The sequence below is a fragment of the Nocardia sp. NPDC004151 genome (assembly GCF_042874235.1).
Taxonomy (GTDB): Bacteria; Actinomycetota; Actinomycetes; order Mycobacteriales; family Mycobacteriaceae; genus Nocardia.
In genome coordinates, this window is the sequence record NZ_JBIAMR010000002.1 from 677,891 (window position 1) to 732,973 (window position 55,083).

Below are 55,083 nucleotides of genomic sequence, written 5' to 3' on the forward strand. Positions count from 1 at the left end.
GCCGGCTCAATACCTTGTTCGACCAGTGGGAACACCGCCATGGGCGGTCACTGTCGAATGCGGACTTCTGCAGGCAACTCGCCGCGCGTGGGCACCCTGTCTCCAAGCCCTACCTTTCCCAGCTGCGCTACGGCCGCCGCGCCAACCCCGCACCCGTCCTGGCGTCGGCGATGGCCGAGTTCTTCGGCATGGAACGTGACCATTTCAGCCACCCATCCGCCCCCGATACACCCGACCCCGCCACCCTGGCAACCAAATTCAGCACACCGGGTTTGCGGCGGCTCGTCGCCACCGCCACCGGACTCTCCACCGAGTCGATGGACCTGCTCGCCGACATCGCGGCCCGGCTGCGGCACGTCGAGGGTCTACCCCCCGACGACCGCACCGCCCAGCCGTAGCACTGGGTACTACCGGTTCGACGAGCTCGGCCTCAACGAGCACCTGCTGAGTTCGTTGATAGGTAGAGGGATTTCGGAGGCCGAGCGTGCACTTGGAGATCGAACAAGTTCTTCGCCCGAATACGTGCCCGCCTTCCTTCTGTCTCTAAAACGGTCGATTTACAACACCATCGACACCTCGGCGCGGTGTGGTTCGCAGTCCCAGGTCACCCGAACCGGCCGTGTGTCGAGAAATCGTGTCGAAAAGTATTGGTGTCCAACAAGCTCGGCAGCCTGCAGATGACAGATCACCATGGCGAACACCTGGGCCCACTGTGCCTGTGCGATCCGCCGGGCCGGGTCCTCGCGCAGGAGTTCCTCGCGCCGAAGCTGGCGGGCCATCTCCTCTTCCTCACGCACCCGGTCGTCGCGGGTCTCCCGCAGTTCGGCAATTGTGCGGGGCATCGCCAATCCTCGGCGGCGGGAATGACCGGGACATCCAGGATGGCGGTGTCGGGCTGAGCGCCGGGCCGGCAGACCATCCGTCGAGCGGCGACATACTGGTCGGGTTCGATCGCGACGTCGGTCGGCCAGCTCGTCGGCCCTGGGAGCAGCAGGTTGTTGCTGCCGACACAGATTCCGAGGTCACCGTCAAGGGTGAAGATCGGATCACCGATATGGTGGCGCAGCTTCGAGAGTTTGTACGTTAGACAAGCAATGCTCCTGTGGTGCATCACATTGACCGACAGGTGCGTGGCGCCTGGGCGCGGAAGTTTTTCTCAGGTAACGAGATTCATGGTGGGGAGGCCGATCGGCGCGGGGTGTTCGGTGTCGATCGCGGTGACGATTGCGGCGGGCTATTTCGGGTATCGCGCTGAGCTGGTAGAAGGCGATCAATCCTGGCCCACCCGCGGTGCGGTTGGCGACCACGCCGAGATTCGTCTTCGGCAACGCCACCGGCGAGCTCATCGAGGTCGCCTCCTGACCTCACGGGGAACCCCGTACGTCGTTCCCTCGGTAGATTTCTCAGGCGGCGGACGGGTTTTCGAGGACGATTGCGACTCCTTGACCGGATCCGATGCAGACTCCAATCGCGCCGTAGCGCGCATTGCGTTCCCGCAGTTCGGTGGCCAAGGTCAGGACGTAGCGGGCGCCGGTAGCGCCGAACGGGTGACCGATCGCCACCGCGCCGCCGTTCGGTGTCAGCTTCTCGTCGGGGATGACGAAGCCGTCGAGCTGGTTGGGCAGTTCACGCAGTACGCCCAGGGCTTGGGCGCTGAATGCCTCGTGTACTTCCCACACGTCGATCTGCTCGGGTGTCAGGCCGGCGCGTTGGATCGCCAGCGGCAGCGCCCACGCCGGGGCCAGACCCATGTAGAGCGGATCGATCCCGTACACCGCAGACGACACCACCCGAGCCAGCGGTTCTACTCCGAGTTCGGCCGCTCGTTCCCCCGAAGCCAGGACCAGTGCGCTGGCCCCGTCTGTGAGGGGTGTCGAGTTCCCCGCGGTCATCTGCGTAGTCCCCGGCTGCGGGGTCAGCGCCGCCAGCCTTTCGGCGGTGGTGTCGTCGCGGATGAATTCGTCGTGCTCGAACAGGCGGGCGGGAGTCTTCCTCGTCGCGGCGATCTCCACCGGCATGATCTCCTTGGCCAGTCGTCCGGAATCCCTGGCCGCCTTGGCATTTCGCTGTGTCCGGAGCGCGAACGCGTCGATTTCCTCCCGGGTCAACCCGTAGCGGTCGGCGACGTTCTGCGCTGTCTCGATCATTCCGATGTAAGCATTGCGCGCCAGCAGCGCCGGATTGGCGGGACCGCCCGCACCCGCCCACATGGTGTCGAGCAGGATGACCGGGCCGCGGGGGCCGAACGGGCTGTCGCCCTTCATGAAGGCCCATCCCGACCGCGACATCGACTCGACACCACAGGCGATCCCGACGCCCAGATCCCCCGCTCTGATCGCGTGCGCGACATTGACGGTTGCGCTCAGGGACGAGCCGCAGAACCGGTTGATCGTCGCCCCGGCCACCGTGTCGGGGAATCCCGCCGCCAGCGCCGCCCAGCGCGCGACATCACCCATACCTTCGTGGGCCGGATTGACGCAGCCCGCGACAATGTCCTCGATCTGATCGAGACCCACGCCGACGCGCTCGCACGCACCCTTCATGGTCATCCCCAGCAGGTCGTCGGCCCGAAGGTGCGACAGCGAACCCCCGTACCGGGCGAAGGGGGTCCGAACACCACCGAGCACGAACGCTTCCGCCATTACGATCTCCTTCGACAGTGTTCTCAGGGTCTCAACGAGCGAGCCGTCGCCGACGCTTCCGATCTTGCCTCGATTCCGAGGAAATCCGCCACACCAGCGCCGACCGACGGCCCGAACTGGTAGACAGTGAGCTATCCGACCGCCCGATGCAGTGGATTCTCCCTGTTGGTTCCGACGACCCGTTTGCGTCGGAAGTAGTCGTTGATGATCACTCGATACAGGTCCGAATCGGAGCGTGCCCAGTTGCGCATCAGCTCGCAACCCAGGGCCAGCGAAGTGATCGGCTGGGCACCCGCCTGCACCATGCGAGTGATCGCCACGTCGTGCGTCACTGCCGACACGCCGCCGACAGCGTCGACGACGGGGTAGATCTCATAGCCTTCGCGCAGCATGTCGAGTGTCGGAAACGCAAGGCACACCTCGGTCCACAGTCCGGCCATGATGATCTTTCGCCGGCCGGTGGCCTCGACCGCCGCCCGGAAATCGGCGTCCTCCCAAGCGTTGACCCCGGTACGGTCGATCTCCGTGGTGCCGGGGAGTTCGTCGAGTAGCGCGGGGTTGGTCGGCTCGTTGACGCCCATGTCCACCGCGACGGTCGTCACGACTGTCGGAATCGCGTAGGCGTGTGCGAGTTTGGCGAGGGTCACCGCACCGAGGTCGATCTCCTCGGCTGTGGCTGATCCGACCGTGGCGTACTGGCCGGGTTGGAAGTCGATGAGGACGATCGCGCAATTCTGGGGTGTGAGCAGGTGATCTGCCCTCGGGTCGCGGACGGGCTCGGGGCGTGTTTTCGGCATGGGTCCTCGTCGATGAGTTCGGTAAGTCGTTACCTGCCTCGGGATTCGAGGCGGAGTCGTTGCTCAGGAGCGAATGAATGCGAGCAGGTCGGCGTTGATCGTCGTGGCCTCGGTGGTCGGCATGCCGTGCGGGAAGCCCGGATAGGTTTTCAGCGTGCTGTTGGGCAACAGTTCGGCCGAGCGGATGCCGGTGTTTTCGATGGGGACCACCTGGTCGTCTTCCCCGTGCATGACGAGGGTGGGGATGGTGATCTTCGCAAGGTCGTCGGTGAAGTCGGTCTGGGAGAAGGCGACGACGCCGTCGTAGTGTGCCTTGGCGCCGCCGGCCATGCCCTGCCGCCACCAGTTGGCGATCACACCTTCGGAGGGGTTTGCTCCGGGCCGGTTGTAGCCGTAGAACGGTCCTTCGGCGAACGAGCGGAAGAAGTCGGACCGTCGGGTGGCGACCTGCTCCTGGATGCCGTCGAAGACCGACTTGTCCAATCCACCCGGATTGCCCGCGGTCTTCACCATGATCGGCGGCACCGCGCTGATCAGAACGGCTTTGGCCGCCCGATCCTGTCCGTGCCGGGTGAGGTACCGCACGACCTCCCCGCCGCCGGTGGAATGGCCGACGTGAACCGCGTCGGACAAATTGAGATGGTTGACGACGGCAGCCAGGTCATCGGCGTAGTGGTCCATATCGTGTCCCTCGGCGACCTGTGCGGAACGACCATGGCCACGCCGGTCGTGAGCGACCACCCGGAAACCGTGGGACACAAAGAACATCAGCTGTGCGTCCCAGTCGTCCGAGGACAAGGGCCAGCCGTGACTGAAGACAATGGGCTGTCCGCTGCCCCAATCCTTGTAGTAGATGTCGACGCCGTCGGGTGTGGTGACGACAGGCATAGGGGACTCCTTGTGATTGCGTACTCGAATCGCCCAAGGTCGTGGTTGAGACAATTGGAACTGGCTGGGCGACAACGCTTCGGATTGATCGGCGCCGGATCAGTCTGCGTGATGCCGGAAGAGTCGCGCCCCGCTCAACGCGCCATGAAAACCTCATTTTCGGCCATGCGCCAACTTCTTCGGTGGCCTCGTCGCGGAACGCTTCACACGTGGGCCATGCCACCGTCGACGAATAGTTCGGCACCGGTGATGAAGCTCGACGCCTCGCTGGACAGGAACACCGCGGCCTTCCCGATCTCCCGGGGATCGGCGATGCGACCGGTCGGATTGCCCTCGCCCATCTGCCGCACCGCCTCGGCCACCTGCTCCGGTGTGCGCACCATTCCCAATGCGCCGCGCAGGGATTCGGTGTCGACGGCGCCCGGGCTGAGGACGTTCATCCGGATGCCCGAGCCCTTCACGTCTTGAATCCAGGCTCGGACGAAGCAGCGGATCGCCGCCTTGGCCCCGCCGTACATGCTCATCCCGGTGGGCGGCTCGATGGAGGCGGTCGAGGCGATGACGACCACGGCCCCACCCTTGGGTAGCAGCCGAAGTGCTGGTTGCACGGTGAACAGCACGCCTTTGGCGTTGACGTCGAAGGTCCGATCGAACTGTTCCTCGGTGATCTCGCCGAGCACGGCGTGCGCGCCGATGCCGGCGTTCGCGACGACGATGTCGAGTCGCCCGTGCCGTGACTCGATCTCGCGGTACACCGCTTCCATATCAGCCGAACGCGTGACGTCGGCGACGATGCCGGTGCAGTCGCCGCCGATCCTTTTCACCGCGTCGTCGAGTGCCTGTTGTTCCAGGTCGGTAATGACCACTGTGGCACCTTCGGGACGCTCTACCGGAACTTCCCGACGCGCGAGGTGCTGATCGAGGCCGCCTACCGCAACGAGCTGTCCAAACTGTGCGACGCGGCTCCGCACCTGCTCGAGTCGATGCCCCCGGAACGGGCGCTGCGCGAGTGGATGGGCCGCTTCATCGATTACGCGACCGCGAAACTCGGCATGGCCGACGCGCTGCGCGCCCTGGTGGAATCCGGCGCCGACCCTTACGCCCGCAGTAAGGAGATGATGCTCGACGCACTGACCGCGCTGCTCGAGACCGCGGTACGGACGGGCGCCATTCGGCCCGACATCAGCGCGACAGACATGTTCGCCGCACTCACCGGAATCGCCCTGGCCTCAGGAAAGCCTGAGCAACGCGAGCAGGCCGAGCGGCTGCTGGACTTGACGATGGACGGATTACGCCGTCCGCCCCGCTGAACGGGTTTCGTCTTCTAGGCGGCAGCGTCGCCTCGAACCGCCTGCGGTGCCGCGAGATGGACTCGGATGCGGTCGAGCAGTTCACCGCTTCGCAGCGGTTTGGGAAGGTAGTCACACGCACCGGCCATGTAGGCGTCGTCGATGGCATCCGGGTCGCCATCGAGGGAGGTCGCGATGATCGGAATGGGTGACCGCTTCCGCAGCTGCCGGCACACATACGCGCCTGGCCGGTCCGGCAGGGCCAGCTCGACCAGTACCAAGTCCGGCTTCCATCGCTGTGCGACCGTCACGGCGCGCTGCGCGCTGCTGGCCGAGATCACCTCATAGCCGGCGTTGGCCAGCACCAGTACCGCAATCTCCGCCGTCGCCGGGTTGCTCTCGACAACAAGGACCTTGCTGGGCTGAGCCGCAGCGATCGGCGGCAGTGTGAATTCTGTTGCAGAATACGGTAATTGACTCATGGTGGGTCCTACGCTGACGGGTCCCCGACCGTCGAATCCGCAGCGTGGTGAAGCTGAATGGAAACCGGCGCTCCACTGGAAATGGCAGCGTCGCGATCGACGTTCTTCGACACTATGTCAAGCAGCAATCTCTCGGCAATGAATTTGTCGGTTGTTTTCATGGCGTTCACAAACCCGCGATTCCTACGCTGACCTCCCATGACCGGTGATGCGGAGACCGTGAGCGCCGAATCGTGTCGATCGAGCAGCCGCGTATTCGGCGGATCTGCCATCAAATTACTTTGCACGCGTGCGATATAGGCGCTGTCGGGATGGCGCCGATCGTGGCATACTGCCCCAATCGAATTCACGGCGGTTGACCGTGTGCAGGGGTGCGGCGATCATGAACTATGGCAGCAAATGATGAGGATCAGCAGATCAGAGAACTCGTCGGGCGGCTTACCGACAAGTTCGAGCACCGTCGCCACATCCAGCGTGTCGGCCACCTCGACAATGGCGGCCACGGACTGCGCGACTGCGGTGTTCCACGGCTGCGCCGCTCGATCGAAATCGGAGTCGCCGGGCAGAATCACGCCGCCGCGGACCGCGGTGCGCAAGTTCTCGAAAGACACTCTCAAACCCTGTTGCTCGGCTCGAGGTCGAGGGTGGGTCGGACGTGAGTGAGCAGGAGGTCGAGGAAGCGGTCGGGCCGGCGGAAGGCCGCGAAATGGCTCGCGTTCTCGATGAGGGCGAATTCCTTGACCGGGGCGGTGACGTCGTCGAAGAACCGCTTGGCCGATTGCGCCGGGGTGATGACGTCGTGTTCGCCTTGGAAGAGGAAGAACGGGATCGAGAAGTCGGTTCCCTCGGCCCATTCGTCGATCGTGACCGATTGCGGGGCAAGGCATTCGGAGAAGCCCATGGCCTTCATATAGGTGCGGACCTCGCCGAGGGAATGCAGCGGTGAGGTCAGCAGCGAACCCATGACGACCTTCTTGACGGTGTCGAAGGTGAGAGGGTCCGAGCCGACGGTGTGTTTGTTGTATTGCGACCACTGCTCGGTCGTCCACGCCGAACGGTCTGCGCCCATGGCGGTGACAGCGGCGAGGTCCTTGTTCTTGCCGGATTCGTCCAGGCGCCGCAGCAGTCCGCGGTAGGCGGTGTGGTCGCGCCCGCGGTCGCTGATGTTCTGATCGGTGCCGACATAGGCGGAGAACAACTCCGGGTTGCCGCGGGCGACGCGCAGCGCGATGAACGAACCGAACGAACAGCCCATCAGAACGACCCGGTCGACACCGAGCCGAGAGCGCACGTGCGCGGTGACCTCGAGGGTGTCCAGTTCCAGTCGCCGCAGACTCATCTCGCCCTGCCCGGTGGGCCCGGTCCGGCCGAAAGTCTTTCCCGTGCCGCGCATGTCCCAGCGCACGACAGTGAAGTGACGCTCCCATTCGCGGGTACGCCCGGTGTAGATGAGATTGGAAGCACCCGGGCCGCCGTGGATTTCGAGCAACACCGGATTGCCGCGGTCCTCGCCGCGGATCGAGATCCACTGCTCGATCCCGCCGATAGGCACGAACCCGGCTTCGTCGATGCCGTTCTCGGTGGTGATGCGCAGTCGCTGAGCGTACTTCGAGCCCGGGATCCGCATGATGACTCCTCAAACTGTGTATGACGTAAACATTTGTATTTAAGGTATAAACAGTTCTGGAGTATGTCAACAGAGGACGGCATCGCCGCGGTCGCTCGCGCCGATGCTGAAGGGCTCGAGGCTGTTTCGATGAACCAGGTGGCCGTCGAATTGGCGGGTGGCGTGCACTCGGTCCGCGCGGGGCAATCACGGGCTCCTCCCGGGCGAGTGCCGCCTCGGCGCGCGAGGATCGATCTGAGAGGCTGAACAGTTGGCGAACCTCAGGTTGACAGCCCGTGGTTCAATGATTGCCCCCGTGTGACGCTTCCGCCGATGCGTGCACCCCTGCCGATATGAGAACAATGCCCGAAGACCCCGAACTCGCCCAAGCCCGGAGCTTCCTGCGGGAGCTCACCCAGCACGCGCAAACGCTGGTCCGGCGCCGTGAATCCCTCCCGATCGGAGCTGGGACCTCACGGCACGACGATGAACTCGCCGCCGTTCGCCGTCAGATCGAACAGCTGCACAAGCGGTTTCCCGGCGTGCAGGCTGTACCGGCAATCCGGGGCGCCTGACCGCATCTCGGGGATCCGGGCCACCGGCGGTCGGTATCGCATGCCAAGCGCTCAACCTGGCCAGGACTTGACGGGGCGGCGCGGGGTACCCGCCCGCGGCCGCTCTTGGACACGCTGATGATGAGCGAGCAGCCGTTGTCGCGGTGGGTGTCGCCGGATCCCCTTCCCGGCGGCATCATCTCCGATCAGCTTGATCCCGAACATGATTGTCGAGAAACGGCCGTGAACACGGCGCTCGCTGCGAACGAAGTCTGTCGGCCCCGCGCCCGGGTGAGGCCGACGGCACGTCATCGCCGACCGCTGAGTCAGACGGCTTCGGCCGCGGTGCGGATGATGGCGGCGACCACTGCGGGGCGGGACACGTAAATGGCATGGCTGCCAGGCATTTCGGCCACCGTCGCGCCGATGCGTTCGGCCATGGACGCCTGTGCCGCGGGCGGAATCATCTTGTCCTCGGTGACGTGCAGGTACCAGCTGGGCTTGGACCTCCACGCGGCCTCATGGATGGCCCCACCGAGCGCTTCCACACCCCACGGCACCTGCGAATCGGCCAGGAACTTGGCATCCTGTGCGGCGAGGTCGCCGGCGAAGGAGTCCGGGAACTTGGCCCGGTCCAGGAACAGGTATCCCTGCACCGGCGGCAGGATCGGCGGCTGCGGGCCGTCCTGCGGGAATGTGCCGAGCAGCGTGTTCACCGATTCACCCTTGTCCGGCGCGAACGCGGTGATGTACACGAGCGCGGCCACCTTCTCGTGCGTCCCCGCCTCGGTGATGACCGCGCCACCGTTCGAACTCTCCCTCTGCGAGTGAATTGCCATACGGCACAATCGAATATAGGGCGCAGAACAGCCAAGGGATCCGTCATTTGACGTAGATCAGTCGAGCAGTGATCGATCGATCACGCTTCTGCCAAATCGAACCCTGACCGAGCCGTCCTGGTTCGGCGTTCGGCATTGGTGGCGGTCCGCCGGCTCGGCTACTCGCTCCGAATGGACGCCGCGGCGTCACGGATGACGTCGAGGACGAACTCGGGATGCGACAGCATCGGGACGTGACTGCTGTCGATGTCGTAGGTCTTGGCGCCCATGCGTTTGGCCGCGGCACGTTCCAGTTCGGGATTCACGGTGCGGTCGTTGTTGGCGACGATGTACCAGCTCGGCTTGGTCTTCCAGGCGGTGCCCGGCACCTGCTGGTTGAACAGGTCGGCGTCCGGCACAGCGCCGGTGGCAAGGACGAGCCGCTGCTCGGCCGCCGGTAGGTCGCCGCAGAAGTCCGGGACGCCCGAGGGCTTCAGCCAGATGCGCCCGCCGCCGACTTCGATGTGATCGAACAGCGGGGTGCGGGCGAACTGGTTCTGCTGGTCCTGGGACGTCTCGTTCTCGTCGGGAGCGAGCGCCGCGATGAATACCAGCGCGCGGACGCGGTCGTGCATGCCCGCCTTGGTGACCAGGGTTCCGCCGTACGAATGGCCGACGAGCACGACCGGGCCGGGTACGTGGTCGATCGTGAAGTTGACGCACGCGACGTCGCTCTCGAGCGAATTGAGGCCGTGCTGCGAGGCGAACACCTCGTGCCCCTCCGCCTGCAGCGAGGGGATGAGCTTGCTGAAGCATGATCCGTCGGCCCACAGCCCGTGGGCGAATACGATGCTCGGCTTGGTCTGCGATGACATGCGCTGCTCCTTTGACGAAGGCCGGCCTTGGTCAGCCGTGAGCGACCTACCCGGCCGGCACCGATTCGCTTACATTCCGCAACACCATCCTGGGACAGAATAGACCGTCCAATCCCTCACATATTTCGGTGATAACCAGCCTCAGGTCGAGCAGATCACCGGCCGCCCCGCACGAACCTTCGACGAGTTCGCCCAGGTCAACGCCTTCGCGTGGAAAGAGGATGTTCAGTGATCGATCACGTCTACATCTCCGTCACCGATATCGAGCAGGCGCTGGCCTTCTACCTCGAGGCTCTCGCCCCGGCGGGCTGGCGCGCTTTCGGTAACTACAACGCATCCTCCGGGCCGGAGAACGTGCCCGACCTGTTCGGCATCGGCGACGCCGACTACATCTCCGGCGCGCGGGTCGGCTCGAGCATTTGGCTGCGACAGCGCGAGTCCGGCGAGACGGGCCTCTACCTCGGAATCGTCTGCGACAGCGATGAAATGGTCGACGCCGCCTATGCCGCGGCTATCAGGGCAGGCGGAATCGACGAAGGCGAACCGGCGGGCCGAACCTACTTCGCACCCGGTTACTACGCTGCCAATGTGCGCGACATCGACGGTAACCGCATCGAGTTCGTCCACAAAGCCTGGAACGCGGCACGCTAGGAGTACACGAGGCGTGGAACCGACATGGTCGTTGGCCGTGCCGACTCTGTGATGGATGATCGGCAGCGACGCTGACACCGGGATAGGAAAGGATTCGACATGACCAGTTCGCCCCCCGAGCTCATGCGACGCAACCTGCTCGATGTCTTCAACGAACCCGACCCCGATCGCCGGGCCGCCGTGATCGCCGAGACCTACACCCGCGATGTGGTGTGGCATGAACCGGACCGGATCAATCAGGGCCGCGCCGAGTTCGAGCGTAGGGCCGCGGAGATGCTGGTGGAGAACCCCGACTGGGTCTTCTGGCCCGCGGGCCCGGCGTCCGGGCTCGACGACATCGGTCACCTCGGCTTCCATTACGGGCCGCCCGACCGGCCTCCGATGGTCAGCGGGATGGACATCGCCCGGGTCGAAGACGGCCGCATCGCCGAGCTCTACACCATCGTCACCGAGATCCGGCCGCCGCTCTGACGGCTCGGTACGGGGGCCTGAACAGCCGGCCGGAGAGGCTGGCGTATCAGCTTGTGAGGCCGAGGTATTGGTGGATGGAACGCACGCAGCTCGCGCCGTCGCCAACAGCGGCGGCGACACGCTTCATGGATCCGGCTCGGACGTCTCCGATCGCGAAGATCCCGGGCTCACTGGTCTCGAAGGGCAGTGGGACACGGTCGACCGGGTTCCAGCCGGCACTGTTCTCGCGCGCGAGTAGCGCGGAGTCGGTCAGGATGAATCCCTCGGCATCGAGTTGGATGCCATCGAGCCAGGAACTTGCCGGGTCCGCGCCGATGAAACAGAACAGAGCCGAACAGTCCAGCGCGTCAACATGGTTGGTTCGGTGGTCGGTCACGGCGATCCCCGCGAGGTTGCGGTCCCCGGTCAGCGCGGTGACTTCGGACTCGAGCCGGACCTGGATGCGGGAGTCTGCTTCGATGCGGTGTGCGAGGTAGGCCGACATCCCGCCATAGAGGTCGTTCGATCGCACGACCAGGGCGACCGGGCAGCCGTGGTTGGCCAGGAATAGCGCTGCCTGTCCGGCGGAGTTGGCGCCGCCTACGACGGCGACGGGCCCACCCTCACACAGCCGCGCTTCGGCCTCGGTGGCCGCGTAGAAGATGCCACGGCCTTCGAGCTCGTGCCAGCGTGGCAGGTTCAGGGTTCGGAAGCGGGCCCCAGTCGCGACGACAACAGTGCGGGCGCGGACCGTGGTGTGATCGGACAGCGAGACCTCGAAGGTTCCGTCGATGGGGTGCACCGATTCCACGATGCACGGGCTGGCGATGCGCGCACCGAACTTCTGGGCTTGCACCATCGCGCGCCCGGTCAATTCCGTTCCGCTGATGCCGGATTCGAATCCCAGGTAGTTCTCGATACGAGAGCTCGCACTGGCCTGGCCGCCCACGGCGACCGCCTCGAACACCATCGTTCGCAAGCCCTCGGAGGCGCCGTAGACCGCGGCTGCCAGCCCCGCGGGACCCGCCCCGACCACCACGATGTCGACGATGCTCTCCGCGCTCGCCGGGGCGCTCGGCGCATAGGTCAAGTTCATGGCTTGCGCGAGCAGCGCCGTCGTCGCGTTCGAAATGAGACCGGTGTGTGTCGCGACGATCGGAAGCTGGCCGGGTGAGATATCGAGCGACCGCGCGAGGGCGCGCCCGGATTCGGAGTCGATGTCGATCCACGTGTGCGCGATCCTGGAGCGCACGGCCCATGTTCGCAGCGCAAGTGATTCTCGCGACTGACCGCTGCCCAGTATGCGCACGCTGAGCGCGCCTTCCCCGGTCTGCAATTCGTGGCGGCGCTGGAGAAATGTGCGCAGGATGAGGTCGGACAGTGCTGTGTCCTCTGCCATCAGTCGGCGGAAGTTCGCGGGATCGATGCGGATGATCTCGCCGTCGGCGGTGGCGCGCGTGGTGAGATACACCGCCTGTCCGGTGATCAGGTTGAGTTCACCGAGGAAGCGCCGGGGTGGTACCTGGGCCACGACCGCTTCGGCCTGGTCGTCGTCGGCCTCGCGCACGATTTCGGCCGAGGCCGTATCGAGGATGAGGAAGTCGTAGACCAGCTGGCCTGTGGAGACCAGAACCTCGCCGCCGCGGACCTTCTCGCTGATGCCGTAGCCGCGCAGCCGATCCATCTGCTCGGCATTCAGCTCGGGGAACGCCGCCACCTGGGTATCCGACATCGCATCTGGCCTTCGTCGTGGGATCTGCTTCGGCTCATCCTCTGTGTTGGCGCGCTGGTGCCGACATCACATGAATGGGTGATGTTCGTGTCTCGGCGGTGTGCGCGATGCTGATCTCCCTCGTTGCCGAGGTGGCGGCGAGAACGCCGCCATCGGGGTGCTCCGCCTGGCGGTGGAGTTCGGTATGCAGTTCATCGAGACCGCGGACTCGGACGGGCCCGGGGTGGTCGAAGACCTCATCCGCGACTCGATGGAAAGCCTTGGAGCGATGATCGAATCTGCACTATTGGTATAGCAGGTGTTGAGGTCGTCCGTGACCGGCCGACACCGGTCGGGCTCGGTTCAGCGACGGTCGAACCGGAGGAGGCGCGATGCGATCGGGATCGTTGTGGGGACGGACCGAACCGATGACCCGCGCACTCGCTGTCGTCCGTAGTGCCCGTCGGCACGAGCTGGGCGCAGTGGTGACGATCGGCGGTCCGGCCGGGATCCGCTGATCAGCCGCGCAGCTGACAGGTGCGGCGCACGAGCCGCCGCTCGCGGCCGATCAGCAACCGCCCCTGCGGGAATATGCGGCACCGATCTGCCCGCGGTCGAGCCGGAGACCTTCCTGACAGCCTTCGAGCGACCATCCCGAGCACCAGGGCGCGGGCACGGTCGGCCCCGACTACCAGCCGCTCCCGCCCGGATTCCCGAGAGCCTGAGAGCGCTCCGCGTTGCTCACCAGCTGCCGTTGAAGAAGGCGGACAGCGCAGTCGTGGAGTTCATCGCCGCCGAGGTGTTCGCTGCCAGCAGGACGGTCGAGGCCAGCGACAGCAAGGCGGTGACGATCCCGGACGCGCATCGGAGACGCCTGCTTCGGGTGTCCGCGGACCGCACGAACCTTCTCCATGACACCGCGGTGAGGCCGAGCGCGGTGATCGCGAGAATCGCGGCGATGACGGCCACGGTGACGTGGTAACGCGCGAAATCGCCGACCATGTCGTCAACGGGCGGTGTGGTGCCGGTGGATTCGGTCAGCTGCTGCCGGATCTGGTCAAAGGCGGTGGTCAGCTGGGGGTCGTTCGCGCCGGACGGCAGCATCGGCAGCAAAGAGGAGAAAGGCGCCACCGCCCCTTGGATGTTCGCGATCACCACCAGAAGTGCCCCGAAAGCGAACATACTGATCACCGCACCCGCCGTCGCCAGCGCGGACCGCTGCCCTGCGCTGAGCCCGCCGGCGCGCAGGTACGCCTTCCAGAGCAGCGCCGCCAGAGCGACGAGCGTGACGAGCAATAGCACCGCGATCACGCCCTTGGCCACATGAAAGCGGAACCAATAGTCGATGACGCTGGTCAGAGCCGGCGGCCGAGTCGAGCCACCGGAATTCCAGTACGCCACAAAGCCATCACGCAAGGCCTGCCGCAGCTCGTTCTGATCAGCGAAGCCGCGGTTCCCCGTGTCGGCCAGTGGAGGAGGAGCCAGAACGAGCGCCGTGACGAGGAGCAACACGAGAGCGGTCAGCGCCCCCAATGCGCGACCAGGAACGATCTTGTCGGAGCGCGCCGGAGCCGCCGAGCTGACCATGGATATTCCTTTCCACTCGGATCCGGCAACCCTCCCATTCTGTGTGCGATCCACCGTCCCCGCCACGACCGGTGGCAGACTTGTCCGGTGACGGCCCCCAGAACAGAGCGGCACCAACGACTCTCGGATCAGCTGGGAAACCACAGCGACCACGAGCTCGCCAAGCTCCTGGACAACGGCCGGTCCGTCGGTGTGGGGGTGGGCGGTAGCGCCGCGGTCCTCGACGTCGACGGCGTACAGGTGTTCGTCAAACGCATCCCGCTGTCCGAGCGGGAGCTGGCCCACCCGGCCTCCACGGCGAACCTCTTCGATCTCCCGCTGCACTGCCAATACGGAATCGGCGGGCCGAGCTTCAACACGTGGCGTGAGCTCGCCGCGAACAACGTCGTCACCAACGCGATCCTGGCCGGCGAGACCGAGTCATTCCCCATGCTCTACCACTGGAGGGTGCTGCCGGGCCGCCCGCCGATCGCGGCCGAGCACGCCGACATCGACAAGGTCGTCGCCGCCCAAGGCGGGTCGCGAGCGGTTCGGACCCGCCTGGAGGCGCTGGCCGCAGCCCCGTCCTCGCTGCTCCTGTTCTCCGAATACATCCCCCACGCGGCGGCGAACATGTTGCGCGACAACCCGGTCGACAAGGCCGCGACGATCGAGCACCAGCTCGCCGAGATCGTGACCTTCCTGCGAGATCACCAGCTGCTGCACATGGACGCCCACTGGGGCAATATTCGCACCGACGGTGAGCGGCTCTATCTCACCGACTTCGGCCTGGCCACCTCACCGCACTTCGACTTGTCACCCGACGAACGCGACTTCGTCGAACGCCACACCACCCACGACGCCGCCTACGTCGCCATGCGCCTGGTCAACTGGCTGGTGACCGACGTCTGCGGAATCCCGATGCCCGCCACCGGCGGCCCGGTAGCCCGCAACGAATACGTGATCCACTGCGCCGCCGGTCATATCCCGTCCGACGTCCCGCCCGTAGTGGCCGAAATCCTGTCCCGCCACGCCCCTGCCGCCGCAACCATGAACGCCTTCCTCTGGAAGCTGTTCGACGGCGAACTCCAGACGGATTACATCGCCGGCCGAATCGACCCGGCGTTCTCTCGCCGCGGTATCCGGCCGGACGAGTGCGTTTGCGGGGGAGTGCTCAGGGGCGGACGGGTGCGTCCGTTTGGGCGAGGCGGTGGGTGAAGGTGCCGTGGAATCCCCACGGGATGTGGTGGTTGAGCCAGGCGGTGGCCAGGGGGCCTTGTTCGGGGTCGCGGGCGTCGAGAACGAGGAGTTGGGAGCGGTTTTCGGTGAGGTCGTGGTTGAGCGCGAGGAGCCATCCGTCGTCTTCCGCGGCATCGGGGGTGCGGGGGACGAACAGGGGTTCGCCGACCGAGCTGTCGCCGAGTTCGCAATTCGTGGTGGCGCCGGTGTGGTGGTCGATTTTGGTGATGGCGTTGAACAGTCCCGCGGGGCCACCCGCACCGGCGAGGTAGGTGTAGCGGTGTGCTCGGGTGGAGCGGCGCCAGTCGTACTGCGGGAATTCGCCCGCGCGGTCCGAGAGTTCGCGTTCGATGATGGTGCCGGCCTTGGTGATCCGATACTGCATGAGCCGGGAGTCCGGGAATTGCGGGGTGTCGGGGGTATCGAGGTTGACCATGCCGGTCATGGCGCGGAAGCGCTCCCACTCGGTATCCAGACGCACCAGCTCGATGACGACGTCGTCCCCGTCGTCGTAGGCGTTGGTCAGGTGCACGTGCAGCAGGGCTTCGTGCTCGACGATGCGTGGACGGCCCCCGCGTTTGGGGACCAGCAGGAACCGAGTGGCCTTGGCGGGCTTGAATTCCAGGGAATCGATGAACGAGTCGGTGGCCAGTGCGATCTTGGGGATGTTCGGGAGTACGGGGTCGAGCACGAACACCATGGCGGAGTCGGTGAGCGCGAAGTCGTGATTCCAGGGCAGATCCCACAGGGGATCGTCGCCAGCCGGTGGCACCGTCCCGCGCGGTCGATGCGGTAGGTGCGCAGGCGGGGCGTGGGGAGCAGGTCGAGTCCGAAGTTGTACATGTCGCCGGTGGCCGGATCCCACTTCGGGTGCGCGGAGAACGCGCCGAGGAATCCGAGTCGACCGCCGAAGTCGGTGGGGCCCAAGGTTTCCAGGGAGTCGGGGTCGATGCGGTGCGGGTTGCCCATCTCCCACAGAGCCAGTAGCCCACCGGCGTAGTTGACGATATTGGTGTTGGCCACGTTCGCGGGGAGTCGTCCGATATTGGCGAGCGGGCCGCCGGGGATCTGGTCACCGACACCGCGGTAGCGCACCCGGTCGCTGGTCCGCCCGTGCTCGAAGTGACGGGTGCGTACGTAGCGGTTGCGGAAACGCACCGACGAACCGTCGAGCACGAACTGCGAGATCATGCCGTCGCCGTCGAACACGTTGTGCAGCAGGGATTTACCGACCTGGAACTTGCCCGGTCCGATGCGGTACAGGGTGCCGGTCAGCTCGCGGGGCAGTCGTCCGTCGATCTGCTCGACCGTGTAGTCGTGCTCGTCGAGCAGGGGTGCGGTGGTGGCGCGATACGCGGTGAGGCTGGCGGTCATCGCGGATTCTCCTTTGAATCGCTAATCTGATGACAATTGTCATCTGATGACGTGTGTCTGCCAATGTAGGGAGGGGTTAGAGTGCTGTCAATGGCCAGATCAGCAACCGCTCGCAGCTACGGCGGCATCAGCGCCGAGGACCGTCGCGCCGAACGCCGCACCCGGCTGCTCGCCGCGGCGCGAGAAGTCTGGGGCGAGTCCGGATTGTCCGCGGTGACCGTGCGCGGGGTGTGCAAGCAGGCCGGGCTGATCGACCGCTACTTCTACGAGCACTTCGCCGGCCGCGACGAACTCCTCGCCGCCGTCGCCGACCAGCTGCGCGAGGAATTGCTGTCTGTTCTGGTGCAATCCGGTCTGACCGCCGATGGGACCGCCGAGGACAGGCTCCGCGCGGCGTTGGGTGCGTTCTTGCAGGCCATCGCCGACGACCGGCGCATCCACCGCATCATCGCCAGTGATTTCCAGGCCGTGCCGGTCCTGGCTCAACGCCGCCGCGAAGTCCTGGCGACCATCACCGACCTCGTCGTTCAGAATGTCCCCGACGCCCTGCCCGGCGACTACGACCCCGAAGCGCTACGCCGCGCAGCCCTGTTCATCACCGGCGGCGTCAACCAGCTCATCGAGACCTGGCTCGACCACGCCACGGACCTGACCGCCGACCAGCTCGCCGCTACCTGCGCCCGCATGTGCGTCAGTGTCGTCGAACAGGCGCGACGCTGATCGCATCGCTACCGGTCGGTTCCTCTTCTTCTCGACAGTTGTACTGCCCCGAGCGAGGTGAATGTCAAAGCGGCCGAAGGCATCAAGGCCCGCGAATCGGGATCACCCCGCAAATGGGAGTGAAAGCCACTGCCGCCGACCGAGATCTGGGCAATCAGCAGAAAGTCAGCTTCCGGGTCTTCAGCCTGTAGCCGCCGACAGGAAATACCTCGTGGAACCGATGGTCGCGGATTTCTCGTTACTCCGCGATCTCGGTTCGTCGGCACCACAGGTATACGGGCAGCCGGCCTTCGGGAGTCTCGATATGTCCAGGCGAGTTCTCGAAATGCTCATAACCACCGCGATGCTGGATCTTCACCTCTTCACCCGGTGACGGGAGCGGAACGATTCGAGAAGGAAGGTCGGCCGGTCCGCCTTCGAGGAATGCCATCGGGTCCATCACACGCTCCTTCGGTGCTCGACCAGGTCGGCGTCATTCCGTCGGTTCAGTCTCCGGTGCCGACGTGCCGGACGGTGGTGTCGGGCCCGGGACTCATGATCGTCTCGTGCCCGTCGTCATATCGGACGCGGTACAGCGGAGCGGCTTCCTCTCCCATTACCTCGATAACCTCGGCCGTATGGTCGGATTGTCCGACAGTCCGGCCGTGGACCAGAAGCTGGTCACCTACGCTGGCTTTCATAACGAACCCCTTTTCGGCGAGTGCTGATCCAGGTGATTGCTTACCCGATCCGGCCGCAAAGATTCTGGCGAAAACGGCTATACCTGGAGACTACCGCCGGCTGGTCCTCGAAGACCCGTCAAGGCGCACCCGAATCAGTGCTTCTTCGTGAACGGCAGCGCCTGAACGACCAGCACCACGATGGTGCCGACGACGAATCCGATGACCGCCGAAGCGGCCGTGTTCGTCAGCCACCCCATCAGTCCGCCGACGCCGGCGACGGCATCGCGGACCGCCTCCTCGGCGTGGTGCACCCACGCGTACGGCGTGTGCCAGCCGAGCGTGTCGGTGCCGCTGAGCAGAATGTGCCCGCCGACCCAGAGCATCGCGACCGTGCCGATGATCGACAGCGCCGCCAGCAGTCGCGGCATTCCCGTCACCAGTCCGCGGCCGACGGCCCGCACGAACGTCGAGGAGCGCTGGGCCAGTGCCAGCCCGGCATCGTCCATCTTCACGATGACGCCGACGACGCCGTACACCGCGGCGGTGATGACCACGGCGACGATGGCCAGAATGATCAGCCGCGGGAAGAACGACTGGTGGGCAACCTCGTTGAGGGCGATCACCATGATCTCGGCGGACAGGATGAAGTCGGTGCGGATGGCGCCCGCGGTCATCGCCTTCTCATCGGCGACACCCTCGGATTCGGGGTCGTGGCTGTCGTGGTGCAGGAACCGGCCCAGCACCTTCTCGGCGCCTTCGAAGCACAGGTAGGCAGCACCGACCATCAGGATCGGCGTGAGCAGCCACGGCGCGAACTGGCTGAGGATCAGGGCGGCCGGAAGAATGAAGACCAGCTTGTTGCGCAGCGATCCGATCGCGATCCGCTTGATCATCGGAAGTTCGCGGTCGGCCGTGATGCCCTGCACGTACTGCGGTGTCACGGCGGTGTCGTCGATGACCACACCGGCGGCCTTGGCGGTCGCCCGCCCGGTGGCCGCGCCGATGTCGTCGAGGGAAGCAGCCGCGAGCCGGGCCAGCACGGCCACGTCATCGAGGAGTCCGAACAGGCCTGCACTCATGCCTGGCAGGTTACCGGCCGACCGGCTGGGAGCGGCTATTCGGACATCCACGGCAACTCCGCCCCCCGCCCGCCGCCGATTGTGGTGCTCGATCGCGCATCAGGGCTTCGGTGGTGACCAGCCCGCGTCGAGCAACCGCTGTGCCAGTTCGTCCGCCTGCCGGATGCCCGCCTGGAACGCCGCGGGCCAGCTCGTGACGACGTCCGGATCGGTTTCGAACCCGTCGATGATGCCGAGTGTGGCCGCGTCGGGGCTGAAACGGACCACGGTGTCGGCCACGGTGGCCGCGAGTTCGGCCTGAACCAGTTGCGGCGGAAACCGGTGTGCCAACGGTTCGATCAGGAGAAGGATGTCCGAGTCCGCGGCGAGGTCGGCATTGGTGGGCGACCACACCCCGCCGTCGATGTAGTAGCGGTCTCCGACGACGACGGGCGGGAAGGTTCCGGGAAAGGAACGGCTCGCCGCGACAGCGGTGGCCAGCGGTACATCGCTGCCGCTGTCCCAGACCCGGCGCTCGCCGGTGGCCGCGTCCAGGACCGCGATCCGGAGCCGGTGATCCGGCCAGTCGTTGCCGCCGACCAGCCACTCCATCGGTGCGATATGCGCCGGCTGGGCGGGCTCCACGGTCATCGCCAGCCGCCCCACCTCGCGCCGCACCGTCGCACGATCCGCAGTCCGGTCCGCGATCACCGAGAAGACCTTGGCGAGGAGCTCCGGTATCACCGCCCTCGGCGATTCCGCGCTCCCGGGACGGCGTGGATCGTCGGCGAACGAATCCAGATCCCGCCCCACGATCAGCGCGGCCCCGACGATCGCACCCGCGGACGTGCCGACGATCGAGTCGGCCGACCCCAAATCGATTCCCCGGCGGCGCAATTCAGCGGCCAGACCCGCCATCCACGCCGAACCGAGGACGCCGCCGCCACCCAGAACAACCGAACGCCGCACGGCCCCAACGGACATGTGATCGACACTGTGACTCCCCATGCCGCGATCCTAACGACGTTCGCCGTCGTCGCGGGGCGTTGAGCGAAGTCGGCTGCGTCGGCATGGAGAGTCGGATCACGCTCGGCCGGTGTCGATGTGGCTGACCTGCCGTCGGGGCCGACCGTGAATTGCCGGCGGGTGCGCATCCGGCCCCACGTGTCGTTCCGGTGGCTGGCGACCACGGTCGGGGCGTTGTCCGATGCGGAGATGACGCGTGCGGGCTACCCGCTGCCGCCACCAGAAGTCGAGCCGCTCACGCGTCAGTGGCGTGGCCCGCTCGTGCGCGGTCGCCGGCGTGTCGGTTGAGAAATTCCAATTCGACGCGCAGCACATCGGTGTGGTCGAGACCGCCCGCGTAGACGTCGTAGTGCCCGCCGCGGCTGCGGTAGAGCTCGCCCCGGGGCGCTCGGGCGGCCGCCCGGGTGGCCGGTCCGGTCGGAGCCATCGAGTCGGTTTCGGCGACGACCATCAGCAGGGGGCAACGGATTCGACCGGCCGCCAGGACCGGACGGTGCACGGCGATGTCGAGCAACGAACGCGCGGTGATCCGATTGGGCCACGGCTCGCCGTCCGCCGGGGTGAGCCGATCCAGTCCATCGAGCGCGTCGTTCGTGGCGATCACGCCGTGGCTGCCGGGTCCGACGCTGACCGGCAAGTACTTCGGCGACTTGCCCGCGATGCCCGCGAACAGGTCGGCGACCGCGGTGGCGGTGAGCCGCAGTGCGCGAGCCGGGGGCACCTTCGCCATCCCGGCCGGGCCGTCGACGAGGGGACATTGCGCAATGGCGCCCGCCAACCCGGGATCGTGGGCGGCGACATCGAGGATGTGCATTCCGGCGAAAGACGTTCCCCAGATGAACAATCGGTCGTTGTCGATCGCATCATGGCGGCGCGCCCACGACAGCGCGGTGCGGTAGTCCTCCCGCTGCCGGCGGATCGACAGGAGTTCGCGCGGTGTGCCGCCGGATCGACCCCAGTGCCGGTAGTCGAACACGAGGGCGGCAAAGCCGTTGTCGGCGAAGACTTCCGCGAACGGCGCCAGCCCGGCCGCTTTGACTCCGCCGATACCGTGGGCCATCACCACCGCCGGATGCGGTCCCGGTGTCGACGGCAGGTACAGCCAGCAGTCCAGTTCGGTGTCCGCGCCCGCCGGGATACGTACGTGCTCTCGGGTGAAGTCGGTCATCACAGCTCCTCGGCCGTCGAATCGATAGTGATCGTGCCGCCCGCGGATCGGGCGAGATCGGCGCCGAACAGTGCGCCGGGAGTGAACGCGCCGGGGCGGCCGTCGCCGTCGGCCAGCCGGGCCGCGACCCGGGCCGCCACGCGGCTGGTGAACGCGTAACCCTCGCCGGTGCGCAACCACGCCTGGCGGGTCTCTCCGCCTTCCCATTCCGCGTACGCGTATGCCCACGATGTGTCGCCCGGCGCGCTCGGCGGTGTCAGTCCGAAGCGATCGATGAGCCGGATCACGCTGCGCCGCACCGCATCGACCCGCAGGATCGCGCCCACGACCGGCAGCACGGCTCGGGTCGCGCGGCCGGTGGGCACCTCGCTGGAGGTCGCGATCACGTCACCGGCGCCGGAGGCGCGGACCGCGGCCTCCAACTCGCCGGTCGGTACCGCCACCGTGGGGCGTGTCGTCCCGTCGGGCAACGGGATGTGTTGCAGGTGCGCCCCGAGCCGCGTCCGTTCGATGCGGCCGCCGCGGTAGATCAGCCCGCCGGTCGCCGCAGCGTCCACGACACTGGCCAGCACCGCCGGTCCCAGGCCGTCGACGACGGGCATCGCCGCGACCCGGACCCGGGTCGGGGCCGGGCGTCCCGCGCACAGCTCGTATACCAGCGCCTCATTGGCCAGGACGCCGAATCCCGCACCGGTCACCAGCGTCGACCCTGCGGCTCGGGCCGCCGAATCCAACTCCAGCAACGAACGCACAGGCTCGAATTCGTTGGCCAGATCCACGTAATGACTGCCCGCGGCCACGCACGCCCGCGCGGTCGGGACGGTCGTCGCACCGAATGGCCCGACCGTGTTGACGACGACATCCGGCGTGTCCGCGGTGATGCGGCCCGCCGGATCGTCGGTGACCAGCGTCCGCGGCGGGGGCCCGCCCGGCGCTTCGACCGCGGCGGCGGCCGCGGCCAGCCGTTCCGCATTGCGGCCGACCAGCACGATCTGGTGGCCGCCGGTGGTCAACTCGGCAGTGATGCTGCGTCCGGCGCGGCCGGTCGCGCCGATGATCCAGATTTCGCCCATGGACATACGCTACAACTTGTAGCGTATGTCCGGCAAGGGTCATTCGCTACACTTCGTAGCGTATGTCTGAGAAGAAGAAATCCGCCGCCATGGGCCGTCCTCGAAACGCGGCCCTGGACGCCGCCATCACCGCCGCCGTCGAACAGTTGCTGCTGTCCGACGGCTACAACGCGGTGACCGTCGACCGGGTCGCCACCCTCGCCGGTACCACCCGCACCGCGCTGTACCGCCGCTTCCCGGGACGCGTCGCACTGCTCACCAGCGCCATCGCCGCGCACTTCGGCACCGACCCCGCGCCCGACACCGGCAACCTGCGCGACGACCTGATCGAGCTGCAACGCCGGCAGGTCGAGTTCTTCCAAACCCCGGTCGTCGCAGCGGGTATCGCCGGACTGCTCGGCGATCTCGGCAGCGACCCCCGGTGGAGCGCGCTGTTCCACGAAGGCTTCATGGCGCCGCGCCGCCGCTCGACCGAGGCGATGTTCCAACGCGCCGTCGACCGCGGCGAAATCCCACCCTTCGCCCACCCCGCCCTCGTCTCCGACATCCTGACCGGGCCGCTGCTGCTGCACGCCATGCTTCCGGCCACCGGACCGCTCGACGACGCCCTCATCACAGCCACCGTCGACGCTGCCCTGCACCTACTGAACAAGGGCCTGAGCGACACGTAATCCACTGTGCCGCAGCGGTCTCGGACGATCGGATTCCGGCGGCGAGCCGGTCGCCCAGCATGTTCGCGGTCGTCGGCCGCGTGCGGTGCCACCGTCGAGAACGGTGGCACCGCAACCAAGTTGGCGACCGCGAACGCCGAATTCGCGCCCGTGGCGGAGTTCCGCCGCTAGCGCGCGCGGTCGCCGGGTCGAGTGGGAGTCAGGCGGACGACACCGCTGTACGGCTGGTCGCCGGGCGCCCGCGGGTCCGGCTGCTGGGCTTCGAGTTCTTCGGGGGAGACGGGGAGCGCGAGCCGATCGAAGCGAGCGGCGGCGACGACAATCGATTCGAGGTAGGTGGCGTCCCAGCCGAGGTGTTCGAAATAGGCGACGCCCTCGGCGGGCAGGAAGGTCCACGGTGCGCGCCGCAGCAGGCCCTCGTTGCGGTCGGTCATCAGGTGCGCGACACCGGCCGAACTGACATCGAGACACCATCCGGCGATCTCGGGCCGGGTCAGCGCCGCGGACAACGCGGCCACGTCGGTCTCCCGCAGGTACATCACCAATCCTTCGGAGATCACCAAAGCCTTGCGAACTCCGGTGAGCACCGAGTCGAGATACGTTGTGACAGCTGCGAAATCGGTGACGTCCAGGGCGGTCCTGGTCAGGCGGCACCGCGGTGTCTCTTCGGCGAGCACCGCGTTCTTCTCGGCGATCAGGCCGGGCAGGTCGGCTTCGATCCACCGCAGCTCGGCCGGTAGATCCATCCGATACGGCCGGGCGTCCAGTCCCGCGCCGAGATTCAGCACGAGATCGCAATCGGCCGCGACCGCCTCGGCGATCTGGTCGTCGATCAGCCGGGTGCGGGTGACCAGGAACCAGTCGTCCGCCATCGACTGCCCGGCGGCCGCCGCGATTTCGCGGCCGCGCGGACCGGCCAGACGGTCGGCCAGCGGGTCGCGGAACAACGCGTCCGGCCGAGCGGATTCGATCGCGCGGTGCGCGGCCACCCACCGCGCGGTATCGGACACATGAGTGACCAGTGGTTGCAACGACATTCGGCTCAACTCCTTCGCCCGCCCGATCCACATCGGGTGCCCTCTACATTTATAGAGGATCGAGGTGGGTGATCGGGTGTGGGTTGTGCCACGCGGGGTCATGGCACCCGCGAGTGTCTGCTGCCGGTCGGGTGCGGGTCGTGAAGGCCCGCACAGCGATCACGGTCGCGGCGGCCGACGTCGATGGCGTCGACCAGGGCGGGGAGACCTTGTGCGCGACCGCGCTGGTCGCCATGCGCAAGCTCGAACTCCCCGCCGCTGGGAGCGTGTCGAGCCGAGAGTCAGCGGGCGGTGCGGCCGAAAGCCGTTGCCGCCCGCGTCGCGAGGGCCGCGCCGCGCATCATCCACCGGAAGGAGCCGGTCCGGGGGCCCGGCAGCAATCCGGCCGTCTGTACGGCGTCGACCAGGTCGTAGAGGGTCTCGCCCTCGTACATGAGGCGGTCGGTGTTGAAGTGGTAGCGGTCCACGGCGGTGCACTGGACGAAGGCGCCGTTGCCGGGGATGGAGACGGCGTCGTCGCCGTACGGGTGCAGTTTCAAGGGGCCGCGCAGGTGGCCGCTGCCGTAGTAGCGCACCACTATTCGCACCTCGCCACCGGGCGTGATGTCGACGAAGGACTGGCCGGGGATGGGGTCGTAGCGCCAGTCGGGGATGGCGTCGAAGAAGGCGAAGTTGTAGGCGACGAACTCGTCCAGGCCGACGATGGTGGCGCCCAGGGTGGTGACGTCCTTGTAGCGGAGGTCGGGGGTGTAGAGCTCGTGGTTGTAGCTCATGTCGCGGGCTTGCCAGCTCCACCAGTACTTCTTGGCCCAGTCCAGGGTCCAGGCGATGTCCAGGCCGTGGCCGGCGTAGAACGCGATCTTCTGCTCGTATTCGTCGAACCATGCGGTGGTCATGGCGGTCAGGGCCTGCTCGTCGAGGACTTCGACCGGGGCGGCTCGGTTGCTCAGGATCTTCGGGATCGGTTGGGCCAGGCGGGATTGTGCGAGGGCCTGCTGGAACTGGTGGTCGGTGAACATCGCGACTCCATCGGGAAGCAAGTGCTTTCTGAAGCAGATGCTTCCTGATATCGTCTCGGTGTGTCAAGGAGCTATGGCGGGCGCAGCACCGACGACCGGGTGGCGGACCGGCGCGTCCGGCTCGTCGAGGCCGGGACCGCGATCGCCGGAACGGAAGGTGTTGCCGCGCTGGGCATGCGGGCCGTGTGCCGTGAGGCGGGATTGAGCCAGAAGTTCTTCTACGAGAGCTTCGCCGACATCGACGACCTGCTGCACGCGGTGTACATGGCGGCGCTCGTGCAACTCGAGGAGGCCATCCGGCCCGCCATGGGGGCCCGCGATCTGGCCGGCCTGTTCGACGCGGCCGCCCGGTTGCTGGAGTCCGACCCGCGCATCTGCCGAATCCTGCTGATGGAACCCGTCGCCGACGCCCGCCTGCGCCGGTACGTCCGCGACACCATTCCGGTCATCACCACCGCCGCGCTCGGCGACCTCGTCGCCGGATCGCCCGACGACCCGGCGATCCGGATGCGGTTCTCCGCGTTGTTCGGGGCGATCATCTCCTTGTTCGTGGAGTGGACCGAAGGCAGTCTCGGCACCGACCGGGCCGCCTTCGTCAAGCATGTCTCCACTGTCGCAACACAACTCGTGCCACAGCTCGGTGCGGTCACCCGGTCCTGATCACGGGCTCAGGAACGCAGCGCCTGCCGAACCCGGGCAGCTTCCCGGGTGAGGTGGTCACGCTCGGGCACGGTGGCGGCCACGCGGGCTGCCTCCGCATAGAGGTCCGCGGCCTGCCCGAGGTCCCCGGCACGTTCGTGGAGGTAGGCGCGGGCCGCGATGTGGCGCGGCAGATTCGGGTCCAGGTCGGCCAACTCCGCCAGCCCGGCTCGCGGCCCGTCCGCCTCACCGACCGCCACCGCGCGATTCAGCCGCACCACGGGAGTGTCGGTGAGCTGGAGCAGTTCGTCGTACCACTCGACGATCTGCACCCAATCCGTCTCCGCGGTGCTCGGGGCATCCGCGTGCAGCGCGGCGATGGCGGCCTGGGCCTGGTACTCGCCCAGCCGGTCGCGGGCGAGCGCGGCTTGCAGTATCGCCACACCCTCGGCGATCAGGACTGTGTCCCAATGGGATCGGTCCTGCTGCGCCAGCGGCACCAGCCGACCGTCCGCCCCGGTGCGGGACGCGCGGCGCGCGTGATGCAGCAGCATCAACGCGAGCAGGCCCGACACCTCGGGCTCCTCGGTCGCGGCGACCAGCTGGCGCGTGAGCCGGATGGCCTCGGCCGCCAGGTCGACATCCCCGCTGTAGCCCTCGTTGAACACCAGATACAGCACCCGCAGCACCGTCCCCGGATCCCCGGGCCGATCCAGCGGCTGCCCGGTGGTCCGCCGCTTGGCCCGGCTGATCCGTTGCGCCATGGTCGCTTCCGGCACCAGGTAGGCCGCCGCGATCTGCCGAGTCGTCAAGCCGCCGACCGCCCGCAGCGTCAATGCCACCGCCGATCCTGGCGACAGCGAGGGATGTGCGCACAGGAAGTACAACCACAGCGAGTCATCGGTCGCGGACACCGGGCCCGCCGCGGGCTCCTCCTCGACGGCGAGTTCCCGTCCCCGCCGCGAGGTCTCGGCCCGCGCGGAATCCAGGAACTTCCGCCACGCGACCGCGACCAGCCACCCTTTCGGATCCCGCGGCGGATCGGCCTCCCACGTCTCCAACGCCCGGATCAGCGCCTCCTGCACCGCGTCCTCGGCGGCCGCGAACCCGGCCCCGCGGCGCACGAGCACGCCGATCACCGCGGGGACGAGCTCACGCAGCAGCGCCTCGTTCACTCGGTCGCCGCCGCCGACTCGCTCAGGAACGGCCGCAGCTCGAGCCACTCGTGAATCGGCTTCCCGCCCGCCCCCGGCGCCGCCGACAGCTCCCCGGCCAACTCGATCGCCCGCTCGTAGGAGTCCACGTCGATCACCATCCACCCGGCGATCAGATCCTTCGTCTCCGCGAACGGCCCGTCCGTCACCGGCGGCTGTCCCTCCCCGTCGTACCGCACCCATGTCCCGGTCTGCGCCAGCGCCTGCCCGTCCACGAACTCCCCGCTCCGCTCCAGGCGATCCGCGAAGTCCCGCATGTATTGCACATGCGCGGTCACCTCCTCCGGCGTCCACTGGTCCATCGGCACGTCATTGACCGCCGCCGGTGCACCCCGATAGTGCTTGAGCAGCAGATACTTGGCCATGATGTCTCCCTAGGTTCGCTCCGACCATCCAGGTCGAATGTGTCTGTCACCCCTGGGACGGAGCCACCCGCCCATTCTCGACACCCACCGCCGACAAATTTCGGAATCAACCGACATGCGTGTCAGCGACCGCGTCAGCCCGCCATCAGTGCGCTGTCAGCGACGCCGGACAAAGTACTCCCATCGAACGAGAACGGCCCCGACCCAGACCGGATCGGTGGCCACCACAACAACTTTCGAAGGAGCCCACCATGTCCGCCACCCTCACCGCCCAGGACCAGGCCACCATCCGCTCGGCCGCCTATGGCGCCGTCTCCCTGCTGGCCGCCGCCTCCGCCAAGCCCAGCAAGGCCGCCACCGCCGGCTCCCTCGCCCTGCTCTCCGCCACCGGCCCCATCGGCCACCTCCTGAACGCCAAGTCCAAGGACATCCACCTCCCCGGCAAGACCGTCGCCCAGCTCGCCGACCAGGTCCTCCCCGCCCTCACCACCGCCACCACCCTCCTCACCCACCAGGACCCCGCCGAAGCCGACAACTTCCGCACCACCGTCCTGACCGCCCTCGAAGCCGCCGCCGCAACCACCCCCACCCCCCAGCCCGCCGTCACCGAAATGACCCGCAAGATCACCGAGGCCCTCCACACCGCCTGACCCAACTCCCCACGCCCGCGCCGACTTCCGAGTCGGCGCGGGCGTTCTGTTGCCCCGAGTTTCGGGGTCGTGCTGGGGTGGAAGGGATCTGGCCCAATGGGGTTCTCGACGGTAAGGGGGGTTGATCATGGTGGTCGGGGTGGAAATCGAATTCGATGGGGTGACCATCGAGCAGTACGCGCGCGTGATGGAGATGGTGGGGGCGCCTGCCGGCGGGCCGATGCCCGATGGGGGGTTGTTCGGGTGGGTCGCGGCCACGGAGAGCGGGATTCGGGTTGCCGAGGTGTGGGAGTCGGAGGCGGCGTTTCGGCGGTTCGTTGCCGAGCGGCTCATTCCGGCGGCCCGGCGGATCGGGATTGTGGGGGAGCCTCGGGTCACCTTTCGTGATGTGCTCGGATCTCCGAGACCTGGTGGCCTCGGGTGTTAGTGCGGGGCTAACGCGGGTTCGGTGCTGCGTCGTGGACCGGGGTCATCCGGGGCGGTTGGCTGAATGGCATGACGGACAACGGGATTGGGCAGCGGGCTGGGCGTGCGGTTGTGGTGGGAGGTGGGTCGGGGATGGGGTTCGCCATTGCCGATTCGCTGCTTTCGGAGGGGTATGAGGTGGTGATCGTCGGGCGGTCGGAAGAACGGCTGGCCGATGCGGTGCGGGAGTTGGGGGACGGGAAGGTCAGTGCGGTCGTGGCGGATGTCTCTGATGAGGGGCAGGTCTCGCGGGTGTTCGAGACGGTGGGGGTTGTCGACCATGTGATCAGTACCGCGGCGGATGTGGCGGGGACCTATGGGCCGATCGCCACGTTCGATTTCGAGAAAGGGCGGGGGTTCATCGAGACGAAATTGATCGGGTCGATGTTGTTGGCCAAACACGCGCGGCTCAGCGAGAACGGGTCGCTCACCTTTGTTTCCGGGATCGCGGCGTATCGGCCGGCGGCGGGTGGGGCGATGGTGGCGGCGGTGAACGCGGCGTTGGAGGGGTTGGTGCGGGCGCTCGCGGTGGAGTTGGCGCCGGTGCGGGTGAACGCGGTGTCGCCGGGGTGGGTGATGACCGGGATCTGGGAGGCGATGCCGTGGCCGGACAAGGAGGAGCGGTGGCGGGCGATGGCGGAGAAGCTGCCCGCGCGGCGGCTGGGGCAGCCGGAAGATATTGCGGTGGCGGTGGTTTCGCTGCTGAAGAGCGCGTTCGTGACCGGGACCGTGGCGCACGTGGACGGCGGGCACCGGCTGGTGTGAGCCGGTGCCGGGTGCTGGTCGGAGGGTGATGTGGGTGCAGTCCACCGACGGCCCGCACGCCACCGCGGCGGGGGAGAACGGACGTCCCGGGCGCGGGTTGACCGGGACAGCCGTCCGAGGAAGTTAGGATTGCGCAGAATTCGAGAGCAGGGTCCGGCACGAAACGACCGACACGTTCAGGAGATTCGGCATGTCCTATGCGGTGGATTTCACCACGGTCTCGACCGTCGGCCTGGAGTCGTCCCCGGTCGCACCCGCCCTGGCGGGCCTGCGGGCCAATGAGGCCCGCTACTTCAAGAACAAATACGACCACGTCTTCACGGTCGAGCCCGCGAACACGGCGAAGAAGACCATTGCCTGGGTGAGCAAGATCCTCGCCGATGAGCGCCGGATCGTCATCGAGTCGAAGCCGCTCGAGGCAACGGAATTCGAGGTCGAGGGCATTCGCATGGCCTATGTCTTCTACGAGAGCGGCCTGTCGATCAACGTGATGTACACCCTCGAGGACTCCGGCAAGCGCGCCGTCGGATTCAAACTCTCCGACGGCATGGAAATCCCCGAGGAGCTGGACTCGTTCAAATTCGCCCGGCAGAAATCGAAGCTGGCGGGCACCATTCGAGGGTCCTTCTTCGTCATCAAGGGCGAGTACTGACCCCGACCGGCGTTCTCGGCCTAGTGAGCTTCGCTGAGCCAGATGGCCTCGGCGGCGATGCTGCCCAGATCGATGGTCCGCTCCTGCACCCGCACCGCGATGGTTCCCGCGAAGTCGCGTCGCTCGACCACCGCGATCGGCGTATCCAACGCGATCCCCAGCGAATCGAAGTACCGCAGCATCGCCGGATCGGAATCGGAAATCCGTGCCACCCGCCCGGATTCACCCGCCCCGAAATCACTGAGCTGCCGCGCCGGGGGAGTCGGCACCGCCCCGTCCACCGACGGGATCGGGTCGCCGTGCGGATCCCGGTCGGGATGCCCGAGTTTGGCGTCGATCCGCTCCATCAAGGTCTCCGACACCGCGTGCTCGAGCACCTCGGCCTCGTCGTGCACCTCGTCCCACCCGTAGCCGAGCTCGTTGACCAGGAACGTCTCGATCAGCCGGTGCCGGCGCACCATGGCGACGGCGGCCCGCCGCCCGTCCTCGGTCAAGGTGATGGCCCCGTACCGGGCGTGTTCGACCAGACCCTGATCGGCCAGCTTGCGGACCGCCTCGGACACCGTCGACGCCGACACGCCGATCTTCTCGGCCAGCAGCTTCGTCGACACCTTCTCCTGCGACCACTCCTGCGCGGTCCAGATCACTTTCAGATAATCCTGGGCCACCGACGACAGCACCGGCGCGACGCTGGACGCCCCGCTCGCGGCGGTGAGGGTGGTCCCGTGAGGTTCGGAAGGTGCGGACGGATCGGCCAGCTCGCGGCGGGTGGCGATGTCTCGTTTTCCGGGCACGTAACCGAGCTTAGGCACATGCCGCGCGGTTTCACACATCGGCGCGCTCGCTGGTAGAGGCACCCGCCGCCGAGCGCCCCGGACCGGTGAACACACGGTGACGGGCATGCTTCCGGCCGTGGACTTCCGCACGGCGGAATATTGTCCGAGACGCGCTTTGCGTAGGCTTCCGGTGTGCAGAGATGGCGAAGCCTCGAGGAGATGCCCGCGGACTGGGGCCGGTGTGTCCTCACCATCGGGGTGTTCGACGGCGTGCACCGCGGGCATACCCAGCTGATCAGCCGCGCGGTGAAATCCGCTGCGGTGCGCGGCGTTCCGTCGGTGCTGATGACCTTCGACCCGCATCCGGTGGACGTGGTGCGCCCGGGAACGCATCCGCCGCAGCTGTCCACCCTGGACCGGCGCGCGGAACTGGTCGAGGAACTCGGCATCGACGTGTTCGTGGTGATGCCGTTCACCCGCGACTTCATGAAGCTCACCCCCGAGGAGTACGTCGAGGAACTGCTGGTGGACCGCCTGCACGTGTCCGAGGTCGTGGTGGGTGACAACTTCACCTTCGGCAAGCAGGCCGCCGGCACCCTCGACACCATGCGGGAGCTGGGCAACCGCTACGGCTTCGAGGTCGACGGCGTGCAGCTGCTGGGTGAGCACGCGGTCACCTTCTCCTCCACCTACATCCGCGGCTGCCTGTCCGAGGGCAATGTGGGCGCCGCCGCCGAGGCGCTGGGCCGCCCGCACCGCGTCGAGGGCGTGGTCGTGCACGGCGACGGCCGCGGCAAGGGCCTGGGCTTCCCGACCGCCAACGTGGCCCCCACCATGCATGCCGCCATCCCCGCCGACGGCGTGTACGCGGGCTGGTTCACCGTCCTCGAGAGCGGCGACCCGCTGGCGGGCACCCGCCACATGACCGCCATCTCGGTCGGCACCAACCCGACCTTCGACGGCCGCAACCGCACCGTCGAGCCGCATATCCTCGACTTCGACGCCGACCTCTACGGCAAGCACGTGGCCGTCGACTTCGTCGAGCAGCTGCGCGGCATGCGCAAGTTCGAGTCGATCGAGGAACTGGTCGAGGCCATCCGCCGCGACTGCGATCAGGCCCGCAAGGTGCTGGGCGGCGACACCGAGGAGTAGCCCGCGCCGGGGCCGATTTCCGCGACCACGCGGCACTCCGGTAGGCTGGCCCATCGGGTTTGCTGCGGTCCGCGGCGGCGCCCACCCCGATTCTCACGCAGGTTTCAGTGGCTTGCCCCTGAGAGTGCCGAGAACCGGGTCCTTCCGAGCGCGGTCTGAAACAAGGAGTATCTGTGGCTCTCACCACCGAGCAGAAGTCGGCCATCCTCGCCGAGTACGGCGTCCACGAGAAGGACACCGGTTCCCCGGAGGCGCAGATCGCGCTGCTGTCGAAGCGGATCGCCGACATCACCGAGCACCTCAAGAAGCACAAGCACGACCACCACACCCGCCACGGTCTGATGGCGCTGATCGGTCGTCGCAAGCGGCTGTCGAAGTACCTGCAGGACAAGGACATCAACCGCTACCGTTCGCTGATCGAGCGTCTCGGCCTGCGTCGCTGATTCCAGCCGCGGACCCCTCTGCCCACGAGGTGACACACCTGGTGAGCGGAGGTAGTTGACGAACCGGCCAACGAGGAGGCATAGAATCCTTCTCGTTGGCCTTTCGTATATGTGGCCGGAGGTTCCCCACGATGGGGGACACGGCCGGATATACGCCGACACGAGCCGTATGCACCCGTCGCGTGGCGTCGGTCTTCGGTAGTGGCTTTTCGGGGCGCGAAGTATGAGATGAACCATGCGCGCCCGGAGGGCTTCGATCGATGACCGCCTCCGCGTCGCCGTATCCAAGGGGATACCGGCCGGGTGTGCGTTGCGGCAGCCACGAGGGCTGCCGCGCGCCCATGCCGGGTACGGCCGCCTGCCGGTGGGCACGTGAACGAACACGTGCCGGATCCGGCGAAGACGAGAGGTTGAGATAACAAAGATGTCCGACACCCAGACCAGTTCCGCCGCCGAGGTCGAGCCCGGCGTTTTCGAGTCCGTCGCCCTGATCGACAACGGCGCCTTCGGTACTCGCACCATCCGTTTCGAGACCGGCCGCCTGGCCAAGCAGGCCGCGGGTTCCGTGGTCGCCTACCTCGACGACGAGACCATGCTGCTCTCGGCCACCACGGCCTCCAAGCAGCCCAAGGATCAGTTCGACTTCTTCCCGCTGACGGTGGACGTCGAGGAGCGCATGTACGCCGCGGGCCGCATCCCCGGCTCGTTCTTCCGTCGTGAGGGCCGTCCCTCCACCGACGCGATCCTGACCTGCCGCCTGATCGACCGGCCGCTGCGCCCGTCGTTCGTCGACGGCCTGCGCAACGAGATCCAGGTCGTCGTGACCGTCATGTCGCTGGATCCGAAGGATCTGTACGACGTGGTCGCGATCAACGCCGCCTCGGCGTCCACCCAGATCGCGGGCCTGCCCTTCTCCGGCCCGGTCGGCGGCGTGCGCGTCGCCCTGATCGAGGGCCAGTGGGTCGCGTTCCCGACCGTCGAGCAGCTCGAGAACGCCGTGTTCGACATGGTCGTCGCCGGCCGCGTGGTCGACGGTGACGTCGCCATCATGATGGTCGAGGCCGAGGCCACCGACAACGTGCTGGCCCTGATCGCCGACGGCGCCTCCGCCCCGACGGAAATCGTTGTGGCCGAAGGCCTCGAGGCCGCCAAGCCGTTCATCGCCCGCCTGTGCAAGGCGCAGGCCGACCTGGCCGCCCTGGCGGCCAAGCCGACCGAAGAGTTCCCGATCTTCCTGCCGTACCAGCCCGACGCCTACGAGGCCGTCGAGGGCACCGCCAAGCGTGAGCTGAACGAGGCGCTGTCCATCGCGGGCAAGCAGGAGCGCGACGAGCGCACCGACGAGATCAAGCTGGCCGTGCTCTCCGAGCTGGCCGAGTCCTTCGCCGGTCGTGAGAAGGAGCTGGGCGCGGCCTTCCGCTCGGTCACCAAGAAGCTGGTCCGCCAGCGCATCCTGACCGACAGCTTCCGCATCGACGGTCGTGGCCTCGCGGACATCCGTGCGCTCTCGGCCGAGGTCGCCGTGGTGCCGCGCGCCCACGGTTCGGCGCTGTTCGAGCGTGGCGAGACCCAGATCCTGGGCGTCACCACCCTCGACATGGTGAAGATGGCGCAGCAGGTCGACTCGCTCGGCCCGGAGACCTCCAAGCGCTACATGCACCACTACAACTTCCCGCCGTTCTCCACCGGTGAGACCGGTCGCGTGGGTTCGCCCAAGCGTCGCGAGATCGGCCACGGCGCTCTCGCCGAGCGCGCCCTGATGCCGGTGCTGCCCTCGCAGGAGGAGTTCCCCTACGCCATCCGTCAGGTGTCGGAGGCGCTGGGCTCCAACGGCTCCACCTCGATGGGCTCGGTCTGCGCCTCGACCCTGTCGCTGCTGAACGCCGGTGTGCCGCTGAAGGCCCCCGTCGCCGGTATCGCGATGGGCCTGGTGTCGGACACCGTGAAGAACGACAAGGGTGAGGACGAGGTCCGCTACGTGGCCCTCACCGACATCCTGGGCGCCGAGGATGCCTTCGGCGACATGGACTTCAAGGTCGCCGGTACCCGCGAGTTCGTCACCGCCCTGCAGCTGGACACCAAGCTCGACGGCATCCCGTCGCAGGTGCTGGCCGGCGCGCTGAACCAGGCCAAGGACGCCCGCGACACCATCCTGGACGTGATGGCCGAGGCCATCGCCACCCCGGACGAGATGAGCCCCTACGCTCCGCGCGTCACCGCCATCAAGATCCCGGTCGACAAGATCGGCGAGGTGATCGGACCCAAGGGCAAGGTGATCAACCAGATCACCGAGGACACCGGCGCCAACATCTCCATCGAGGATGACGGCACCGTGTTCGTCGGTGCGACCGACGGCCCGTCGGCGCAGGCCGCGATCGACGCGATCAACGCCATCGCCAACCCGCAGCTGCCGAAGGTCGGCGAGCGCTTCCTGGGCACGGTCGTCAAGACCACCGCCTTCGGCGCGTTCGTGTCGCTGCTCCCGGGCCGCGACGGTCTGGTCCACATCTCGAAGCTGGGCAACGGCAAGCGCGTCGCCAAGGTGGAGGACGTGGTCAACGTGGGTGACAAGATCCGCGTCGAGATCGCCGACATCGACAACCGCGGCAAGATCTCGCTGGTTCCGATCGACGAGGATTCGGACAACTCCGCGACCTCGGCTGCGGTCGACGCGAACGCAGAGTAATCATTTCTCTGTGACGAAGAAGCAGTCCGCGGTGCGCGCGGGTTCCGCGCGCACCGCGAAGGACTCCGTGCAGAACAACGCCCCCTTGCTCCGCAACCTGGAGCAGGGGGGTTCTGCGCTGGCGATCGACCGGAACGAGTCTCCCGCAATGGATATCGGAGTGCGCCGGACCGTCCTGCCCGGCGGCCTGCGGGTCGTGACCGAGCATGTGCCGGGCGTGCGCTCGGCCTCGATCGGCGTATGGGTCGGTGTCGGTTCGCGCGACGAGGGCCCGACCGTGGCCGGCGCCGCGCATTTCCTCGAGCATCTGCTCTTCAAGGCCACGCCCTCGCGCTCGGCCCTGGACATCGCCGAGGCCATGGACGCGGTCGGCGGCGAGCTCAACGCGTTCACCGCGAAGGAACAGACCTGCTACTACGCCCATGTGCTCGACGAGGACCTGCCGCTGGCGGTGGACCTGGTCAGCGACGTGGTGCTCAACGGGCTGTGCCGCGCCGAGGACGTGAGCGTGGAACGGCAGGTGGTGCTGGAGGAGATCTCCATGCGCGACGACGATCCCGAGGACTTGGTCGGCGACGCGTTCCTGACCGCGCTGTTCGGCGACCACCCCATCGGGCGTCCGGTGATCGGCAGTGTCGAGACCATCGAGGCCATGGGCGCGCACCAGCTGCGCTCGTTCCACCTGCGCCGCTACCGGCCCGACCGGATGGTGGTGGCGGTCGCGGGCAATATCGAGCACGAGCACGTCGTCGAATTGGTGTTCCGCGCCTTCGAGAATCGGCTCGAGACCGGACTGGAACCGGCGCCGCGCCGCGAGGGCAAGTTCCGCCCGCGCGGCAATCCGGAACTGATCCGCATCAACCGCGACAGCGAGCAGGCGCACCTGGTGTTCGGCACCCGCGCCTTCGGGCGGCACGAGGGTGAGAAGCGCTGGCCGCTGTCGGTGCTCAACACCGTGCTCGGCGGCGGCCTGAGTTCGCGGCTGTTCCAGCGCATTCGGGAGGAGCGCGGGCTGGCGTACTCGGTGTACTCCAGTGTCGACACCTTCGCCGACACCGGCGCGTTCTCGGTGTACCTGGGCTGCCAGCCCGAGAACCTCGGTCGCGTAGCCGCTCTGGCGCACGGCGTGCTCGAGGAGGTGGCGGCCAACGGCATCACCGACGCCGAATGCGCTCGCGCCAAGGGTTCGCTGCGCGGGGGACTGGTGCTGGGGCTCGAGGACTCCGGATCGCGGATGAACCGCATCGGGCGCTCGGAGCTCAGCTACGGCAATCACCGCAGTGTGTCCGAAACCCTCGCTCGCATCGACGAAGTCACCACCGAGGAGGTGTCCTCGATCGCGACGAGCCTGTTGGCGCGACCGTTCGGGGCGGCGGTGGCCGGACCGTATCGGCGCACCCGCGACCTGCCCTCGGCCGTCCGGAATCTGGTCGGCTGAAATACTTACTCGGCGGTAATCTCCAGCCGCCGGTGAGGTATGCCCGTTTGTGGCTATGATCACCTCGCCGGAATGGGAGGGGTCGTGGTCGAACCAGGTGAGAACTTCGCCGGGTATGTCATCGAACGTGAGCTCGGACGCGGCGGGATGGGTGCGGTGTACCTGGCACGCCATCCGCGCCTGCCGCGTTGGATCGCGCTGAAGCTGTTGAACGCGGAGTACCACGGCGACAGCGAGACTCACGCTCGCTTCGAACGCGAGGCCGACCTCGCGGCCCGGCTGAATCACCCCGGTGTGGTGACCGTCTACGACCGCGGCGTCGAGGACGGGCGACTGTGGATCGCCATGCAGTACGTCGACGGCATCGAAGCCGAATCGGTCACCGACATGACCGCCGAGCGCGCCGTCGAGATCGTCGCCGCCACCGCCGACGCCCTCGACTACGCGCATCGCGTCGGCGTGCTGCACCGAGATGTCAAGCCCGCCAACATCATGCTGGCCCGGGAGACCCGCGAACAGCAGGCGGGGGTGCTGCTCACCGACTTCGGCATCGCCCGGCTACAGGAGGACACCGGCCGCCTCACCGGCTCCGGCTCGGTCATGGCGACCCTGGCCTACGCCTCCCCGGAACAGCTGCAGAACCAGCCGGTCGACCACCGCGCCGACCAATACTCCTTGGCCTGCACCCTGTTCCGATTACTGACCGGGGTTCCGCTCTTCCGCGCGAACGACCTCGGCGCGATCGTCAAAGCCCACCTGTACGACAACCCGCCGCCGATCGCCAGCCTGCGACCCGACCTCCCCGCGACCCTGGATCCGGTCCTGGCCCGCGCCCTGGCCAAGAACCCCGACGACCGGTACCCGACCTGTTCGGACTTCGCGGCGGCCGCGCAACGCGCACTGGCCGAGGGCGTCGCGGTCGAGAGTGCCCACGCGCCGCCGCGCCGCCGCGGCGCGGATCCGTCCGCCCGACGGCTCGCCGCGCCGTCCACCGGCCGCCGGGGGACCCGCAACGCGCCGGGTTCGCGAGCGGCGCAAGCGGATTCACCGGCCGGTCGATGGCAGCAATCGGACCCCAACGCGGTGCGGCGGGGACAACAGTCCGATACGCCGCCACCCTGGCCCGGGCAGCAGTTCGACTCCTCGGGGACGCGGCGGGGCCAGCAGTCGAACACACCGGCGGCCCGGCCCGGGCAGCAGTTCGACACGTCGGGGATGCGTCGGGCACAGCAGCCGGACGCACCCGCGGTCTGGCCGGGACAGCAGTCCGAGGCGTCGGGGGCGCGACGCGGTTCGCAGCCGGATTCCGCTGCGCGCCGAAGACATCCGTCGGAGACCACCGGGGCGCGACGTGTTCCGCCCTCGGAGACCACGGGCGCGCGGCGAGTCCATCCCTCGGAGATCACCGGAGCCCGGCGCGCACACCAGCCGGACGGCACCGGGGGGCGTCGGACCTCGCCGTCGGAAACGACAGGGGCGCGCCGGATTCCGCCATCGACGGCGGTGCGTTCGGGCCGGCTGACCGACATTCCCGCCCTGTTCGGGCCGCGCACGGACCGGCATCAGTCGCCGCCACCGCGTATGACCGCTCCGGGTACGGGCCGGTGGCTGAGCGGCCTGCGCATGCTGGTGGTGATGAGCGTGGGCCTGGCGGTCGCGCTCGGTGTGGTGGTGTTCGTCATGAGTCCCTCCGGCCGCGGCGCCAAGCCGAAGGCGGCCGCGGCCGAGATCGCCCAGATCAGTGCGGCTTTCCCGGGACTGGTGCCGCGTTCTCCGGAGCTGGGCTCGGGATTCAACTCGGCCAGCTGCCGCGTGGTCGACCACGACACCAAGGATTTCCTGCCGCCCTTCGCCTTCGAGGGCTGGGCCGCGGCCTGGGACTGCCAGTACTCCGCCGACCACGAAGTCCGCGAGTACATTGTCTTCGCCTACGATTCCGCCGCGGTGGCGCGTTCGGCGGCCCGCCGGATCCGTCCGGCCGGAAGCGCCCTGGAGGATCTGACCTTCAAGGAGTTCTGCGGCGCGAAGCAGTACGTCAACCACCGTTTCGACGCCACCGCCGACGTTCCGTCCACGGTCTTCGCCACCTCGTTCTTCGACGACCCCAAGCGCGAGAAGTTCCTCATGTACACCCGCGGCATCCCCACCACCCCGAGCGGTGTCGTCGACTGGTGGAAGTCGCTCCCGCTCACCCAGTCCTGACCGGTCGCGGGCACGAGGCCCGAACGCGACCCGCGCCATCGCTGTGGCGCGTGGTCGGAACCTCGACGGGCACGGCCGGTTCCCGGTCGCTTCCACGCGTCCGGGACGTTGGCAGCTGTCCTTCGCCGCCGCGCCGGTGTACGGGCACCGGTCCGCTTCCGGGGTGGCCCAGCATTCTGGGGGAGGTCGGGCCGGACCCGCACCCTGTCCTTCGCCGAGGAGGATCGAGCGCGCGGTTGATCGCCTCGCGTGCTGGCCGGGCCGCTACTCCGGTGTGTGTTCGCGGTTCGCGGCGGCGAGGACGGCGGGGAGCAGGCCGGGGAGGGCGACGTCGAGGTCGTCCGCGCGGAGGCGTAGGTGGGTGTTGCCGTCGATGGTGACGCGTTCGGTGACGCCCGCTTCGCGCAGAATCTTGAAGTGGTGGGCGGCGGTGGATTTGCTGACGCCGTCGTAGGTGAGGCTGCAGCGGATGGGGGCGCCGGCTTCGGCCAGGCGGCGGACGATTTCCAGGCGGACCGGGTCCTGGAGCGCGCCGAGCACCGCGGGGAGCGGGGCCACGGCGGGCAGCGCGTCGGTGTCGGTCATGACCTACCTCACGGGAAAACTAGTTTGATAACTGTCGAACCTTGGCTACGGTGAGTTCGATAAGATTCAAACTTACCTGATGGAGGCTGGGATGGCATCGGCAACGGCGGTGGAGACCAGCGCGGAACAGGGCACTCAGAGCTGGGCGTACGCGCTCGTGCTCGCGGCCAGCGGTGTCGCGCTCGGCGTCTCGGGGGCACCGGCCCCGCTGTACGGGCTCTATCAACGCAGCTGGCATTTCTCTCCGCTCACCACGACGTTCGTCTTCGCCGTCTACGCGGTGGCCGCCCTGGGCGCGGTCCTGGTGTCGGGCCGGATCTCGGATGTGGTGGGCCGCAAGCCGGTCCTGCTCGGCGCGTTCGCGACCATGATCGTCGGCCTGGTGGTGTTCCTGTTCGCCGACAATGTGGCCATGCTGCTGCTCGCGCGGGCCCTGCACGGGGCCGCGGTCGGCGCGATCGTGGTGGCGGGCGCGGCGGCGCTGCTGGACCTGCGCCCGCAGGCGGGCGCGCGGTCGGGACAGCTGTCCGGGGTGGCCTTCAATGTCGGTATGGCCGTGGCGATCCTGGGGTCGGCGGTGCTGGCCCAGTACGCGCCGCATCCGCTGCGGACGCCGTATGTGGTGATCACGCTGGTGTGCCTGTTGATCGCCGCGGGCGTGCTGGCGCTGCGGGAACCGCACGCGGCGCGGCAGAAGCAGCGCATCACCATCGCCAAACCGGCTGTGCCGCAGGAGATCCGCGCTGATTTCTGGTTCTCCGCGCTCGGCGTGATGGCGGCCTGGTCGGTGCTGGGCGTGCTGCTGTCGCTGTACCCCTCGCTGGCCTCGGCCGAGACCGGCATCCACAATCTGGTGTTCGGCGGCGCGGTGGTGGCTTCCACGGCGACCGCGGGCGCACTCGCCCAGGCCGTCGCGGGCGGCATCCCGGCGCGCCGCGCGGCCATCGCCGGCGATGTCGGGATGGCGATCGCGCTGCTGCTCACCATTCCGGCGCTGAACACCCACAACTGGGTGCTGGTGCTGCTGGCCGGACTCGCGCTGGGCGGCACCTTCGGCCTGGGCTTCGGCGGATCGCTGCGGCACCTGTCCAACGTTGTGCCGCAACACAAGCGGGGCGAGACAATGTCGGCCTACTACCTGCTGGCCTACTCGGCCATGGCGGTGCCGACGGTGCTGGCGGGCTGGGCGGCCACCACGTGGGGGCTGAGCACGGTCTTCCCGTGGTTCGTCGCGGTGGTCGCGCTGGCCTGCCTGGGCGCGGCCGGGATCGGCCTGCGCCGCAACGCCGAGGCCGCGGCAGCCGTGGTGGCCACCGCGGTTGTCGACTGACTGCCGCGCCGCCGTCCAGGTTCTCGGAACAACCCGCCCGCGTCCGCCCCGGTGACCCCACGTCGCCGGGGCGGACGCGGCATTCCGGGCGAAACAATTTGCGATGCCCGGTTTTTCGGGTGCGCGAAGTCGGGGTGGAATTGCCGCATCCGATGCGTGAGGCGTCCCGGATCGCTATTCTTCGGCTATGCGGCGGTGGAGGTTCGGTGGGGTGGTGAGCCGGACGGTACACCGGTCGGGTCTATTGGTGTCGGTGCTGGCCGCCGTGACGGGCGGGCTCGCCATCGCGGGCCTTACCTGGTGGGGGCTGTGGCGCTTCCTCGGCGCCAAGGCCGAGACGCCGAATCAGCTGGATCTGAGCCGGATTTCGCTCGCGGTGGCGGCGGGCATCGGCGGCGCGGTCGCGCTGGTGGTGGCCTACCGCAAGCAGCGCGACGCCGAGCGCGGACGTTTCGCCGAGGTCTTCGGGGCCGCCGCCGGTCAGCTCGGCGACCCGGATGTGGCGGTGCGTATCGCCGGGGTCTACGCCATGGCCGGGGTCGCCGACGAGTTCTCCGCGCGCTGGCGGCGCCAGCAGTGCGTCGACGTGCTGTGCGGCTACCTGCGGCTGCCGTACCAGCCGGAGGAGGGCGCCAGCCACCTGGTCTCCAAATCCCAGCGCATCGAGGACCACGGCACCGCCGTCGAACGGGTGTACACCTACCGCCAGAACGACCGGCAGGTCCGCGACACCATCGTCCGGGTGATCGCCGAACACCTGCGCCCCTCGGCCGAGACCCGCTGGAGCTCCTGCGATTTCGACTTCACCGACGCCGTCTTCGAGAACGCCGACTTCCGCTACGCCGTCTTCGCGGGCCGCAATACCCGCTTCACCAACGCCATGTTCCTGAGCGGCCGCACGGTCACCTTCGAGCAGGCGCGGTTCCTCGGCAAACGGGTCACCTTCCGCGGGGCCATCTTCCGCAGCGCCGCCGTGTTCGACCGGGCCGTCTTCGCCCACACCGCCGTGGACCGCGCCGACCGTGACGACACCGCCGCCACCTTCGCCGAGGCCACGTTCGGCAGTGGCGGCAGCTTCGAGGGCGCCGAATTCCGGGGCACGCGAACCGCGTTCGACCGCACCACGTTCGCGGGGGAGCGGACCAGCTTCGCCAACGCCGTCTTCGCCGCCGACCAGACCACCTTCGAGCGCGCGGTGTTCGACGGCGAGCGCATCACCTTCACGGGTGCGGAATTCATCGGCGCGCGAGTCACCTTCGCCGATTCCCGCTTCTACACCGAGTCCAGCTCCTTCGACTGCGCCCGCCTGGGCACGCAGATCCGCTGGCGCACCGGCCGCACCCAGGAAGTGTCGTTCGCGCGCACCGAGTACCACGGCACGGTCTCCTTCGCCGACACCGTCTTCGGGGGCCGCAAGGTGGTCTTCGCCGGGGGTGACTTCTTCGGCGACATCTCCTTCCGCCGCGCCGCCTTCGATGCGCGCGAGGTCAGTTTCGACCGCCCGAAGGCGTGGGTCGGTGTCCACTTCGACTGGGACGAGAGCCCCGCGACCAAGCCGTCCCATATCTCCCCGACCCCGTGGCCGCCGGTGCTGGCCGAATCCGCTTCCGAACTCGCCTCCTGAATCAGCCGGGCGCATCGCCCGTTTTGCCCGGAACTCCGCCGTGGGATAGCTTGCAGACGAGCGGAGTTGAAGGGGTTGGGTGGTGGGGAGCCACGGCGTCGGCTGGGTTGCCGCGGTAGCGGTTCCACTGTTCTGCCTGGCGGCGGCCCTCGCGAGCCGGACCGGAGCGGCATCGAAGCGGCGGCGGGTGAGCGCCCTGGCATTCGCGGCGACCGGCTGGATCCTCGTGTTCGCCGTGGTGACGGCCACCCTCTCACCCATGACCCGGGAAACCGTCGCGGGCAAGCCCATCGGCGCGCCACCCGAACTCGTGCAGGCCGGGCAGCCGACCACCTCGGCCAAACCCGCCGCCCCCGATCCCATGGCGTCCCTGAAGCCGGGGGACTGCGTCGAGGTCCCCATCGAGCGAGCCAGGGACGCCTCGGGCGCCCCGACCTGGAAAGCGGGCACACCCGAACCGTCGGACTGCAATTCGGTGGACGCGAACTACCGGGTGCTGCAGAACGGCCCCGACCCGTGCACCGGCCCGCTCTACACGCTCGATTCCGCCCCCAAGGACAAGACCGGCAAGCCGCGCTACCACCTGTGCCTGACCTTCGACTGGCGCACCGGCGTCTGCTACGACACCACCGCCATGGAGACCCCGTCGAAGGTCGACTGTGCGACGCCCGGCGAGCACATCGTCCAGGCCACCGCCGTGCTGGCCGACGCCACCTCCGGCGCGTCCTGTCCCCGGGACGGCCGCGGCGCGGTCTGGGTGATCTGGCGCAAGCTCGAACTCACCGTGTGTTTCCGCGGCGGCGACAACCCGGGGACGTGACGGTCAGCGCCGCTTGCCGACGGTGATGACGTCCGGGATCAGCCACGACGGCAGCGGCCGCGCGACCTTGCGCTGATCGACGACCTCGAAACCGGCGTCGGTCAGCAGTGTGCGGGTCTCGCGCGGCGACGGCGCGTGCGCGGGGAAGCGCGGGCTGCGGGTCAGCCGCTGGATCGGGCGCGACGCCGCACCGGAGGGATGCATGGTCGCGATGGCCATCAGGCCGCCGGGCGTCAGCACCCGATGGAATTCGCGCAGCGCCGCCGGATGGTCGAAGAAGTGGAACGCGCTGGTGGTGACGACCGCGTCCAGTGCGCCGTCGTCGAAGGGGAGATGCTCGGCGGCGGAATGCCGCCACTGGACCTCGGCCGAGCGGGCGCGGGCCTGCTCCAGCATGCCCGCCGAGGCGTCCACGCCGTAGACGGCGTCGGGCCGCAGTTCGCGTTGGATGCGGGTGGTGAGAATGCCGGTGCCGCAGCCGATGTCGGCGATCCGCCGGGATCCGGCGGCGCGCAGTTCGGCGACCATCTGGTCCTGCGGCGGGCGGTAGACGAAGTGTTGCAGGGCGGCGGTGTCGTAGGCGCGGGCGACATTGCCCCAGAACTGCGTCACCACATGGTTGAAGGCGCGGTTGCCGGTGGTCAGCGAAGTGGTCATGTGTGCTCCTGTCCCGCTCCATGGAATCAGATTCCGGACTGTCTGGGAAGGTGCGATGGAGTAGCGTCGGGCGCATGAGGATTCGTGGTGCCGTCCTGGAACAGATCGGGGCGTCGACGCCCTTCGCCGATTCGAAGCCGATCACCATCAGCGAGCTGGATCTGGGCGAACCCGGCCCGGGTGAGCTGCTGGTCCGGATCGAGGCCGCGGGCCTGTGCCATTCCGACCTGTCCGTGGTGGACGGCAACCGCGTCCGCCCGGTCCCCATGCTGCTGGGCCACGAGGCCGCGGGCCGCGTCGAGGCGCTCGGCCCCGGCGACTCCGACCTGCGTGTCGGCCAGCGCGTCATCATGACCTTCCTGCCCCGCTGCGGCTCCTGCGCGGGCTGCGCCACCGACGGCCGTACCCCCTGCGAGCCCGGAAGTCTCGCCAACAACGCGGGCGAACTCCTCGCGGGCGGACGGCGTTTGCTCCGTGACGGTGTGGAGGTCCACCACCACCTGGGCGTCTCGGGCTTCGCCACCCATGCCGTCGTCGACCGTCATTCGGTGGTCCCCGTCGACGACGACGTGCCCGCGGAGGTGGCCGCCGTCCTCGGCTGCGCCGTCCTCACCGGTGGTGGCGCACTGCTGAATTCGGCGAAGCCCGGTCCGCGGGACCGCATCATGGTGGTCGGTCTCGGCGGTGTCGGCATGGCCGCGGTGCTGGTGGCCGCCTCCCTGCGCGCGAGCACCGGCCAGGAGGTCATCGCGGTGGACACCGTCCCCGAGAAGCTGAAGACCGCACTGGAACTCGGCGCGACCGCCGCCTACACCCCGCAGCAGATCGCCGCCGACAACATCCAGGCCGACGTCGTCGTCGAGGCCGCCGGCAATATCCGCGCCTTCGAAACCGCCGTCGCCGCAACGGCTCCCGGCGGCACCACGGTCACCGTCGGCCTGCCCGCCCCCGACGCCCGCGCCGCCATCTCCCCGCTGGCCCTGGTGGCGCAGGGTCGCACCATCATCGGCAGCTATCTCGGCTCCGCCGTCCCCGCCCGCGACATCCCCGAATTCGTCCGCATGTGGCGCGAAGGCACCCTCCCGGTCGAGCGCCTCGTCTCCTCCCGCATCCGCCTCGACGACATCAACCACGCCATGGACGAATTGGCCGCCGGCCACACCCTGCGCCAGGTCATCATCTTCGACTGAGGCGCAGGCGGCCCGCCGCGGGCCGGTGGTCCGCGGCGGGCCGATCAATGTGGGGCGACCGCGAGGTGGCGAGCTTCCCGCCCACGTGGCGGATCCGGTTGCGTGATCTCGGGAACGGCACGATGCGAACGGTTCTCGTGCAGACCGGCGTGGTGAACACCGGCGCGCATCCCGGCTGGCTGGTCTCGCAATTGCTGATACCGGTTCCGTCCTGAACTAGAACGTGTTCTAATTTGGCCATGAGCGGATTCGCGGACGGCCAGGTCGACCCGGCATTCCGGGCGGTGCGGGATGTGTTCGAAGCGAGCTTCGCGGACGGGGGGAACGCGGGCGCGGCCGTGGCCGTCTTCGTCGACGGCCGTCCGGTCGTCGACCTGTGGGGCGGCCTCGCCGACACCCGGGCGAACCGGCCCTGGGTGCGCGACACCCCCGTGGTCACCTACTCGTGCACGAAGGGCGTCACCGCCACCGCCGCACTACTGGTCGCGTATGAGCGCGGCGTCGGCCTGGGCGATCCGGTCACCGACTGGTGGCCGGAATACGGTGTCGGAGGCAAGGATTCGACGACACTGGCCGATCTGCTCACCCATCGAGCGGGTCTGCCGGCCTTCGAGCGTCCCGTCTCCACCGCCGACGCCGCGGACCAGCGGGCGATGGCGGCCCGGCTGGCCGAACAACACCCGGTGTGGAAACCCGGCACCGAACACGGCTATCACGCCCTGACCTTCGGCTGGCTGCTCGGCGAATTCGTCCGCCGCCACACGGGATTCACGGTCGGCGAGTATGCGCGCCGGAACTTCGGCGACCAGCTGTGGATCGGCGCGCCGCCCGAGATCGCCGAACAGGCCGCCCGCGTGGGTGCTCCGCCCGCCGCCGACCAGGCGTGGACCGACCCCGCCCCGCTCAGTGCCGCGACGGTGGCCGAGATGGCGCGCGCCTTCCAGGACCCCCGATCGCTGGCCTTGCGTGCCTCCACCAATCCCCTGGGCTCCTACAACAATCCGGAGGTGCTGGCCGGCGGCTGGCCCTCGACCGGACTGGTCACCACCGCCCGTGCCCTGGCCCGCTTCTACGCCGACCTGGCGGGCGGCGACCTCCTGCCCCCGGACGTCCTCGCCGACGCCGTCCGCGAGCGCGTGCGCGGCCGCGACGCCGTGCTGACCCTGGAGAGCGCGTTCGGCCTGGGCTACATGCTGCCCTCGGAGAACATGATCCTGCCCGAGACGGCCCGCCCCACGGCCTTCGGCCATCCCGGCGCGGGGGGCGCGATCGGCTTGGGCGACACCGCGAATCGGCTCGCGATCGCCTTCACCCCGAACCTGCGCCGCGACTGGGTCTCCGGCGACCGCCGGGCCTACCACCTGATCGACGCGGCCTACGGCGCGCTCTGAGCGCCGTGGACCGCGTCGAATCCCGGTGAAACCGGCTGAATCCCGGTGATCTACTTGACCGTCAGCGTGACCTTCTTGGTCTCGGTCTTGGCGGGCAGCTTGGTGGTGTCCACCGCCAGGATCTCGCCGGTGTCCTGAACGCCGTTGGGCAGGATCTTGGCCTTGAGCCCGAACGGCGGCTGGTCGCCGGTGACGGCCTCGATGCCGAAGTCGCTGTCGTTGGAGATGTAGAGGGTCTTGCCGTGGTCGTTGGTGGCCACCCCCTCGATCTTGTCGTGGCCGAAGAACTTGCCGTCGGCATTGAGGCCGTCCAGCAGCCCGCCCAGGTCGAGGTTGCCGGTCTTGGCGACCGGCGTGATGCCCGCCTTCTTCATTGCGGCGATGCCGTCGGCGGTGCTGACGGTGCCGACGTAGACCTCGACCGGCTTGCCGTCGATCAGCAGGCCCTTCTCCGGGTCGTACTGCGCGCCGGGGACTTTGGCGTCCGGGCCGATGTCGGTGGCGCCGGCGATGTCGACGGTCCACAGCTTCTTGTTGGCCTTGGGCGCCTTGTTGCCGTCGCGCTCGTCCACCAGGAAGGTGGTGTTGGACAGCGCGGTGATCTCGGAGACCGCCAGCTTCTCCTTGGGCGACTCGAGCGGCAGCGCGAACTCCTTGATCGCCTTGGTCTTCAGGTCCACGGTGACGATGCGGGTCATCGGGGTCTCACGGGCATTGGTGACGCCCGGCTCGTTGAGCGCGCTCTGGACGACACCGACCAGGGTGCTGCCATCGGGGGTGACGGTCAGGCCCTCCATGCCCTGGTTCGGGGTGCGGAACGCGAGTTCCTTGGGCAGTCCGCGGCCCGGCGCGAGCCGCTCCAGCTCCGCGCCCTTGGCGTCGAAATGCACCAGGAACGGGCCGTATTCGTCGGAGATCCAGAAGGTGCCGTCGGCGAGCGCGACCAGGCCCTCGCTGTCGATGCCGTGATCGGTCGGCGGCAGCGCCTTGCCGGTGAGGTCCTTGATGGTCTCGCCGGTGGTGGCGGAGGTGTCGACCAGGCCGTTGAAGGGCTGCCCGGCCGGATTCTTCAGCAGGATGGTGGATTCCACCACGGCCTTGTTGCCGGCCAGCTTGAACTTGGCGATCTGCGGGGTGAAGTCCGGGACCGGCGCGATCTTCTCGTTCTTGCCCTTGCCGTCCACGTTCGGGCCGCGGTCGGTGAGTCCGTAGAACTCGTCGGTGGAGCCCGGGACCGGGGTGAAGGCGGAGCCGTAGGCACTGGCCTGCACCGGAATTCCGCCGAATTCCCCGATCGGCGGGATGTCGGTGGTGAACAGTCGGACCGCGTCGGTGGTGGTGACGGTGATGGAGTCCGAGCCGGTGTACCCGGCCGCGGGGGTGTACACCAGCGCGCCGTCCAGCCGCCGGCTCAGGGTGCCGTGCTGCGGGTCGGCGACCGCGACGGCGGCGTGGCCCCCGGTCTTGTCCAGCAGCTGGTCCAGCGAGATCACCAGCGGCTGGCCTGCCGTGGCGGTGAAGTCGGCGGAGTCGGATCCGGAGGAGCAGGCGGCGGTGACGGCGGCTGCGCCGACGACGACGGCGACGGCAACCCGGCGGGAAACGGGACGAATTCTCACGAGAGATGCCTATACGTCCGATCCGTCGCCGGGTTGGCCGTTGCCTGAACACCTTCCGCCGAGCTCGTGAACCGGCCGCGCGTCAGGATCGGGTCTGCTCGGGCTCCCAGCCCGGCGGGGCGAAGATGTAGCCGAGCTTGTCGCGCCAGTTCGTGGTGCTCCGCACGTCGCGCACGATCTTGGCGTATTCGCCGTACTGCAGCGTCAGCAGATTGTAGGTGCCCACCGGCTTGGTGAGACCGTAGGTGGGACGCTGGATCTCGGGTTCGAAGGTGCCGAACACGCGGTCCCAGATGATGAGCATCCCGGCGTAGTTCTTGTCCAGGTACTGCGCGTCGCTGCCGTGGTGGACCCGGTGGTGCGACGGGGTGTTGAAGAGGAATTCCACCGGGCCCCAGAGCTTTCCGACGGACTCGGTGTGGGTGAAGAACTGGTAGATCAGGTTGATCGTGAAGGCGATGTAGATCGTCCAGGGCGTGAAGCCCAGCAGCGGCAGCGGCGCCCAGAAGATGGCCTCGGTCCACGGATTCCACTTCTGCCGCAGGGCGGTTCCGAAGTTGAAGTACTCGCTGGAGTGATGAGCCTGATGCGCCGCCCAGCCGATCCGCACCCGGTGGACGAAGCGGTGGTTCCAGTAGAACGCGAAGTCGAGGACGAGCAGCAGCAGCGCCCAGCTCCACCACACATTCGTGGGGATATGCCAGGGCGCGACGTAGGTCCACAGGAAGACGAACAACACCAGCGACCCCGCCTTGAAGATCGCGCTCGACACCAGCGAGCCGACGCCCATGCTCAGGCTCGTCCGGGTGTCGCGGGCCAGGTACCCGGTGGCGTCGTGATCGTCGCGCAGGGCCAGCGCCTCGGCGCCGATGGACAGTAGAAAGACCGGGACCGCGTACAGCAGCGGTGTATTGATCTCATGCCAGACCTGCGAAAACATCGGACCTCCTCGAATTGCCCAATTCGTAAGTTACCAATTGGTCAATTCAGGGACAAGAGGCCGATTCGGACATTCGAGGTTGCCTGGGTCAGGTGAGGGCGGCGAACAGCCGGCTGCTGCGGGCGACCATGGCCTCGGCCGTCTCGTCCGGATGGCTCAGCCACCAGTCCACGAGCGCGGCGACCACGCCCGTCCAGACCGCGCGCAGTGCCGACAGATCGTGCGGATCGGTCAGTCCGTGCAGCGACACGAACGCCGACACGCCCCGATCGGCCTGCGCCGAGATGCGGGCGCGCGCGGCCAGCGCCGCCTCGGCCGCGGGCCCCTCGTCCGGATGCGACTGGTCCTGCACGACCTTCCAGTCGTGCGGGCGCGGTTCCAGGACCGTGAAGATCGCGGCGAGCGTGCGTTCGGCCATATCGAGCGAGGCCGGCCCGGCGAAGGCCGCGTCGATGGCGTCCCCGAGCACCGCCGAGGCCCGCTGCACGCAGGCCACGTACAGCCCGTCCTTGGAGCCGAAGTAGCCGTACACCAAGGGTTTCGACACCCCGGCCGCCGCCGCCACCGTCGCGGGGGACAGACCCGCGTAACCGACCCGGGCGATCTCCGCGGCGGCCACGTCGAGAATCTGCGCCTCGCGTTCGGCGCGCGGGACGCCCTTGGTTCCGGCTGTGGATCGCACCCTCGAAAGTTACCACTCGGTCAATTCGGCGGGCCCGTGGTCACCGGCCTGTGGTCGGAGGTGTTTCGCCGACCCGATAGGCTCGACGGGTTCCAGATCGGTCATAGCGAAGGAGACCAGGTGGCCACGAACCGGATCCGGGTGGGTGTGCTCGGGGCGCGCGGCAAGGTCGGGCAGTCCATCTGCGCGGGCGTCGAGGCGGCCGCGGATCTGGAGCTGGTGGCGCAGGTCGACAAGGACGACTCGCTGGAGGCGTTCACCGCCGCCGGGACCGAGGTCGTGGTCGACTTCACCCATCCCGACGTGGTGATGCCGAATCTGAAGTGGCTGGTGGAGAACGGCATTCACGCCGTCGTCGGCACCACCGGCTTCGACGCCGAGCGGCTCGAGCAGGCCAAGGGCTGGCTCGCCGCCAAGCCCGAGGTCGGCGTGCTGATCGCCCCCAACTTCGCCATCGGCGCCGTGCTGAGCATGCGGTTCGCCGAGCAGGCCGCCCGCTTCTTCGACTCGGTCGAGGTCATCGAGCTGCACCACCCGAACAAGGCCGACGCGCCCTCGGGCACCGCCTTCCGGACCGCCGCGCTCATCGCCGCCGCCCGCGAGAAGGCCGGTGTCGGCCGCAGCCCCGACGCCACCAGCCAGGAGCTGGAGGGCGCGCGCGGCGCGGACGTGGACGGCGTGCGGGTGCACTCGGTGCGGCTGGCCGGGCTGGTCGCCCACCAGGAGGTGCTGTTCGGCACCCAGGGCGAGACGCTCACCATCCGCCACGACTCGCTCGACCGCACCTCCTTCGTGCCGGGCGTGCTGCTGGGCGTGCGCAAGACCCCGCTGCGCCCCGGGCTGACCGTGGGCATCGACCCGCTGCTCGACCTGTGAGCGCGCCGGCGGCGAACAACGGCCGCGAGGTCTTCAAGCGGGTCGGCTTCATCGCCGCCCTGGTGCTGGTCCTCGGGTTCTATTTCGTGCTGCTGGGCCGGATCGCGTTCAGCCTCATCGGTTCCGGCAAGCCCGCCGCCATCGGCCTCGGCCTGGGCGTGCTCATTCTGCCGCTGCTGGGGGTGTGGATCGTGGGCACCAGCGTCCGCGCCGCGTTCGCCCACCAGCATCTGGCCCGGCGCATGCACGAGGAGGGCGGTGAGCTCGACGTCTCCGAGCTGCCGCGCCGCCCCTCCGGTCGTATCGAGAAGGCCGCCGCCGATGAGCTTTTCGAGCAGGTGAAGGCCGAATTCGAAGCGGACCCGCAGAACTGGCGCACCAGCTACCGCGCGGCCCGCGCCTACGACTATGCCGGGGACCGCACCCGGGCGCGCGAAATGATGAAGCGCGCAGTCGATTTGGAGCGCGCCGAGCGTTCCGACTCCCGATAGCCGGCGTTTCGCAGGAAACCTGCCGGTAGGTTGCGACCGGAGTAAAGTCCGCCGGGTGAGGTTCACGGTGGGTTATGCGCTGGCCATCGCCTGCGCGACGATGGGGTCGCCTGCGGCGGTATCGGCGGTGGCGCGCGCGGACACCGCGCCGTCCTGTATCGAGTCGGAGAACGACTACAAACTCGAATGGCAGCTCAGCTGGTCGATCTACGAGGCCGAGCAGCGCAATCCGGCCGACGCGCGGGCGGTGCGCGAGGTGGATCTGCCGATCACCATCGACGCCCCGCTGGACAAGGTGTGGTCGGTGTACACCGACTTCCGCAACGGCCTGGGCCGCCACTCCTTCCTCAAGGACATCATCGTCCACCGCACCTGCGACGAGGACGGCGTGCGCGTCACCGATTTCACGGCGCTGGAAGACATTCCGATGGGGCCGATCACCTTCCCCGGCCACACCCAGGCCGAGCAGCGCCTGTATCCGGACCAGAACTACTACACCTCCGACACCTGGGACATCCCCAATGTCACCACCCATCAGGTGGTCACCTTCACCGACAACGGTGACGGCACCACCACGGTCAACGAGCACCTGACCTTCGTCGCCGATCAGCCGCTCATCGATTTCACCGCGGACAACGGCGTGGCCGCGCACCTCGCCTCCCAGGAAGCGGTGAAGGCCGATATCGAGAACGGCACGCTCTGAGCGATTTCGCGTGACGAACCGAACGCGGCCCGGAACCTGGTGGTTCCGGGCCGCGTTCCTGTCTCGCGTTCAGGAGGCGGGGTGTACCCGCTGCCAGTGCTCGGCGATGTCGATGCGCCGGGCCAGCCACACCTTGTCGTGCGATCGCACGTAATCCACGAAGCGCTCCAACGCCTTCGCCCGCGCGGGCTTGCCCGCGATGCGGCAGTGCAGGCCGATCGAGAGCATCTTCGGCGCGCCCGCCTCGCCTTCGGCGTAGAGCACGTCGAAGGCGTCCTTCAGGTAGGTGAAGAACTCCTCGCCGTTGGCGAATCCGGCGGGGGAGGAGAACCGCATGTCGTTGGTTTCGAGGGTGTACGGCAGCACCAGGTGGTCCCGGTCGCCGACCTTCACCCAGTAGGGCAGGTCGTCGGCGTAGGAGTCGGAGTCGTAGACGAATCCGCCGTGCTCCACCACCAGTTCGCGGGTCCGCGGCGAGTCGCGGCCGGTGTACCAGCCCTTGGGCGCCTCACCGAAGAGCTTGGTGATGATCCGCACCGCCTCGTCCAGATGCGCGCGCTCGGTCTCGACGTCGACGCTCTGGTAGGAGAGCCAGCGCAGGCCGTGCGAGCAGATGTCGTAACCGAGCCGCTTGAACGCCGCGACCGCTTCCGGGTTGCGTTCCAGCGCCCGTGCCACCCCGAAGATGGTCAGCGGCACGCCGCGGCTCTCGAACAGCCGCAGCACCCGCCACAGTCCGGCCCGCGAGCCGTACTCGTAGATGGTCTCCATCGACATGTGCCGGTCCGGGAACGACGCCGCCGGAACGATATCCGACAGGAACGTCTCCGAGCCCGCGTCGCCGTCGAGCACATTGTTCTCGCCGCCCTCCTCGTAGTTGAGGACGAAGTTGACGGCGATGTTCGCATTGCCAGGCCATTGCGGATGCGGCGGGTGGGGGCCGTAGCCGACCATGTCCCGCGGGTAGTTCAGGTCGAAATCGCTCATGCGCGTTCATTGTCCAGCTCGGCACGCAATCGTGCGCGGGCTCCGTCGGTGAGCGTGCCGTAGAGCCGCAACCGGGCCAGGCCGCCGTCGGGGTAGGCGTCCAGGCGGACCGAGAGCACCGGGTCGGCGGCGTCGATCAGGAAGCGGTGGCGGGTGTCGGGCTGCAAGCGGGTGCGCCCCAGCAGTTCGACCTCGGTGCCGTCGGCGCGGATGCCGGTGAGCGAGCCCGCGCCCGGGCTGTTGAACAGGAAGTACGAGGTGTCGATCTCGGCGGCGGTGATCACGCCTTCCTCGGCGAGCCGCACCAGCACCCAGTCGTTGGTGTTCTTGTCGCGGCGGCGCGCGGTCTCCCAGCCGTCGCCCATGCTGCGGGCGCGACCGGGCATGAGCACGTTCTGCGGGTGCGAGTAGAAGCGGTTCGAGCAGTCGGCGACCAGGCCGCCGTTCTCGATCGCGGCCAGATCGAACGGGCCCGCTTCGAGCCAGGCCGGATCCGGCTTGGCGACGCCGTGCACGCGCAGGCGGGCGATGCCGCCGTCGGGGAACATGCGCAGGCGCACATGGGTGAAGCGCTGGGAGGAGTCGACCCCGAACGGGTTCTCCGAATCACCGTCCACCTTGGCGCGGTCCACCAGGGTGGTCCAGCCCTCGGCGGCGACCAGCTCGTCGACCGACGGATGGCCCGGCATCGCGATGGCGTCCACCGACACCTCGGGCGGGTAGTTGCCCTTGAACCACGCGGTGTCCACCACGACGCCCTTGATCACGCCGGGCACGCCCAGTCGGATGATCGCGGTGTGGCAGGCGTCGATGGGCGGGTGGCCGCCGTCCTCGCCGCGCTGGCGCAGCGTCTCCCAGCCGTCGTAGACCTGGCCCTTGTGGCCGAAGGTGGCGGGGGAGTAGGTGGCCGCCTCGGGCCGGATCAGGTTCTCCCGCTCGGCGAAGGACTCGTCGTCGGCCCACAGCACGGCACCGCCCAGGGTGCGCACGGCCAGATCGGGAAGCAGCGTGAAATCAGCGTCGCTCATAGCGCCGGGATCTTCCTTTCTCGCAATTGATGCAATACCTCGACAGAGGCTTTGGGGGCGATCGCGATCACGTCGGCGGGATCGAAAGCGCCGCACTCCAGTCCGCGCAGCACCACTGTCGCCAGCGCCTGCGCGGTGGCCGGTTCGTCCATCACCGCGCCGCCCTGGCGGTCCAGGTAGCGGCCGATGCGCGGGGCGGCGATGCCCAGGCCCTCGCGGAAGAACGCGAAGGTGGCCAGCCAGCGGGTGACCAGGTGGCCCGCGCCCATGTCCCAGCCCTGGTAGTAGCCGCGCTCGAGCGAGCGGCTGACCAGGCGGAAGTGCCGCGACACCGCCGCGCGCACCTCGGCGTCGGTGCCGATGGGCAGCACCTGGGTGGAACCGTCGCACACCCATACGCCGGTGGTGGCCGCGGCGGCCTGCATGACCGCCTTGGCGTGGTCGGCGACCGGGTGCTCGAGCGACTGGAACTTGGGTGCGATCCCGCAGGCTGCGCTGTAATCGTAAGTGCCGTAGTGCAATCCGGTGCAGCGTCCGGCCGAGCGCTGGATCAGCTGGGCGACCGGGGAGGCGCCGTCGGCGGCGACGATGGCCTGCGGGCTCTCGATCTGCAGCTCGAACTTCAGCGATCCGGCGGCGAGGCCGTGCGCGGCTTCGACGGCCTCGCACAGGTCCACGGTGATGTCGGCCTGCTCGACGTGGCGGATCTTGGGGACGGTGAACACGAAGCCCTCGGGCACCCCGCCCGCGCCCTCGAGGACCTTCTCCAGGGTGCGCACGGCGCGCGCCCATTCCAGGGAGGTCAAGCCCTTCATGCGGATGCCGCGCGAGACGACCTCGGGGGCAAGGGCTTTCAGCACCGCACCGGCGTGCAGGGCGTCGCGGTCCTCGACCTCGTCGCCGCGGGTGCCGTAGCCGTCCTCGAAATCGAAACGCAGGTCCTGGATGGGCCGCTCGCGAAGAACCGTGAAGACCCGCTCGGTGACGTCGGCGCCGGCCAGCTCGACTAGCAGGTCGCGCTGGGTCTCGGCGAGTTCGATGGCGGCCGCGCCCCACTGGCCGGGCAGATCGATCGAGGCGTCGGCGCCGGAGGCGTACGCGGTGTGCACCGGCTGTCCCGGGCGATCACCCGGATAGCGCCGCAGCAGCTCCGAATCCACGTCCCGCACACGGGATTCGATGCCGTTCAATGTCTCCGGTGGCACCCTCACGCACGGGCCTCCTTCTCCTCGATGCCGAAATCGGCGAGCAATCCCACATACCGCTTCGGCAGTGGGGCCGCGAATTCCCCGCGGCCGGACTTACGCAGCTTCATGGTGACCAGCGACTGCACGGTC

General features: G+C 68.1%; 59 protein-coding genes and 1 pseudogene (2 of these 60 only partly in view). 25 read left to right on the plus strand and 35 right to left on the minus strand.

Annotated features, from left to right (window positions below; translation table 11 throughout):
* Positions 1-398, plus strand: partial view of a transcriptional regulator gene (locus ACFYTS_RS06860; protein WP_387301878.1) — the 3' portion only. Its footprint begins 19 nt before the window's first position; only the last 398 of its 417 coding nucleotides appear in the window; its start codon lies beyond the left edge, outside the window; it ends in the stop codon at positions 396-398.
* 159 nt (positions 399-557) lie between these two features.
* On the opposite strand, the gene ACFYTS_RS06865 is transcribed toward ACFYTS_RS06860, so the two are convergent.
* From ACFYTS_RS06865 to ACFYTS_RS06885, 5 genes are all read right to left on the minus strand, one after another.
* Entirely contained in the window at positions 558-842 is a 285-nt protein-coding gene (locus tag ACFYTS_RS06865) for a hypothetical protein (RefSeq protein ID WP_387301880.1), read from the minus strand.
* Positions 843-1,403: 561 nt separating this feature from the next.
* On the minus strand, positions 1,404-2,642 hold the full coding sequence (locus ACFYTS_RS06870) for a thiolase family protein (RefSeq protein WP_357281175.1): 1,239 nt from the start codon (positions 2,640-2,642) through the stop codon (positions 1,404-1,406).
* Between the two features lie 131 nt (positions 2,643-2,773).
* Positions 2,774-3,439, minus strand: coding sequence for an isochorismatase family protein (locus tag ACFYTS_RS06875; RefSeq protein ID WP_387301882.1), 666 nt, complete (start codon positions 3,437-3,439; stop codon positions 2,774-2,776).
* A 63-nt stretch (positions 3,440-3,502) separates the two neighbouring features.
* Positions 3,503-4,327: an alpha/beta fold hydrolase gene (locus tag ACFYTS_RS06880; RefSeq protein WP_387301884.1), complete on the minus strand. Its 825-nt coding sequence runs from the start codon at positions 4,325-4,327 to the stop codon at positions 3,503-3,505.
* A 203-nt stretch (positions 4,328-4,530) separates the two neighbouring features.
* Positions 4,531-5,193, minus strand: a complete 663-nt coding sequence (locus ACFYTS_RS06885; protein ID WP_387301886.1) for an SDR family NAD(P)-dependent oxidoreductase — start codon at positions 5,191-5,193, stop codon at positions 4,531-4,533.
* On the opposite strand from ACFYTS_RS06885, the gene ACFYTS_RS06890 reads away from it, so the two are divergent.
* Positions 5,170-5,637 (plus strand): TetR/AcrR family transcriptional regulator, encoded by a 468-nt coding sequence (locus ACFYTS_RS06890; protein WP_387301888.1) that lies wholly within the window; start codon positions 5,170-5,172, stop codon positions 5,635-5,637. The two genes, ACFYTS_RS06885 and ACFYTS_RS06890, sit on opposite strands and share 24 nt — an antisense overlap.
* 14 nt (positions 5,638-5,651) lie before the next feature.
* On the opposite strand, the gene ACFYTS_RS06895 is transcribed toward ACFYTS_RS06890, so the two are convergent.
* From ACFYTS_RS06895 to ACFYTS_RS06920, 6 genes are all read right to left on the minus strand, one after another.
* Entirely contained in the window at positions 5,652-6,098 is a 447-nt protein-coding gene (locus tag ACFYTS_RS06895; RefSeq protein ID WP_387301890.1) for a response regulator transcription factor, read from the minus strand.
* A gap of 8 nt (positions 6,099-6,106) precedes the next feature.
* On the minus strand, positions 6,107-6,448 hold the full coding sequence (locus tag ACFYTS_RS06900; protein WP_387301892.1) for a hypothetical protein: 342 nt from the start codon (positions 6,446-6,448) through the stop codon (positions 6,107-6,109).
* Positions 6,449-6,478: 30 nt separating this feature from the next.
* Complete coding sequence (locus ACFYTS_RS06905; protein ID WP_387301894.1) at positions 6,479-6,709, minus strand: hypothetical protein; 231 nt, start codon at positions 6,707-6,709, stop codon at positions 6,479-6,481.
* A gap of 2 nt (positions 6,710-6,711) precedes the next feature.
* Positions 6,712-7,725 (minus strand): alpha/beta fold hydrolase, encoded by a 1,014-nt coding sequence (locus ACFYTS_RS06910; RefSeq protein ID WP_387301896.1) that lies wholly within the window; start codon positions 7,723-7,725, stop codon positions 6,712-6,714.
* An 859-nt stretch (positions 7,726-8,584) separates the two neighbouring features.
* Positions 8,585-9,097 carry an alpha/beta hydrolase gene (locus ACFYTS_RS06915; protein WP_387301898.1) on the minus strand — a complete coding sequence of 171 codons (513 nt, stop codon included), beginning with the start codon at positions 9,095-9,097 and terminating at the stop codon, positions 8,585-8,587.
* A 158-nt stretch (positions 9,098-9,255) separates the two neighbouring features.
* The gene (locus ACFYTS_RS06920; RefSeq protein WP_357281148.1) at positions 9,256-9,951 is read right to left on the minus strand and encodes an alpha/beta hydrolase; all 696 of its coding nucleotides are present in this window, start codon (positions 9,949-9,951) and stop codon (positions 9,256-9,258) included.
* A 228-nt stretch (positions 9,952-10,179) separates the two neighbouring features.
* Between ACFYTS_RS06920 and ACFYTS_RS06925 the strand changes: the two genes are divergently transcribed.
* Positions 10,180-10,602: a VOC family protein gene (locus tag ACFYTS_RS06925; protein WP_387301900.1), complete on the plus strand. Its 423-nt coding sequence runs from the start codon at positions 10,180-10,182 to the stop codon at positions 10,600-10,602.
* A 99-nt stretch (positions 10,603-10,701) separates the two neighbouring features.
* Complete coding sequence (locus ACFYTS_RS06930) at positions 10,702-11,073, plus strand: nuclear transport factor 2 family protein (protein WP_357281143.1); 372 nt, start codon at positions 10,702-10,704, stop codon at positions 11,071-11,073.
* 46 nt (positions 11,074-11,119) lie between these two features.
* Here ACFYTS_RS06930 and ACFYTS_RS06935 read toward each other — a convergent pair whose 3' ends face one another.
* Together ACFYTS_RS06935 and ACFYTS_RS06940 are read right to left on the minus strand one after the other, a co-directional pair.
* Positions 11,120-12,784, minus strand: coding sequence for an FAD-dependent oxidoreductase (locus ACFYTS_RS06935; protein WP_387301902.1), 1,665 nt, complete (start codon positions 12,782-12,784; stop codon positions 11,120-11,122).
* Between the two features lie 720 nt (positions 12,785-13,504).
* The gene (locus ACFYTS_RS06940; protein WP_387301904.1) at positions 13,505-14,350 is read right to left on the minus strand and encodes a hypothetical protein; all 846 of its coding nucleotides are present in this window, start codon (positions 14,348-14,350) and stop codon (positions 13,505-13,507) included.
* Positions 14,351-14,437: 87 nt separating this feature from the next.
* Between ACFYTS_RS06940 and ACFYTS_RS06945 the strand changes: the two genes are divergently transcribed.
* Positions 14,438-15,547, plus strand: a complete 1,110-nt coding sequence (locus ACFYTS_RS06945; RefSeq protein WP_387301906.1) for a serine/threonine protein phosphatase — start codon at positions 14,438-14,440, stop codon at positions 15,545-15,547.
* Here ACFYTS_RS06945 and ACFYTS_RS06950 read toward each other — a convergent pair.
* Together ACFYTS_RS06950 and ACFYTS_RS06955 are read right to left on the minus strand one after the other, a co-directional pair.
* Positions 15,504-16,268, minus strand: a complete 765-nt coding sequence (locus ACFYTS_RS06950) for a carotenoid oxygenase family protein (protein ID WP_387301908.1) — start codon at positions 16,266-16,268, stop codon at positions 15,504-15,506. The two genes, ACFYTS_RS06945 and ACFYTS_RS06950, sit on opposite strands and share 44 nt — an antisense overlap.
* A 110-nt stretch (positions 16,269-16,378) precedes the next feature.
* A pseudogene (locus ACFYTS_RS06955) lies at positions 16,379-16,942 on the minus strand (carotenoid oxygenase family protein); the annotation flags it as partial.
* Positions 16,943-17,032: 90 nt separating this feature from the next.
* On the opposite strand from ACFYTS_RS06955, the gene ACFYTS_RS06960 reads away from it, so the two are divergent.
* Positions 17,033-17,662, plus strand: coding sequence for a TetR/AcrR family transcriptional regulator (locus ACFYTS_RS06960; protein WP_357281132.1), 630 nt, complete (start codon positions 17,033-17,035; stop codon positions 17,660-17,662).
* Positions 17,663-17,900: 238 nt separating this feature from the next.
* On the opposite strand, the gene ACFYTS_RS06965 is transcribed toward ACFYTS_RS06960, so the two are convergent.
* The 6 genes from ACFYTS_RS06965 to ACFYTS_RS06990 form a co-directional block, all read right to left on the minus strand.
* Complete coding sequence (locus ACFYTS_RS06965; protein WP_387301910.1) at positions 17,901-18,101, minus strand: DUF5988 family protein; 201 nt, start codon at positions 18,099-18,101, stop codon at positions 17,901-17,903.
* A gap of 46 nt (positions 18,102-18,147) precedes the next feature.
* The gene (locus ACFYTS_RS06970; protein ID WP_357281127.1) at positions 18,148-18,342 is read right to left on the minus strand and encodes a DUF1918 domain-containing protein; all 195 of its coding nucleotides are present in this window, start codon (positions 18,340-18,342) and stop codon (positions 18,148-18,150) included.
* Between the two features lie 134 nt (positions 18,343-18,476).
* A complete protein-coding gene (locus tag ACFYTS_RS06975; RefSeq protein WP_357281125.1) occupies positions 18,477-19,403 on the minus strand; it encodes a DUF808 domain-containing protein in 927 nt (308 codons plus the stop codon).
* Positions 19,404-19,502: 99 nt separating this feature from the next.
* Positions 19,503-20,366 (minus strand): patatin-like phospholipase family protein, encoded by an 864-nt coding sequence (locus tag ACFYTS_RS06980; protein WP_387301912.1) that lies wholly within the window; start codon positions 20,364-20,366, stop codon positions 19,503-19,505.
* Between the two features lie 277 nt (positions 20,367-20,643).
* Entirely contained in the window at positions 20,644-21,576 is a 933-nt protein-coding gene (locus ACFYTS_RS06985) for an alpha/beta fold hydrolase (protein WP_357281120.1), read from the minus strand.
* Positions 21,576-22,649, minus strand: a complete 1,074-nt coding sequence (locus tag ACFYTS_RS06990) for a saccharopine dehydrogenase NADP-binding domain-containing protein (protein ID WP_387301914.1) — start codon at positions 22,647-22,649, stop codon at positions 21,576-21,578. The genes ACFYTS_RS06985 and ACFYTS_RS06990 overlap by 1 nt, the downstream gene beginning before the upstream one ends.
* A 62-nt stretch (positions 22,650-22,711) precedes the next feature.
* Here ACFYTS_RS06990 and ACFYTS_RS06995 point away from each other — a divergent pair, with 62 nt between their 5' ends.
* Positions 22,712-23,320: a TetR/AcrR family transcriptional regulator gene (locus tag ACFYTS_RS06995; protein WP_387301916.1), complete on the plus strand. Its 609-nt coding sequence runs from the start codon at positions 22,712-22,714 to the stop codon at positions 23,318-23,320.
* A 167-nt stretch (positions 23,321-23,487) separates the two neighbouring features.
* Here the strand turns inward: ACFYTS_RS06995 and ACFYTS_RS07000 are convergent, their stop codons facing one another.
* Together ACFYTS_RS07000 and ACFYTS_RS07005 are read right to left on the minus strand one after the other, a co-directional pair.
* Positions 23,488-24,357, minus strand: coding sequence for an SAM-dependent methyltransferase (locus ACFYTS_RS07000; RefSeq protein WP_357281630.1), 870 nt, complete (start codon positions 24,355-24,357; stop codon positions 23,488-23,490).
* Between the two features lie 281 nt (positions 24,358-24,638).
* Entirely contained in the window at positions 24,639-25,376 is a 738-nt protein-coding gene (locus tag ACFYTS_RS07005) for a nuclear transport factor 2 family protein (protein ID WP_357281110.1), read from the minus strand.
* A gap of 60 nt (positions 25,377-25,436) precedes the next feature.
* Here ACFYTS_RS07005 and ACFYTS_RS07010 point away from each other — a divergent pair, with 60 nt between their 5' ends.
* The gene (locus ACFYTS_RS07010; protein ID WP_387301918.1) at positions 25,437-26,036 is read left to right on the plus strand and encodes a TetR/AcrR family transcriptional regulator; all 600 of its coding nucleotides are present in this window, start codon (positions 25,437-25,439) and stop codon (positions 26,034-26,036) included.
* A gap of 8 nt (positions 26,037-26,044) precedes the next feature.
* Here the strand turns inward: ACFYTS_RS07010 and ACFYTS_RS07015 are convergent, their stop codons facing one another.
* Together ACFYTS_RS07015 and ACFYTS_RS07020 are read right to left on the minus strand one after the other, a co-directional pair.
* On the minus strand, positions 26,045-27,190 hold the full coding sequence (locus ACFYTS_RS07015; protein ID WP_387301920.1) for an RNA polymerase sigma factor: 1,146 nt from the start codon (positions 27,188-27,190) through the stop codon (positions 26,045-26,047).
* On the minus strand, positions 27,187-27,594 hold the full coding sequence (locus ACFYTS_RS07020) for a YciI family protein (protein ID WP_387301922.1): 408 nt from the start codon (positions 27,592-27,594) through the stop codon (positions 27,187-27,189). The genes ACFYTS_RS07015 and ACFYTS_RS07020 overlap by 4 nt, the downstream gene beginning before the upstream one ends.
* A 251-nt stretch (positions 27,595-27,845) precedes the next feature.
* On the opposite strand from ACFYTS_RS07020, the gene ACFYTS_RS07025 reads away from it, so the two are divergent.
* From ACFYTS_RS07025 to ACFYTS_RS07040, 4 genes are all read left to right on the plus strand, one after another.
* Positions 27,846-28,244, plus strand: coding sequence for a hypothetical protein (locus ACFYTS_RS07025; protein WP_387301924.1), 399 nt, complete (start codon positions 27,846-27,848; stop codon positions 28,242-28,244).
* Positions 28,245-28,371: 127 nt separating this feature from the next.
* Positions 28,372-28,671, plus strand: a complete 300-nt coding sequence (locus tag ACFYTS_RS07030; protein WP_387301926.1) for a hypothetical protein — start codon at positions 28,372-28,374, stop codon at positions 28,669-28,671.
* Between the two features lie 68 nt (positions 28,672-28,739).
* Entirely contained in the window at positions 28,740-29,474 is a 735-nt protein-coding gene (locus tag ACFYTS_RS07035; RefSeq protein WP_387301928.1) for an SDR family oxidoreductase, read from the plus strand.
* Positions 29,475-29,664: 190 nt separating this feature from the next.
* Positions 29,665-30,126, plus strand: coding sequence for a phage tail protein (locus ACFYTS_RS07040; RefSeq protein WP_387301930.1), 462 nt, complete (start codon positions 29,665-29,667; stop codon positions 30,124-30,126).
* 20 nt (positions 30,127-30,146) lie between these two features.
* Here the strand turns inward: ACFYTS_RS07040 and ACFYTS_RS07045 are convergent, their stop codons facing one another.
* Positions 30,147-30,920: a metal-dependent transcriptional regulator gene (locus ACFYTS_RS07045; RefSeq protein WP_357281093.1), complete on the minus strand. Its 774-nt coding sequence runs from the start codon at positions 30,918-30,920 to the stop codon at positions 30,147-30,149.
* Between the two features lie 174 nt (positions 30,921-31,094).
* On the opposite strand from ACFYTS_RS07045, the gene ACFYTS_RS07050 reads away from it, so the two are divergent.
* The 5 genes from ACFYTS_RS07050 (at position 31,095) to ACFYTS_RS07070 (ending at position 38,823) form a co-directional block, all read left to right on the plus strand.
* Complete coding sequence (locus ACFYTS_RS07050) at positions 31,095-32,054, plus strand: bifunctional riboflavin kinase/FAD synthetase (protein WP_357281091.1); 960 nt, start codon at positions 31,095-31,097, stop codon at positions 32,052-32,054.
* A 173-nt stretch (positions 32,055-32,227) separates the two neighbouring features.
* On the plus strand, positions 32,228-32,497 hold the full coding sequence (rpsO, locus tag ACFYTS_RS07055; protein ID WP_213556830.1) for a 30S ribosomal protein S15: 270 nt from the start codon (positions 32,228-32,230) through the stop codon (positions 32,495-32,497).
* A 424-nt stretch (positions 32,498-32,921) separates the two neighbouring features.
* Complete coding sequence (locus tag ACFYTS_RS07060) at positions 32,922-35,183, plus strand: polyribonucleotide nucleotidyltransferase (protein ID WP_357093352.1); 2,262 nt, start codon at positions 32,922-32,924, stop codon at positions 35,181-35,183.
* Positions 35,184-35,331: 148 nt separating this feature from the next.
* A complete protein-coding gene (locus tag ACFYTS_RS07065; RefSeq protein WP_357281628.1) occupies positions 35,332-36,621 on the plus strand; it encodes a pitrilysin family protein in 1,290 nt (429 codons plus the stop codon).
* 84 nt (positions 36,622-36,705) lie between these two features.
* Positions 36,706-38,823: a protein kinase gene (locus ACFYTS_RS07070; protein WP_387301933.1), complete on the plus strand. Its 2,118-nt coding sequence runs from the start codon at positions 36,706-36,708 to the stop codon at positions 38,821-38,823.
* Positions 38,824-39,087: 264 nt separating this feature from the next.
* Here ACFYTS_RS07070 and ACFYTS_RS07075 read toward each other — a convergent pair whose 3' ends face one another.
* Entirely contained in the window at positions 39,088-39,408 is a 321-nt protein-coding gene (locus ACFYTS_RS07075; protein ID WP_357281086.1) for a helix-turn-helix transcriptional regulator, read from the minus strand.
* Between the two features lie 91 nt (positions 39,409-39,499).
* On the opposite strand from ACFYTS_RS07075, the gene ACFYTS_RS07080 reads away from it, so the two are divergent.
* The 3 genes from ACFYTS_RS07080 (at position 39,500) to ACFYTS_RS07090 (ending at position 43,182) form a co-directional block, all read left to right on the plus strand.
* A complete protein-coding gene (locus tag ACFYTS_RS07080; RefSeq protein WP_387301935.1) occupies positions 39,500-40,738 on the plus strand; it encodes an MFS transporter in 1,239 nt (412 codons plus the stop codon).
* A gap of 214 nt (positions 40,739-40,952) precedes the next feature.
* Positions 40,953-42,362 carry a pentapeptide repeat-containing protein gene (locus tag ACFYTS_RS07085; protein ID WP_387301937.1) on the plus strand — a complete coding sequence of 470 codons (1,410 nt, stop codon included), beginning with the start codon at positions 40,953-40,955 and terminating at the stop codon, positions 42,360-42,362.
* An 82-nt stretch (positions 42,363-42,444) separates the two neighbouring features.
* The gene (locus tag ACFYTS_RS07090) at positions 42,445-43,182 is read left to right on the plus strand and encodes a hypothetical protein (RefSeq protein ID WP_357281080.1); all 738 of its coding nucleotides are present in this window, start codon (positions 42,445-42,447) and stop codon (positions 43,180-43,182) included.
* A 3-nt stretch (positions 43,183-43,185) separates the two neighbouring features.
* Here ACFYTS_RS07090 and ACFYTS_RS07095 read toward each other — a convergent pair whose 3' ends face one another.
* Positions 43,186-43,839, minus strand: a complete 654-nt coding sequence (locus tag ACFYTS_RS07095) for a class I SAM-dependent methyltransferase (RefSeq protein WP_387301939.1) — start codon at positions 43,837-43,839, stop codon at positions 43,186-43,188.
* A 74-nt stretch (positions 43,840-43,913) separates the two neighbouring features.
* On the opposite strand from ACFYTS_RS07095, the gene ACFYTS_RS07100 reads away from it, so the two are divergent.
* Together ACFYTS_RS07100 and ACFYTS_RS07105 are read left to right on the plus strand one after the other, a co-directional pair.
* Complete coding sequence (locus ACFYTS_RS07100; RefSeq protein ID WP_357281075.1) at positions 43,914-45,029, plus strand: alcohol dehydrogenase catalytic domain-containing protein; 1,116 nt, start codon at positions 43,914-43,916, stop codon at positions 45,027-45,029.
* 239 nt (positions 45,030-45,268) lie between these two features.
* Complete coding sequence (locus ACFYTS_RS07105) at positions 45,269-46,420, plus strand: serine hydrolase domain-containing protein (RefSeq protein ID WP_387301941.1); 1,152 nt, start codon at positions 45,269-45,271, stop codon at positions 46,418-46,420.
* Between the two features lie 50 nt (positions 46,421-46,470).
* On the opposite strand, the gene ACFYTS_RS07110 is transcribed toward ACFYTS_RS07105, so the two are convergent.
* The 3 genes from ACFYTS_RS07110 to ACFYTS_RS07120 form a co-directional block, all read right to left on the minus strand.
* On the minus strand, positions 46,471-48,039 hold the full coding sequence (locus tag ACFYTS_RS07110; protein WP_387301943.1) for an esterase-like activity of phytase family protein: 1,569 nt from the start codon (positions 48,037-48,039) through the stop codon (positions 46,471-46,473).
* A gap of 82 nt (positions 48,040-48,121) precedes the next feature.
* Entirely contained in the window at positions 48,122-48,979 is an 858-nt protein-coding gene (locus ACFYTS_RS07115; protein WP_387301945.1) for a sterol desaturase family protein, read from the minus strand.
* A gap of 88 nt (positions 48,980-49,067) precedes the next feature.
* Entirely contained in the window at positions 49,068-49,661 is a 594-nt protein-coding gene (locus ACFYTS_RS07120) for a TetR/AcrR family transcriptional regulator (RefSeq protein WP_357281065.1), read from the minus strand.
* A gap of 120 nt (positions 49,662-49,781) precedes the next feature.
* Between ACFYTS_RS07120 and dapB the strand changes: the two genes are divergently transcribed.
* Genes dapB through ACFYTS_RS07135 form a run of 3 tightly spaced genes read left to right on the plus strand, consistent with a single transcriptional unit; the run spans position 49,782 to position 51,731 of the window.
* On the plus strand, positions 49,782-50,537 hold the full coding sequence (gene dapB / locus ACFYTS_RS07125; protein WP_387301947.1) for a 4-hydroxy-tetrahydrodipicolinate reductase: 756 nt from the start codon (positions 49,782-49,784) through the stop codon (positions 50,535-50,537).
* Positions 50,534-51,028: a hypothetical protein gene (locus ACFYTS_RS07130; RefSeq protein ID WP_387301949.1), complete on the plus strand. Its 495-nt coding sequence runs from the start codon at positions 50,534-50,536 to the stop codon at positions 51,026-51,028. Before dapB ends, ACFYTS_RS07130 begins: the two co-directional genes overlap by 4 nt.
* A gap of 55 nt (positions 51,029-51,083) precedes the next feature.
* Positions 51,084-51,731: a hypothetical protein gene (locus ACFYTS_RS07135; protein WP_357281059.1), complete on the plus strand. Its 648-nt coding sequence runs from the start codon at positions 51,084-51,086 to the stop codon at positions 51,729-51,731.
* 69 nt (positions 51,732-51,800) lie between these two features.
* Here ACFYTS_RS07135 and puuE read toward each other — a convergent pair whose 3' ends face one another.
* The 4 genes in view from puuE to ACFYTS_RS07155 are tightly spaced (each overlapping or abutting the next) and all read right to left on the minus strand, a layout consistent with a single transcriptional unit that may run on beyond the window.
* Entirely contained in the window at positions 51,801-52,718 is a 918-nt protein-coding gene (gene puuE, locus ACFYTS_RS07140) for an allantoinase PuuE (protein WP_387301951.1), read from the minus strand.
* Entirely contained in the window at positions 52,715-53,746 is a 1,032-nt protein-coding gene (alc, locus tag ACFYTS_RS07145) for an allantoicase (RefSeq protein WP_387301953.1), read from the minus strand. Before alc ends, puuE begins: the two co-directional genes overlap by 4 nt.
* Positions 53,743-54,957 (minus strand): DUF6986 family protein, encoded by a 1,215-nt coding sequence (locus tag ACFYTS_RS07150; protein WP_387301955.1) that lies wholly within the window; start codon positions 54,955-54,957, stop codon positions 53,743-53,745. The genes alc and ACFYTS_RS07150 overlap by 4 nt, the downstream gene beginning before the upstream one ends.
* Positions 54,954-55,083: the end of an aspartate/glutamate racemase family protein gene (locus ACFYTS_RS07155; protein WP_357281049.1), read on the minus strand. The gene runs 617 nt beyond the window's last position; the window shows 130 of its 747 coding nt (coding positions 618-747); its start codon lies beyond the right edge, outside the window; the stop codon is at positions 54,954-54,956. Before ACFYTS_RS07155 ends, ACFYTS_RS07150 begins: the two co-directional genes overlap by 4 nt.

Excerpts from the sequence above, each read along its gene's own strand:
- ACFYTS_RS07025 (WP_387301924.1), top strand. The coding sequence starts at position 27,846 with ATGTCCGCCACCCTCACCGCCCAGGACCAGGCCACCATCCGCTCGGCC.
- ACFYTS_RS06995 (WP_387301916.1), top strand. The coding sequence starts at position 22,712 with ATGTCTGAGAAGAAGAAATCCGCCGCCATGGGCCGTCCTCGAAACGCG.
- ACFYTS_RS07095 (WP_387301939.1), bottom strand. The coding sequence starts at position 43,839 with ATGACCACTTCGCTGACCACCGGCAACCGCGCCTTCAACCATGTGGTG.
- ACFYTS_RS06960 (WP_357281132.1), top strand. The coding sequence starts at position 17,033 with ATGGCCAGATCAGCAACCGCTCGCAGCTACGGCGGCATCAGCGCCGAG.
- ACFYTS_RS07080 (WP_387301935.1), top strand. The coding sequence starts at position 39,500 with ATGGCATCGGCAACGGCGGTGGAGACCAGCGCGGAACAGGGCACTCAG.
- ACFYTS_RS07000 (WP_357281630.1), bottom strand. The coding sequence starts at position 24,357 with ATGTCGTTGCAACCACTGGTCACTCATGTGTCCGATACCGCGCGGTGG.
- ACFYTS_RS07075 (WP_357281086.1), bottom strand. The coding sequence starts at position 39,408 with ATGACCGACACCGACGCGCTGCCCGCCGTGGCCCCGCTCCCCGCGGTG.
- ACFYTS_RS07060 (WP_357093352.1), top strand. The coding sequence starts at position 32,922 with ATGTCCGACACCCAGACCAGTTCCGCCGCCGAGGTCGAGCCCGGCGTT.
- ACFYTS_RS06895 (WP_387301890.1), bottom strand. The coding sequence starts at position 6,098 with ATGAGTCAATTACCGTATTCTGCAACAGAATTCACACTGCCGCCGATC.
- ACFYTS_RS07035 (WP_387301928.1), top strand. The coding sequence starts at position 28,740 with ATGACGGACAACGGGATTGGGCAGCGGGCTGGGCGTGCGGTTGTGGTG.
- ACFYTS_RS06985 (WP_357281120.1), bottom strand. The coding sequence starts at position 21,576 with ATGACCGACTTCACCCGAGAGCACGTACGTATCCCGGCGGGCGCGGAC.
- ACFYTS_RS06965 (WP_387301910.1), bottom strand. The coding sequence starts at position 18,101 with ATGGACCCGATGGCATTCCTCGAAGGCGGACCGGCCGACCTTCCTTCT.
- ACFYTS_RS06915 (WP_387301898.1), bottom strand. The coding sequence starts at position 9,097 with ATGGCAATTCACTCGCAGAGGGAGAGTTCGAACGGTGGCGCGGTCATC.
- ACFYTS_RS07065 (WP_357281628.1), top strand. The coding sequence starts at position 35,332 with ATGGATATCGGAGTGCGCCGGACCGTCCTGCCCGGCGGCCTGCGGGTC.
- puuE (WP_387301951.1), bottom strand. The coding sequence starts at position 52,718 with ATGAGCGATTTCGACCTGAACTACCCGCGGGACATGGTCGGCTACGGC.
- ACFYTS_RS06875 (WP_387301882.1), bottom strand. The coding sequence starts at position 3,439 with ATGCCGAAAACACGCCCCGAGCCCGTCCGCGACCCGAGGGCAGATCAC.
- ACFYTS_RS06950 (WP_387301908.1), bottom strand. The coding sequence starts at position 16,268 with ATGGTGTTCGTGCTCGACCCCGTACTCCCGAACATCCCCAAGATCGCA.
- ACFYTS_RS06930 (WP_357281143.1), top strand. The coding sequence starts at position 10,702 with ATGACCAGTTCGCCCCCCGAGCTCATGCGACGCAACCTGCTCGATGTC.
- ACFYTS_RS07100 (WP_357281075.1), top strand. The coding sequence starts at position 43,914 with ATGAGGATTCGTGGTGCCGTCCTGGAACAGATCGGGGCGTCGACGCCC.
- ACFYTS_RS06940 (WP_387301904.1), bottom strand. The coding sequence starts at position 14,350 with ATGGTCAGCTCGGCGGCTCCGGCGCGCTCCGACAAGATCGTTCCTGGT.
- ACFYTS_RS06920 (WP_357281148.1), bottom strand. The coding sequence starts at position 9,951 with ATGTCATCGCAGACCAAGCCGAGCATCGTATTCGCCCACGGGCTGTGG.
- ACFYTS_RS06935 (WP_387301902.1), bottom strand. The coding sequence starts at position 12,784 with ATGTCGGATACCCAGGTGGCGGCGTTCCCCGAGCTGAATGCCGAGCAG.
- ACFYTS_RS07115 (WP_387301945.1), bottom strand. The coding sequence starts at position 48,979 with ATGTTTTCGCAGGTCTGGCATGAGATCAATACACCGCTGCTGTACGCG.
- ACFYTS_RS06980 (WP_387301912.1), bottom strand. The coding sequence starts at position 20,366 with ATGTCCGTTGGGGCCGTGCGGCGTTCGGTTGTTCTGGGTGGCGGCGGC.
- ACFYTS_RS06870 (WP_357281175.1), bottom strand. The coding sequence starts at position 2,642 with ATGGCGGAAGCGTTCGTGCTCGGTGGTGTTCGGACCCCCTTCGCCCGG.
- ACFYTS_RS06970 (WP_357281127.1), bottom strand. The coding sequence starts at position 18,342 with ATGAAAGCCAGCGTAGGTGACCAGCTTCTGGTCCACGGCCGGACTGTC.
- ACFYTS_RS07040 (WP_387301930.1), top strand. The coding sequence starts at position 29,665 with ATGTCCTATGCGGTGGATTTCACCACGGTCTCGACCGTCGGCCTGGAG.
- ACFYTS_RS06910 (WP_387301896.1), bottom strand. The coding sequence starts at position 7,725 with ATGCGGATCCCGGGCTCGAAGTACGCTCAGCGACTGCGCATCACCACC.
- ACFYTS_RS06990 (WP_387301914.1), bottom strand. The coding sequence starts at position 22,649 with ATGGGCGAAATCTGGATCATCGGCGCGACCGGCCGCGCCGGACGCAGC.
- ACFYTS_RS06975 (WP_357281125.1), bottom strand. The coding sequence starts at position 19,403 with ATGAGTGCAGGCCTGTTCGGACTCCTCGATGACGTGGCCGTGCTGGCC.
- alc (WP_387301953.1), bottom strand. The coding sequence starts at position 53,746 with ATGAGCGACGCTGATTTCACGCTGCTTCCCGATCTGGCCGTGCGCACC.
- ACFYTS_RS06865 (WP_387301880.1), bottom strand. The coding sequence starts at position 842 with ATGCCCCGCACAATTGCCGAACTGCGGGAGACCCGCGACGACCGGGTG.
- ACFYTS_RS07005 (WP_357281110.1), bottom strand. The coding sequence starts at position 25,376 with ATGTTCACCGACCACCAGTTCCAGCAGGCCCTCGCACAATCCCGCCTG.
- ACFYTS_RS07020 (WP_387301922.1), bottom strand. The coding sequence starts at position 27,594 with ATGGCCAAGTATCTGCTGCTCAAGCACTATCGGGGTGCACCGGCGGCG.
- ACFYTS_RS07105 (WP_387301941.1), top strand. The coding sequence starts at position 45,269 with ATGAGCGGATTCGCGGACGGCCAGGTCGACCCGGCATTCCGGGCGGTG.
- ACFYTS_RS06880 (WP_387301884.1), bottom strand. The coding sequence starts at position 4,327 with ATGCCTGTCGTCACCACACCCGACGGCGTCGACATCTACTACAAGGAT.
- ACFYTS_RS07030 (WP_387301926.1), top strand. The coding sequence starts at position 28,372 with ATGGTGGTCGGGGTGGAAATCGAATTCGATGGGGTGACCATCGAGCAG.